This window comes from Catenulispora pinistramenti, from assembly GCF_018274385.1.
GTDB classification, from domain to species: Bacteria; Actinomycetota; Actinomycetes; order Streptomycetales; family Catenulisporaceae; genus Catenulispora; species Catenulispora pinistramenti.
This window is the reverse complement of the sequence record NZ_JAAFYZ010000023.1, coordinates 1-57,530: the sequence shown is the minus strand read 5'-3', so window position 1 is coordinate 57,530 and position 57,530 is coordinate 1. Positions and strand designations below refer to the sequence as shown.

The window sequence follows — 57,530 nt, the reverse complement described above, 5'->3', positions numbered from 1 at the left end:
GGCGGCCGCGCGCGACTGCTCGGCGCGCGACCACCGGGCCGAGCGATCCCGGCCGGCCGGCGGCTCGCCGATGCGCGGGTGGGCGTCGGCGGCCCGCCGGACCTCGGACCAGTCCAGCCTCGCCAGCGCGGCCCCGGCCGTGCGCAGGAGCCCGGCAGTGTCCTGATAGGGACGCCCGGCCGAGACCGCCGCCGACCACTCCGGACTGGCACAGCAGTGCTCGAGCTCGGCGCGCGCCAGCGGATCGGTCAGGGTGTTGAACCAGGCCAACGCCCTCACCTGGACCACCCCGGTTCGCGGGCCCGCCGGCACAGCTCCAGCGCGGCGCGCAGCAGCACGTCGGCGCCGGTGACCAGCTGCTCGGGATCCGTGTCCTCCTCAGGGGCGTGGCTGATGCCGGCACGGCTGGGCACGAAGACCATGCCGATCGGCGCGATCTCGGCCACCACCTGGGCGTCGTGCCCGGCCCCGCTGGGCAGGTCCATGGTCGCCAGCCCCAGCTCCCGCGCGGCGTCCCGGACGACCTGGCGCAGCACGTCGGTGGTGGGCACCGGCTCGACGCGCCCGGTGGTCCGCACCCGCACCCGCACCCGGTACCGGCCGCCGATCTCGTCGGCGACCCGCGCCAGCGCGGCCTGGGCCGCGGTCAGCCGGTCCCCGGACAGGTCCCGGATCTCCCCGGCCAGCCGGACGTTGCCGGGGATGACGTTGATCTGGTCCGGGTGCGACTCCACCTGGCCGACGGTGGCCACGGCGCACTCGCCGCTGCGGGCCAGATCCTCGACGGCCAGCACCGCGTGCGAGGCCGCGACGAGCGCGTCGGCCCGGTCGTCCATCGGCGTGGTGCCGGCGTGGCTGGACCGGCCCTGGATCCGCAGGTCGAAGGTGACCCGGCCGGTGATCGTGGTGACCACGCCGACCGGGATCCCAGCGCGTTCCAGATAAGGGCCCTGCTCTATGTGTGCTTCGAGGTAGGCGCCGATAGACCCGCGCGCCCAGGCCGCGTCCCGGATCCGGGACAGGTCGCCACCGGCCCGGGCCAGGACCGGCCGCAGGTTCGTGCCGTCGCGGCTGCTGTAGCGCAGGCTCGGATCCAAGGTGCCGGCCACGCCCCGCGATCCGAAGAACGGATACGGGAACAGCCCGGCCTCCTCGTTCGTGAAGGCGATCGCGACCGGCTCCAGGCCCAGCGGTTCGTCCCGTTCGGCCAGGACCGTCAGCACCTCCAGCGCGGCCAGGACGCCGTAGGCGCCGTCCAGCCGGCCGCCCTTGACGACGGTGTCCATGTGCGAGCCCATCAGCAGCGCGGGCATGCCGGGCTCGGCGTCCCGGCGGCGGATCACCACGTTGCCGGCCTCGTCGACGCGCGCCCGCAGGTCGGCCCGCCGCGCGCGCTCCATGAGGTAGGCGCGCGCCCGGTCTTCCTCGGGCGTGAACGCGAGCCGGGTGATGCCTCCGGTCGGCAGCGCGCCGATCTCGGCGAGTTCGGCGATGCCGAGCAGCAGCCGGGCTCCGTCGACGTGCGGCTCCTGGTCCAGTCCGCCTGGAGGCGCCGCGATGGGGACCGGGGCGGTCACCGGTGGGACGGTCATGGCCGCGCACCCGGGACCGCGGGGACGGGGGACCGTGTCCCCGCCCGGATCAGGCTGCGCGCGCCGATCAGGTCCAGCGCCTCGGCCGGGTCGCGCGACACCTCGAATCCGCGGTCCGCGGCGGCGTCGACGAAACCGCGCCGGCGCAGCGTGCGGTCGGTGGCCGTGAACGACTCCCAGAAGTCGTCGGCGTCCAGCAGTACCAACGGCTTGGGGCAGGCGTCGAGGTACTTCAGGGAGACGATCTCCATGACCTCGTCCAGGGTCCCGTAACCGCCGGGCAGGGCGAGGAAGGCGTCGGAGCGGTCGACCATGATCTGCTTGCGCTCGAACATGGTCTCGGTCACGACCGCCTCGTAGGGCGGCGCGGACAGCCCGCGCTCGCGCTCGTAGAGGAACCTGGGCACCACGCCGGTGATCTCGGCCCCGGCGTCGAAGGCCGCCCAGGCCAGCTCCCCCATCAGGCCGGAGCCGCCGGCCCCGTAGACCAGCCGGTGCCCGCGCGCGCCGAGCAGGCGCCCGGTCTCACGGGCCAGATCCAGCGCCTCGCGGCTGCCGGAGCGGGCCCCGCAGAACACGCACACGTTCAGGGGCCGCGCGGCTCCGGGTGCGGACCCGGCATTCGCGTCCAGGTGGAGGGTTTTGATGGTTTCCACAGCTGAGGACTTCCTTTCCGGCTCCGGGGCCCGCCGGTACGTTGTCGGCAGGAGCGGCCCCGTGCTCGCTTGAGCGGGATTAGCAAAGGGACTCGGCGTCCGGCACCAGGTCCCGGACGATGTCGCCGACCACCGCGACGCGTTCCTCCTGCGGGAAGGAATGGCCGCCGGGGTAGGTGCGGAGGGTGAATCCGGCGCGCGTGTGCGCGGCCCAGGCGCCGGTCCCCTCCGGGGTGGTGAGCTCGTCCCGGTCCGCCTGCAGCGCCGTGATCGGGCAGCCGAGCGCGGGGCCCGGGCGGTGGTCGTAGCTCTCGACGATCTTCAGGTCGCCGCGAACCGCCGGTTCCATCAGAGCGATCAGCTGGGCGTGCTCCCGGGTCTCGGCCGGGACGCCGCAGCGGGAGATCAGCACGTCGAGGATCTCCTCGATGGGCCGGTCGCTCAGGCCCGGCTCCAGCTGCGACCAGAACCGCGGGGCGACCGCGCCGGAGACGTAGAGCCGGACCGGTGGCCGGCCGCGGGCGGACAGCTCCCGGGCGAGTTCGAAGGCGATGATCGCGCCCATGCTGTGCCCGAACAGCGCGAAGCGGTCCGGCGCGTGCTGCTCGAGGTGCGGCAGCACGGCCTCGACGACCGCGGGCACGGACTCCAGCGCGGGCTCGTCCAGCCGCGCCTCGCGGGCCGGCAGCCGCACCGGCACCACCGCCAGCCAGTCCGGCGCCAGGGTGCTCCAGGGCCGGAAGCCGCTGGCTCCGCCGCCGGACGGCGGCAGGCAGAACAGCGCGGTCTGCCCGGGGCCGGCCTGCTCGGTCAGCCAGCGGGTCAGCGGCGGCCGGACCTCGACGGAGCTTGGGACGTTCACGGTTCTCCTTTTCGGGTCGGGGCTGATCGGGCCGAGCGGATCAGGCGGATCGGGCGGGCCGGGCGGATCGGCCGGGCGGATCAGGCCAGGCGGATCAGGCCCCGTGCACCGCCGCCATCCGGCGGCGCAGGCTCAGTGGCCGCATGTCGACCCAGACCTGCTCGATCCGGTCCAGGCACACGTCCTTGGGACCGGCGGTGCCCTCGGCGGTCCAGCCGGCCGGCAGCTCACGGCCCGCGGGCCAGATCGAGTACTGCTCCTCGTGGTTCACGACCACCTGGTACTCGAGCTCGTTCTGCTCGTCGTGCTCCATCTGGGATGTCCCTTCCGTGGTCACGGATAGCGCCGGGCAACACCGTCGGAGCGCGAGCTATCGGAGCGCCTTCAGCACGCCATCGTTGGCCGGCCGATGGCCCGCCGATGCCGGACCGATACGCCGCGGCGCGACGGTTCCGGCGTGGCCTGTGACGCCCGACGTGCCGAGGCGCGGATCAGGCCAGGCGCGGTCCCCGAGACTCCACGAGGTATTCAGATGCATGACGAACCGCTCTACGCCCGGCCCGACATCCGGGTCGAGGGCCTGATCAACAGATTCTGCGCCTGGCTGCACGTGTTCGCGCCGGTGCCGGCGGCCATGAACCTGGCGAACCTGCACCTGCCGATGCTCGACTCGTTCGTCGAGCAGCCACAGGTGCACGCCGACGCGGTCGCCAACCCGCAGATGAAGGGCGGGTTCTTCATCAACGTCGACGTCGCGCGGCACGGGGAGATCCGCGAGCTGCGCGACCGGATCCGCAAGGAGAACGAGCTCGCCGAGCGGTTCGCCAAGGCCGTCGCCGACGCGGAGGACATGCTGCGGGCCCAGGCCACCGGTTACGACCTGAGCCCGCTGTACGCGCAGCTGCCCGATGAACTGCGCGGCACCGTCGAGCTCGTCTACGACACCGACAACCACGCCCAGCTGCGGTTCATGGAGGCGCTGCTCTACAAGTCGGACCTGTACCGGCCCGACCTTCAGGCGCTCGACCTGTCGCTGGACGACGGCACCGAGCCGCCGTTCGCGCTGGCCACGCCGCGCCTGCCGGAGCCCGGGCACCTCCAGGTGCCGACCCCCCTGCGGGAACGCGGCGTGGACACCCTGTTCGCGGCCCGGAACCGGCCCAAGCGGCTCAGCGAGATCGCGGACGCGCTCGGTGTCGAGGACGCCGCGGGCCTGCAGACTCTTCGCGGCCTGCTGAGCACGGAGCCGACCCTACGACCGGACCGCACCATCGACGGCGGTGGCCGGATCCGCTACTTCGGCCACGCCTGTGTGCTGCTGCAGAGCCCGACCGTCTCGGTCCTGACAGACCCCTTCATCAGCTCGCACACCGCCGCCGGCGACGGCCGGTTCACCTACGACGACCTGCCGGACCGGATCGACTACGTGGTCATCAGCCACGGGCACCAGGACCACGTCGTGCCCGAGACGCTGCTGCGCATCCGCGAGCGGGTCGGCACGGTCATCGTGCCGCGCAACGGCGGCGGCAACCGCGAGGACCCCTCGATCCGGCTGTTCCTGGAGCACCTCGGCTTCGACGTGCGGGAGGCCGACAGCTTCGACGAGGTGCCGTTCGACGGCGGCAGTATCGTCGCCACACCGTTCCTGGGCGAGCACTGCGACCTGGACATCCGGGCCAAGTCCACGTACGTGGTCCGCATCGCCGGCAAGAGCGTGTTCATCGGCGCCGACTCCTCGGGCCTGGACGCCCAGCTCTACGCCCGGATCCGGCGCGCGCTGGGGCCGGTGGACATCGGCTTCCTCGGCATGGAGTGCGACGGCGCGCCGCTGTCCTGGCTCTACAAGGCGCTGTTCACGCAGCCGGTCTCGCGCAAGATGAGCATCACGCGCAAGCTCTCGGGCTCCAACGCCGCGCAGGCCGTGGACATCGTCCGCGAGCTCGGCATCCAGCAGGCCTTCATCTACGCGATGGGGCAGGAGGAGTGGCTGCAGCACATCATGGCGACCAGCTACACGCCCGAGTCGTACCAGCTGCAGCAAGTCGCCGAGTTCCTGGCGGCGTGCGCCGAGCGCGGAGTGGAAGCCACCCACCTGCTGGTGCGGGGGGAGACACGCTGGTGAGCCTCCTGGAGACGCGGCTGCTGCTGGACACCGGGCCGACCGCGCAGGAGGTGCGCGAGATCCAGCGGCGATTCGCGGCGCTGGACCTGGCGGTCACCGCCGAAGGCCACTCCTACGGCGGGCCGCCGCCCACCTCGGCGTTCCTCATCGTGCTGAACGCGCCGGTGGCCCGGCTGCTGGACCACTTCGCGGCGGAGATCGCCGAGGGCCCGGACCGGCTGCGCGAGCTGGTCGACTTCCTGCGCTCGCTGCGCGCCGACCCGCGACGCTGGGGCCGGCCGCACGCCGTGACGATCGAGGACGCGGCGAACGGGATCACCGCGACGCTGGCGGCGGAGCTGCCGCGGGCTGCGTACGAAGGACTGCTGGCCGTCGACGTGTCGGCGGTGGGCCGTGGCTCCAGCCCGGTCGACCTGGCTTGGGATCCGCGGCTGGAGCGCTGGACCGCGACGCTGACCGAGGCACCGATGCCGGTGGCCCGGCGGCTGCCGACGCGCGCCGGGTCCGGAGCCGGCTCGGCCGAGCCTTCGGTCGTCGGGCTGGGCACCGCGGAGATCGCGGGGTTGTGGCGGGTCGTGCACGGCGTCGGTGACGGCGTCGGCGTCAGTGACGGCATCGGCGTCGGCGTCGGTGACTCGGCGGTGCGGTGGCAGCGTGCGTATGTGGTGCTGTACAGCTCGATGGGCTGGACGACGGCCTCGATCGCAGCGCGGACGATGCTGAGTCCGGAGCGGGTGCGTACGGTGATCCGGAACTTCAACCGCGATGGCTTCGCGGCGCTGGAGACCCTCTATGCCGGCGGCGACGCGCCGCTGCGGATGACAGAGGCGGAGCACCGCGATGCCGCGGCTGCGGTTCGGCGAGGCCCGCACTGCTTCGGGCTGACGGATCGGAGCGAGTGGGACGCCGAGTCCCTGGCGCAGGTCCTCGTCGGCCAGGGCATCGTCGAGGACGTCGATGCGCGCTGGCTCGAAGAGCTCACGGGTATCGGCTCTGGGCTCGATCGAGAGGGTACTTGGGAGGGTGCTTCGGTGGGAGGTACTGCCACTACCCGGAAGAGCACGACCTCCCGCCCGCGCACGAATACGGGTTCCATGGCAGCGACACAGCAAGGCAGAGCACCTTCGCATCGGCGTGCTCATCCTCACTGAAGGGAATGCGCCATGGAATACCAGCGTCTCGGCACGTCAGGACTGAAGGTCAGCCGGATCACACTCGGCTGCATGAGCTTCGGCGACCCCGCGCGCGGCAACAACCAGTGGACGCTCGACGACGAGCAGGCCGAGCCCGTCTTCCGGGAGGCCGTCGAGCTCGGGATCACGTTCTGGGACACCGCCAACGCCTACGGCCGGGGGGCCTCGGAGGAGACCGTGGGCCGGGCCATCCGCGAGTACACACGGCGCGAGGACATCGTGCTGGCGACCAAGGTGTTCTTCCAGATGGGCGACGGCCCCGGCGGCGCCGGGCTCTCCCGCCGGGCGATCATGGAGCAGGTCGACGCGTCCCTGACCCGCCTCGGCACGGACTACATCGACTTGTACCAGATCCACCGCTTCGACCCGGCGACCCCCGTCGAGGAGACGATGGAGGCGCTGCACGACGTGGTCAAGGCGGGCAAGGCCCGCTACATCGGCGCGTCGAGCATGTGGGCGTGGCAGTTCTCCAAGATGCAGTACACCGCGCGGCTGCACGGCTGGACGCAGTTCACCTCGATGCAGAACCAGTACAGCCTGATGCAGCGCGAGGAGGAGCGGGAGATGTTCGGCCTGCTCGCCGACCAGGGCGTCGGCTCCATCCCGTGGAGCCCCCTGGCCAAGGGGCGCCTGGCCAGGCCGTGGGGCGAGCAGACCGCCCGCAGCGGGACCGACGCCGTCGCCCGCCAGCTGATGCCGCACGACGACAAGCCGATCGCCGACGCGGTACAGGCGATCGCCGCCGAGCGCGGCGTCCCGATGGCGCAGATCGCCCTCGCCTGGGTACTGCGCAACCCGGTGGTCAGCGCGCCGATCGTCGGACCCACCAGGACCGGGCACCTCGCCGACGCGGCCGCCGCGCTCAGCCTCCGGCTCACCGACGAGGAGGCGCAGCAGCTCGAGGCGCCCTACACACCGCGCATGCCCAGCGGCATCCAGATCCCCGTGGCCGGCCCCGGGGCTGTCCCGCGCTGAGCCCCGGTCCGCCTCTCGCCCCGGCGGCGGTATGGCCAGCGCGCCCAGCGCATGATCATCACAGCTCCCTCCGGGGAGAGTGGCCGTATCCGATCTCACAGAGTGACGTTCGCCTGCCGCCTGGCGAATGAGCTGGTAGCTTCCGCGACATGGTGGACGACAGAGACAACACGGCTCTGCCGACGCTCGTGAACGACGCCGAAAGCGGCATCCTGCTGTTCGGCATCACTCCGCCGCGTCTGAGCACCGCTCCCGAGCGGGTCCGGGAGATCACCGCGGCCACGTTGGCGCGGTTGGACTTCCTCGACGTGGATGGTCTGGCGCTCTACGACATCGACGACGAGAGCGACCGCAATCCCGCGGAGCGGCCGTTTCCGTACCTGCCGACCATGGACCCCGCCGTCTACCACGCGGAATACCTCGGCGAGTGGAACCGCCCCGCGGTCATCTACCGGTGCGTCGGCAAGTACCCCCAGGCGGAGCTGCGGACTTGGCTGCAGACGGCCGACACGGACCGCGTGCTCGGCGTCTTCGTCGGTGCGGCCTCGAAGGACAAGGCGGTTCGGACCCGCCTGCCCGAGGCACAGGCCCTGCGCCGCGACGTCCGCCCGGACCTGCTGCTCGGCGGCGTCGCCATCACCGAGCGGCCCGAGGAGCACCTGCGGTTGCTGGCCAAGCAGGAAGCGGGATGCACGTTCTTCATCTCGCAGGTCATCTACAACGCCGACGCGGTGAAGAGCATGGTCTCCGACTACTACTACGCCTGCCGCGACCGGCAGCTCGCCCCCAAGCCCGTCCTGTTCACGCTCTCGGTGTGCGGCTCGGTGAAGACGCTGACGTTCCTCAAATGGCTCGGAGTCGACGTGCCACGCTGGATCACGAACTCGCTGCTGCACGCCGAGGACACCCTGGCCGAGTCGTACGAGCACTGCTTGGCCAACGCCCGTGACCTGGTCGCCTTCTGCCGCAAGCTCGGCATGCCGTTCGGCTTCCTCGTGGAGAGCGTGTCGATCCGCCGAGTCGAGATCGAGGCCTCGGTCGCCCTCGCCGGCGAGGTGAGCGAACTGCTCGGGCGCGGCCGGTAGCACGAGGGGCGCGGCTATCGCGCGAGCCCGCCGAATCGGCCTTCCAGCGTGATCAGCAGGTGCGACAACAGCCGCGACAACTCGGCCCGTTCGTCGGGACCCAGGTCGGCCAGGATCGTGCGTTCGTACTCGATCTGGCGCGGCGTCACCTGTTCCACCAGTCCGCGGCCGGCCTCGGTGAGTGACAGCCGGGCGACGCGGCGGTCGTGGTCGTCCACAGTACGCGCGACCAGGCCGCGGGCCTCCAGGGCACGGATGCGCTTGGTGACGGCGGCGCCGGAGGCGAACGTCTCGCGGGCCAGGCGGCTGGGGGTGACGTCCGCGCCGACGCGGAGCAGGGCCGACAGGACGTCGTACTCGGGGCGGGTCAGGCCGGAGGTGGCGAGGGGTGCGTCGGCGGACAGGTGCAGGAGGTTCGCGCAGCGGTAGAGGCGGCCGACGATCTCCATGGGTTCCAGGTCGAGGCCCGGCAGGACCTCGGCCCACTGCCTGATGACGGAGGAGACGATGTCCTCGGGCATGGCGGGTCTCACTTTCCACGGATTATTTTACAGGTAAAACACTTGCTAAGCTTCTGGGGTGACCTCCTTGTACCCTAGCCACCGCCGCCCGCTGCCCGCGCTTCGCGACAGCCTGCACGTCCGCCGTGTCCACGGCAGCGCGACCGTCTTCACGGCGCTGCGCGCGGCGCTCGCCGTCGGCGCCCCCGCCGCGCTGGTTCTCGTACTGGGACGTCCCGACCTCGCCGCCTTCGCCATCTCCGGCGCACTGGCCATCCTGTACGCGCAACAGAAGCCGCGGCGCCTGCGGATGGGAACGACCGCGGGCGCCGCGATCGCGCTGCAGGCAGCCGGCGCAATGGCCCTGCTCGCCGCGTCGCTGCACACGCCGACCGCGGGACGCGTCCTGGCCGTGGGAGCCATCGCGCTGTCGGCGAAGCTGGCATGCGACGTGCTCGGGGCCACGCCGCCGGGCGGCATCATCATCACGTTCAGCTCCGCGGCCCTCGCCTTCACCCCGCAACAGCTGCACGAGATACCCGGGCACGTAGCTGTCGGGGTGCTCGGCGGGCTGTGGGCAGTCGCGCTGTCGTTCTTCGGGCCTGCCGTACCCGGGCCCGCTGCCGCACTTGAAGCCCGCGCAGCCCGTGGAGCCGGCACAGTCCGTGGAGCCGGCACGGCGCAGACGCCCGCCCCGGGACGAACGGCCAGCCCGGCTCGCCGTCCACACGTCCGGCCACACCTCCCCGGCGCGCTCCGCGTCGGCGTCGGTGCGACGCTGGCAGGCCTGGTGTGCCTGACCCTCGGCGTGGACCGGCCGTACTGGGCGATGATCGCCGCCGCCGCCGTGCTGCAGGGACCCACCGTCGGCATGGTGTATCAACGATCGATCCAGCGGTGCATGGGCACGGTGGCCGGCGTCGCACTCACCGCGGTCTTCGTCGTGGCCGGCGGCGGCCACCTGTGGCCGCTCGCGATCGGGATGCCGGTGCTGATGTTCGCCGCCGAATGCCTGATCGCCCGCAACTACGCCCTCGCCGTGACGTTCGTGACGCCGCTGGCCCTGTCGATGAGCGAGTTCATGCACTGGACCTCGGCCCGCCCCATGGTGACCAGCCGCCTCATCGACACGGTCGCGGGCAGCGTGATCGGCCTGGCCGCCGCCATGATCATCACCAACCGCCGAGTCGTCGACGGCGTCGAGGCCGCACTGGAGCGGGTCGACCACGCCCACACCGTCCTGGACCGCGCTCCGGCCGAAGCCGAAACCGAAACCCCGAACCCCGCGCTCCACACCGCACGAGCCGCCCTCACCGCCGAACTCGCCGCGCTGCGCACCGCCTACGACACCGCCCGCAGCGAGTGGTACCTGAAATCCCTTCCCCACGAGGCCGTCCAAGCCGCCGAGCACACCGGACGCCAACTACTCGGCCGGCAAGCCTGAATCCAGGCCGGATAGGACCTCGCCGATGGCAACCCCGACTCGGGGTCAGGGTCCCTCCCGCTATCCCCGTGCCGCCAGCCACAGTCCGACCGCCAGCGCGGCCGCCGAGACGATCCCTGCCGCGAGCACTCCCGATTCGCCGAACAGGGTGCAGGCCAGCACCGCCGCCGAGCAGACCGGCAGCACCCATTGCGACGCCCCGTGCTTGGTATGCCGGATGTGGATGAACCACACGGTGAAGAAGTAGATCGCCGCCGGGACGGTGACGCACGCGGTGGCCGCCGCCGCGGAGATGTGCGCCTGCCCGACTGCGTGCTCGACGGCTACTTCGAGTCCGCCGCCGATCGCCGCCGCCGAGCCGAAGACGGCGTAGTGGCCGTAACCCCACAGGAACGCCTGCCGGTTGGAGCGCAGGTGGTTGTGGACCGAGCGCGCGAAGTAGACCCACCAGGCGGTGAAACACAGCAGGATCCCGCCGACCGCGATCGGGATCAGGGTGCTCATGGCGTCGTGCTCGTCGGAGGCGGACTGGAAGGCGACGGTGGCGGCGGCGACCGACTCGCCGAGGACGATGAGGGTGAACAGTCCGTAGCGTTCGGCGATGTGGTGCGGGTGCCAGGGGCTGCTCGCACCGCGTTCGGCGAAGGCGGGGACGGAGAGCTCGGCGACGACGCCGAGCGGCATCACGTAGGCGTGTGAGGAGTCCGGCAGCAGGAGCATCAGGACCCAGCCGACCTGGATCGCGGCGATGCCCCCGGCGTAGCGGAGCGCCATGGTACGCAGCGGGCCGGTACAGCCGTGCGCCGCACGCAGCCACTGGGTGACCATCGCCAGGCGCATGACGACATAGCCCAGGATCGGCATACCGAGGTCGTGGTTGTCGAACAGCCGCGGGATGCCGGCCGCGAAAATGAGGACGCCGGCGATCTGGACAAGCGTGGTGACCCGGTAGAGGACGTCGTCGGTGTCGAAGGCAGAGGCGAACCAGGTGAAGTTCATCCAGGCCCACCAGATGGCGAAGAACGCCATCAGGTAGCCGAAGACGGCCTTCTTCACCTCGCCGTGGCCGAGCGCCGCCGCCAGCTGCGCCGAGGCCTGGGACACGGCGACGACGAAGCACAGGTCGAAGAACAGTTCCAGCGAGGTGGCCGCGCGATGCTGCTCGTCACGGTCGCGAGGGGTCATCCTGCGCAGGAGTGATTCAGGAGCTGAAGGCGGAGCGGCAGGAGTGCCCGTGGCCATCGTCCGGTCCTCCTGGTCTCGCGCGCGGGCATGGTCCAAGTCCCACCTTGCGGGGCGAATCGGCAGGCTGCGAGTCGGTGAATCCGAACGGGGCGGGTCAGATGGTCCCGCCGCATGTCGCCCTGCGAGACCTACCCCCTCCCCCACTGCATCTCTAGTTCATGGCAGCCATAGCTCCGACCCGCACGTCCCGCGTCCCACATCCCGGAGCCATGACGATGATCTGGAGGAAACGCTTGTGCTGGCCCGCACCCGCCGTGTCTCAACCCTTTCGGCGGCCATCGCAATGGCCGTGGTCGCCGTGGACGGCGCCGCCACGGCCGCCGCATCACCGCTCGCCCCGAGAGCCGCCGCGTCTGCGGCCCGGCCGCTCGCCGCCGCCGCGCCGCAAATCAGCACCCTGCCGAACGGTGACCGGGTGCTCATCACCGGCTCCGGCCAGGTCTCAAGCGTCGCGGTGATGGCCCCCGACGGCAGCAACGTCCCCGCCGTCCGCTACACCCCGAACGCGCAGCATTCCTACGTCATCCCCGAGTCCGTCCTGGCCGCGCCGGCCCAGTTCGCGGCATCGCAATACGAGATCCCGGCACTGAGTGCGCCAAGCAAGCCCGCGGTGATCCCGCACTTCCCCATGGGCATCGTGCAGATCAACGGCACAGGCATGGACGGCGACCCCGCCAACGGCTTCACCTTCCTCACCAACGTCGACGACTCCAGCCGGTGGAACAACCCAGTCCCGCTGACCAACGGCGTGGCACGGGTCGCGGTGCCGACCGGCCACTACTCGGCCACCACACTGTTCACCCAGACCGACCCGACGACGAACATCCCCACGCTGCGCCAGGTGGTCCAGCTCGACATCACCGTCGCCGGAACCGGCCTGACCACCGTGACCGCCGACGAGCGCGCCGCGACCTCCCAGGTGACGGCCACGACGCCGCGCCCGGCGGTGCACGACAGCGGAATACTGCTGGACAACCGCACCGACCTCGACGGGCAGACCAGCGTCCTGATATCCCCGGCGGACGGGCCCACCTACACCACCGCGACCGCGCCGGCGCAGACAGGCACCTTCACCTACCAAGTGCTGGGCTGGGGAGCCTCCAGCCCGGCCGGGACCGCGGACCCCTACCTCTACGACGTGATATTCCCGGCGTCCGACCACATAGCCGCGAATCAGAGCTACCAGATCGACGCCTCGAAACTCGCCACGATCCACAACGCGTTCGACAACGACCCCGGCTTCACATCCCACAAGGGCGCGTACGTGACCGGATCGGTTTTCCCAAAGGGCACAGGAGTCTCCCACATCTATCCCATCACGGTCCCGGGAACCCTGACGACCTACTACGGCCCGCCGGCCAGCGGCGCGGAGTACGCCCGTGACGTCATCCCCGACGCGCCGTCCGCCGGCATCGAACCGCCCATGATCGATCTGCAGACGTTCAACCCGGCCTACACCGGTCCGACCGAGTCCTGGCGGACCTGGGGCCACGGCCCCCTGACCCCGCAGGCCGGCCGCTACCAGGGTGACGCCCCGTGCCGTTCCTGCACCGACGGCAGCACCGTGGACCTGGGACTGGACATGCTTCAGGACGGCAACCCGGACACCGTCGGCGAGCCGATCGGCCCGGAGAACAGCCACTTCACCGTCTACCGCGACGGGGTCCAGATCTCCTCGCAGGACGGCTCCCCCTGGACCGAGATCACCGGCCAGTCCCAGCGACCCGGCACCTACCGCCTGGTGTACGACCAGGACCTCAGCCAGTTCCCACTCGCCCAGTCCACCGCGACGCACACCGACATCACCGTGCCCTACACCCCGACGCCGGACCCGGCGTGGACCTTCCCGGTCGACAACATCTGCTACGCCCGGGCCGACAGCACCACGCCGTGCTCGATCCTGCCGGTGCTCAACCTGAACTACCAGATGGCCACGGACGACTCCAACACCAGCCACGGCCCCGTGGCGGCGCTCCTGCTGACCGTCGGCCACCAGTCCTACGGCACGGCCGGCGCGAACGCCGCCGTGACCGGCGCCACGGTGTCCGTGTCCTACGACAAAGGCGAGACCTGGACCCCGGTTTCGGTGCTCCCGGCCGGCCCGAACCACTTCGCCGCGCTGTGGAAGAACGGCGCCAAGGGCAGCTCTGCCTGGCTGAAGGTGACCGCCACCGACGCGCTCGGCGGTTCCATCACGCAGACCGTCGCCAACGCCTACACCATCGGCTGAAGGGAATCAGAACGATGAGTCAATTCACGAATCGCAGGATATTGAGCACGCTCGCGGCCGGCATTCTGACCACCGGCGCGGTCGCGGTGGCGGTGACACCGGCCGATGCCACCACCGCCGTCGCCGGCGCGGCCACCGCCAACCCCGCGGCGGCTTCGAGCAACGTGAAAGACGTGTGCGGCGCACCGAAACCCGGCTTCGACCGCTGCTTCGCCCAGATCCGCACCGACGTCCACGAGCCCGCCCACATCAGCCGCGCGGCCGGCACCGCCGGCAGGCCCGCCACGGCAGCAACCGCTCCGGCCGGCTTCGGCCCGGCGGACCTGCACTCCGCCTACAACCTGCCGACCACCGGCGGGGCGAACCAGACCGTGGCGATCGTCGACGCCGGAGACGACCCGCAGGCCGAGGCGGACCTCACCGTCTACCGCTCCACCTACGGCCTGCCGGCCTGCACCACCGCCGACCGCTGCTTCACCAAGGTCAACGAGCGCGGCGCGGCCTCCCCGCTGCCGGCCGACCAGAACTGGGGCGTGGAGATCGCCCTGGACCTGGACATGGTCTCGGCAGCCTGCCCGCAGTGCAAGATCCTGCTGGTGGAGGCCGACCAGCCCAGCGCCGTCGACCTGGGCACCTCGGTGGACACCGCGGTCAAGCTCGGCGCCACCGAGGTCTCCAACAGCTACGGCGCCACCGAATCCAGCGACACGCCCGCCGACGCGGCCCACTACACGCACCCCGGCGTCGCGATCACCGCCTCCTCCGGCGACCGCGGCTACGGCATCCCCAATGAGCCGGCTGTGTTCTCCTCGGTCATCTCCGTCGGCGGCACCTCGCTGACCAGGTCCTCGAATGCCCGCGGCTGGTCCGAGACGGCGTGGAACGGCGCCGGCAGCGGCTGCTCGGCCTGGGTCGACAAACCCGCCTGGCAGACCGACCCCAACTGCCCCGGCCGCATGGTCGCCGACGTCTCCGCCGACGCCGACCCCGACACCGGCCCGGCGGTGTACCTCACCGACTACGGCGCGCCCGGCTGGATCATCGTCGGCGGCACCAGCGCCGCCTCACCGTTCATCGCCGGCATGATCGCCCTGGCCGGCAACCCCGCCAAGTTCCCGAACGCCTCGGCGCTCTACGCACCGTCCGCACACGCGGGCCTGAACGACATCGTCGGCGGCTCGAACGCGCCCAGCACGCTCTGCGGCGGCGACTACCAGTGCAACGCAGTGGTCGGATACGACGGACCGACTGGGATCGGGACGCCGAACGGATTGTCCACTTTCTAGTACCGCATCAGACAACCTCTGCCCGGTAGTTCGCGACGTGTCGGTCGCCGAATGGGATCGGTTCCCGGCTGGTGCTGCGGGCTTCTGGAACTGAGGGTGGCCGGGGTGGAGTTTGCAGGGGGGCTGGAGTTTGCGGGCCGGGTTGCGGTTTGGCTGTGGTTGTAAAGCTTTTTACGGCCTTCGGTCATAGTTGTGCCGGTTCGGGGTTCGGGGTGGTGGGTTTGTTTGTCGGCTGCCGGTTCCCGTGTTCACGACCCCGCCGCACCTCAGGCCTCTTCAACTCCGGCAAGTCAGAGCAAGGACAAAGGGCCAGATCAAGAACAAGATCAATAGCCACAAGCAAGATCAAGAGCCACAAGCAAGATCAAAGTCAAGGGCTGTGGTGAAGAGCCGGGCCTCCGGCGGGCCTCGGCAACCTCAGGGAAACTAGCGCGGTTCCCTCGGGTGCCTGGGTGAGTCTCAGCGGCGGCGGCCGGTGAGGTGGTGCGGTCCGTTCCCCTCGGTCGCGTCGTCAGCCCGGGGGGTACAGCACCGGTGTCCGGGGGTAAAGTCCGCGCGCGGCGGTTGGCCATTTGACCTGCGGTTTTGTTCAGCGCGAACTTGACCCCCGGCCACCGGCACTGTAGGCGAAGCCCTGCCGACGCGACCGAGGGGAACGAACCGAAAACCAGCCGGAGAAATGCAAAACGCAGGGAACGAGGACACCGGTTGGTTGATGCCGCTGCCGGTGAGGGCGTGGCGGCGGGCCGGTGGTCGGTTGGTCGGGAACATGTCCGGGTGCGGTAGGCGGCATGCATGGGTGGCCCGGTCTATCTGTCATCCGGCGGCAGCCGTCTTGGTGGTCAGGTATGTCTGTGATCCGGCGGTAGCCATCTCGGCGGCCGGGTATGTTTGTGATCCGGCGGCAGCCATCTCGGCGGCCAGGTCCGTCTGTCATCCGGCGGCAGCGATCTTGGCGGCCAGACGAGCCCGCGCCCGCACCTGCGGCCGCACCCGCCAGCACAGAATGAGCACCCTGCGACCGCCGCGCTGCCAGCACCCCGACCGGCGGCCGAATCCGCCGAGCCGCCGGTACCCAACCACCGGGCTTTGCCATTCTTCCGGCTGGTTTTCGGTTCGTTCCCCTCGGTCGCGTCGGCAGGGCTTCGCCTACAGTGCCGGTGGCCGGGGGTCAAGTTCGCGCTGAACAAAACCGCCGCCTACCTGCATGTCCGCCGCGCGCGGACTTTACCCCCGGACACCGGTGCTGTACCCCCCGGGCTGACGACGCGACCGAGGGGAACGGACCGCACCACCCCACAAACCGCAGCCGCTGAGACCGACCCGGCCACCCGAGGGAACCGCGCTAGTTTCCCTGAGGTTGCCGAGGCCCGCCGGAGGCCCGGCCCTTCACCACAGCCCTTGACCTTGCCCTTGATCTTCAGCTTTTGATCTTCAGCTCTTGATCTTGCCTGCGCTGTTGATCTTGCCTGCGTCCTTGCTCTGACTTGCCGGTGTTGAAGAGGCCTGAGGTGAGGCGGGGTCGTGAACGCGCGAACCGGCAGCCGACAAACACACCCACCACCCCGAACCCCGAACCGGCACAACTATGACCGAAGGCCGTAAAAATCGCCTTTCAACCCACACCCCAACCGCAACCCGGCCAGCAAACCGCAACCCCAAAGAAGATCCGAACCCGAACACCCCAAACCGGCCCTCTACCGCACCCCGCATCCCGCATCCCGCATCCCGCATCCCGCATCCCGCCAGCAATCTAGCGAAACCGCCACCCCGACGACCTCCGCCCAGGCCAAATCATCACCAGGGCAAACGTTGACTGATACGGCACCAGTCTGTCGGCCGGCAATGGGTGGTGTCGCAGGTGGTGGTCGGTGTCGACGACCGCCACCGGTACTACTCGGACAGGCCGGTTCGATAGGCGAGGATGACCAGCTGCACGCGGTCGCGCGCGTCGAGTTTCGTGAGCAGCCTGGCGATGTGGGTCTTCACCGTTCCGGTGCCGATGAAGAGGCGGTCGGCGATCTCGGCGTTGCTCAGCCCTTCGGCGACCAGCAACAGGACCTCGCGTTCGCGGCTGGTGACGCTGGTCGGCAGCTGTGGTGCGCGAGGCCGGCTCAGCTTGTCCGACGGCGCTTCCACGTATGCCGCGATGAGTCGTTTGGTGATGTGCGGGGCGAGTAGCGCCTCGCCGAGGGCGATGGTGCGGATCGCGGCGTGCAGGTCCAGTGGCCGCGTGTCCTTGAGGAGGAAGCCGCTGGCGCCGGCGCGCAGGGCGCCGAAGACGTATTCGTCGAGGTCGAACGTGGTGAGTATCAGGACGCGGGCGTGGCCGGCCGCGGTGATGCGGCTGGTGGCCTCGATGCCGTCCATCCTCGGCATCCGGATGTCCATCAGGACGACGTCGGGTCGGTGTTCGGCCGCGGCGGTGACTGCCTGTCGGCCGTCATCCACGTCGGCGACCACCTCCAGGTCCGCGGCGGCCTGCACGATGCCGGCCAGGCCGGCGCGGACCAGTTGCTGGTCGTCGGCCACCAGCACGCGGATCGTCATGGCGCCTCCCGCGCAGTCACGGGCAAGGTTGAGGTCTGCGACGGATCGACGGGCATGCGGGCCCGGACCCGGAATCCGCCAGCCGGGTGCGCCCCGGCCTGCACGCTGCCGCCGTAGAGGGCGACGCGCTCGCGCATGCCCGGCAGCCCCCGCCCTTGAGGTTCCGTGGCCGGGTCCGGACGGGCGCTCCCGTCGTCGGTGATGGTCAGGACCAGCTCGTCGGGATGGTAGTCCACGCAGATGCGTGCCGATGCCGCGGCGGCGTGCTTGACCACGTTGGTCAGCGCCTCCTGCACGATCCGGTAGGCAGCGGCCTCCAATCCTGCCGGAAGCGGCCGCGCCTGTCCGGTCACCGTCAGCTCGATCCGCAGGCCCGCACGGCCGGTCTGCTCGGCCAGCCGGGGCAGATCGGCCAGGCTCGGGGCCGGAGCCAGGCCGGCTTGCTCGGTGTCATCGCGCAGTACGCCCAGCATCCGGCGCAGTTCCTCCAACGTCTCGCGGCCGGTCGTCTCGATCACCTGCAGCGCCGCGCGCGCGTCGTCCGGGCGCGTGTCGATGACCAGCTGGCCGAACCCGGCCTGGACCGCGATCACGCTCATCGAGTGCGCGATGACGTCGTGCATCTCGCGGGCGATCCGCAGCCGTTCGGCCGCGGCTTGCCCGTCGGCGCGGTCGCGCTCCTGGCGAAGCAGCGTGTACAGGTAACGGCGGCGCTGGCCGATCGCGAACCCGACCGCCCAAGCCGCGGCGAACAACAGCGTGAACGGCGCCACGGCCCCGGCGTGCTCGAACCGCGGCAGCCCGGTGGACACCGCCACCGCCACGGCGACACCCAAGCCGACTCCGCCGGTGCGGGTCGGGCGCAGCGCGGCCAAGGCGAAAACCGCGAAGGCCAGCGGCAGCCCGCCCCAGAAGATCGCCTGCGGATGCCAGGGCGCGAAGGCGCACACGGCCAGCGACCCCGCGCCCAGAGCCTCCGGCCACCACCGCGGGATCGGCCACCTCGCCGATGTCGCATCGGAGTCCATGATCGCCCAGCCTAGGCGGCACCGGCCCGGCCCGCGTCGCCCCCAAGAGGTATGCCCCAGGGCAGACCGTGGACGGACAAGATCTGTCCGCGGGCCGACGATCTGCACCCGGGCGCCGCGCCATCGTGGGAACCGTGATCAGATGCGAACACCTCACCAAGCGCTTCGGCCGCACCACGGCCGTGGACGACCTGACCTTCGACGTGCATCCCGGGCGGGTGACCGGCTTCCTCGGCCCCAACGGCGCCGGCAAATCCACCACCATCCGGGCCGTCCTCGGCCTGGACACCCCGGACGCCGGCCGCGCCCTGGTCGGCGGCGTCGCCTACCGCGACCTCCAGCAGCCGCTGCGCCACATCGGCGCGCTGCTCGACGCCGGCGCCGTCCACCGCGGCCACACCGCCCGCGCGCACCTGAGCGCCCTGGCCGCCGCCGCCCACATCCGGCGCGACCGGATCGATCAGGTGCTGGCCCTGGTCGGCCTCACCGACGTCGCCACCCGCCGCACCGGCACCCTGTCCCTGGGCATGAAACAGCGTCTGGGCATCGCCACCGCGCTGCTCGGCGATCCGCCGCTGCTCATCCTCGACGAACCCGTCAACGGCCTGGACCCCGAGGGCATCCGCTGGATCCGGACCCTGATGCGGACGCTGGCCGCCGAGGGCCGCACCGTGCTGGTCTCCAGCCACCTGATGAGCGAGATGGCCCTGACCGCCGACCACCTGCTGGTCATCGGCCGCGGCCGGCTGCTGGCCGACGTGGCGATGGCCGACTTCGTCCCGCCCGGGACATCCCTGGAGGACGCCTACCTCGACCTCACCGCCACCGCCGTCGACTACCGCACGCAGCCGAGCCAAGGAACGAGACCCTGATGCCCACCGCCCTGTCCGGCGCCGTCGCCTCCGAGATCGTCAAACTCCGCTCCCTGCGCTCGACCTGGCTCACCGCCGCCTTCGCCATGGCCTTCGGCCTGGCCCTGAGCATCGCCGACGTCTCACACATCGCGAGCAGCTGGCCGCGCATGGCCGCCGCCGACCGGGCCCAGTTCGACCCGGTCGGCGACTCGCTGTCCGGGTTCTCCTTCGCGGTCCTGGCGTTCGGGGTCCTGGGCGTGTTGGCCGTCAGCAGCGAATACACCACCGGCCTGATCCGCTTCACCCTGCTGGCCACGCCGCGCCGCGGCGTCGCCTACACCGCCAAGACGCTCGTCGTCGGCTCCTTCGCGCTGCTGCTCGGCCAGCTCGCGGCGTTCGGCAGCTTCTTCATCGGACAGGCCTTCCTGGCCAAGCAGCATCTGCAGGTCAGCCTCACCGACCCGGGCGTATTCCGTGCCGTGTTCTGCGCCGGCCTGTATCTGTTCGCGGTGACCATGGTCGGCTACGGACTGGGAGCCGTCCTGCGCCACACCGCCGGCGCGATCGCCTCCCTGTTCGCCCTGGTCTACCTCGGCTACGGCGCCGCCAAAGCCGTCGAAGGCTGGTCCTACCTGCCCAGCAAACTCATGCTGAGCAACGCCGCCGACACCCTGGCCCAGATCCAGCCGCACCCACCCCGCCCCGAACGCGTCCCTTCACTGACCTTCGCCCTGCTCGACCTGGCCCTCTACCTCACACTCGCCGGCGTCCTGGGCGCATGGCGATTCACCCGCGACGCCTGAACCCCCGGAGACGAAGATGCCACTGCTCCTACCCCATGCGGCCCGACAGATCGCGGCCCTGGGCTGCGCGATGACGGCCCTGTCACCCCTCGCGCCGGCCACCACGGCGCACGCGGCAGTTCCCCCGCCCGCGGCTCAGGCACCGATCCGGCTCACCCTGCCGGCACCGACCGGCCCGCACCCGGTCGGCAAGACGGTCCTGCACCTGGTGGACCCGACCCGGCGCGAGCCGTGGGTGCCGACGCATCCGGTCCGGGAGCTGATGGTCAGCATCTGGTATCCGGCGACCCAGGACGCCGACAGGTTCCCGGCCGCCCCCTACATGCCCCCGGCCTCCGGCGCCGAGTTCCTGGCCGGCGACCTCGGCCTGGGACCGGGTCAGGCGGTGTTGCCGGCCGCCCACGCCCACACCGACGCTCCCGCCGACCGGCGCGGCGGTCGACACTCGGTGGTGATGTACCTGCCCGGCAAGAACGCCACCCGGGACAACACGACAGTGATCGACGAGGACCTGGCGAGCCACGGGTATGTGGTGGTCACCGTCGACTTCCCCTACGACGGCGACGAAGTGGAGTTCCCGGACGGCCACATCGTCAACGCCGTGCCGGACGCGGCGCGCGGCGACGGCCAGGCGATGCTCGCCGAGCGGGTCGCCGACACCCGCTTCGTCCTCGACCAACTCGCGGCGGCAAGCCACGGCGCGGACCCCGACGCCGAGCACCACCCGATGCCGGTCGGCCTGGCCCAGGCACTGGACCTGCAGCAGGTCGGGTTGTTCGGGCACTCCCTCGGCGGCGTCAACGTCGCCTCCAGCATGTACGCCGACCCTCGGTTCGCCGCCGGGATGGACATCGACGGCGGCGCCGCGGGCCCGGTGGTGCAGGACGGCCTGGACCGGCCGTTCCTGATCGTGGACGGGAACAAGTCCAGCCGGGCCACCCTGCCGGAGTACCAGAACTTCTGGACCCACCTGCGCGGCTGGCACCGCGACCTGGCCCTGACCGGCTCCGGCCACGCCTCCTTCACCGACCTGGAAGCCTTCTATCCCCAACTCGCCCCCCTGCTGTCCGTACCGCCCGCGACGCTGCTACCCGTCTTCGGCACCATCGCCCCGGACCGTGCCCTCGCCTGGCAGCAGACCTATCCGCGGGCGTTCTTCGATCAGGCGCTGCGGCACCGGCACCGGACGCTGCTCGAGCGACCCTCGCGACGGTTCCCCGAGGTCGTATTCATCCCCTGATAACACCGTCGGCGCCACACCGTCGGCGCGTCATCGCCGCAGTGCCCAGCATGCGGATGACATACGGCGCTTCGGACAGTGCCCGAATGTCCCGGACCGCCCGGGCCTTTCGGCCCTGACCGTCTTCGGTCCGGCGACCGAATCTGGAAGAAGCCTGATTCATCAATGGGAGAGGAACACGACCATGACCGGACCCGTGGTCGTCGGCGTCGACGACTTCGAGCACAGTGACCACCTGATCGCCACGGCCGTCCGGGAGGCGGAGCTGCGCGGCACCGCACTGTGGCTGGCCCACGCCTACCACGGGTACGCCCCGGTGACCCAGGGCTTCCCGCCGGGCTTCACACCCGAGCAACTCCTGCACGACGCGGCCGAGGAGCAGTTGACCGTGACCGCGGCGAAGGTCCAGGCAGAACACCCTGACCTGCACGTGGAAACCGCAGCCGTATCCGGCCCCGCGGCTCCGGCCCTGGCACAACTGGCGAACCTCGCTTCACTGTTGGTCGTCGGCGGCCGGGGACGGGGTGGCCTGAGCGGGCAGCTACTGGGATCGGTGTCACTGGGCACGGTCTCCCGAAGCCACTGTCCGGTGCTGGTAACACGCGGCTCCTGCGAGAAGACCACCCAGCGCGTCATGCTCGGCCTCGACGTCGGCCAGGACCCGCGTACAGGCCCGGAGGTTCTGGAGTTCGCGTTCAAGGAGACCGCCCGCCGCAACGCCCACCTCTACGCCTTCTACGTTTGGGAAGACCCTGCGGACCTGTACGCCTACGGCGCGAAGTTCTTCACGCGCGCCCAGCACGACGTAGCGCTTGAACGGGGACGGGAGAAGCTGGAAACGGCCCTGGCGCCGTGGAAGCAGATGTTCCCCAAGGTCCAGGTGACCCCTGATGTTCTGGCCGGTCTGCCGGCCAAGCTGCTGGTGGAAGCCACCGACCGGGCCGACCTGGTGGTCATCGGCGGCCGCGCGCACGAAGGCAAGGACGGAACGCGCATCGGCGCGATCGCCCACACAGTCCTGCACCACGCGGACTGCCCGGTCGCGATCGTTCCCGAGCACTGACCTCGGCGAGCGTCCCGTGTCGGCGGGAAGGCCGGCACGGTGGGACGACCGCACCGCAGAGCCCGAAGGCCCGACAGATCGGGACCTTCGGCCCGGCGACGGCAGGAGCACAGCCTCTGAAACAACGCGCACTCCGGCGCGACGGTGGAGGGACAAGGCTCCTTCGACAGAATGGCCCGGCCATGAGCGCCATCTCCGTCTACGACGACCAAGCCCCATACGCCTCGTCCGCCACGGAGCGCAGCCACGACGCCCACCGCGAGGTCCTGCTCGGCGTCCAGCGCGCCCTGGCCGCGAACTGGGTCGACGACCAGCCGCGGATCGCCGTGGTCGAGCGCGATGGCCTGGCGATCGTCTACGTGAGCACTGCCTGCGCCCTGGATCCGCAGGTCCGGCTCGACATCCGGGGTGCGGTCCGGGCCGCGCTCGCGCAGTACACATCCCTCGCGCCCCACACAAACGTGGTGTTCCTGCGGCGCAGGGCAGCCTGAATCCCTCGGCTCGCGCAAGAAGGGCCTTGCACCGCAGCGCTGAGGCGCGGCTTCACTGAGACACAGCGCCACTGAGGCGGCGAGCGCAGCCTGGTGCCTGACGCCCGCGCCGGGCCCAGCGTGCACCACGACGTCAGTCGTCCAGCGGAACCCGCCACGTCAACACAGTGCCGCCGCCCTCGGCAGGCCCGACCGTGAACTCCCCACCCAACGCGGCAGCCCGATCGGCGAGATTGCCCAGCCCGCTGCGGGGTCCGCCACCCTCCGGCATCCCCACCCCGTTGTCGGCGACCCGCAGCACCAGATATCCGTCAGCAGTCGCCACATCCACATCAGCCTTCGAGGCCTGCGCATGCCGCCCGACCTTGGACAACGCCTCACGTACCACCGCCAACGCATGCTCGGCCGCCTCATCCGACACCTCGAAGTCGATCGGCCCGGTGAAGCGAACCGGCGGGGTGAAGCCCAAGACCGTGGCAGAGTCCTGGCATACCGCAGTACCTGCGCCCGCAGGCCCGGCGTCTCCTCTGCTGTCGCGTGGTCGGACAGCGCGAAGATGGTCGAGCGGATCGCCTTGATGGTGTCGTCGAGCTCTGGCACGGTCTTGGTGACGCGGTCCCGCACCACCTGCTTGCTCGTCCATCCGTAGCTGCGGCAACAGACAGTTGCGGGGCTCGTCCGGCTCCCGATCGGCCATCCTCCGGGGTGCCTTTCTGCGACGGTGCGCAAGCCGATGGCCCGCACCCGCCTCTGCCATGCCCACCGTAGTCCGGCCGGAGCCGGCGAGACAGGGCGAGCTGAGCTGCGGGAAGTAGGGTCCAAAGGCTCTTCTGCCGAAGTCCCGGCCACGGGGACGATCGAGGCATGACCGTGGAACAGCGTGTGGAGCGCTTCACTGAGGCAGCGGCCCCGGTGCTGACCCTGCTGACCCCGACGGTGTCTGTTCCGCAAGATCGTGACGCAGGCCGCCTGCGCTGAGCCCGGTACGGACACACGGCATGAACACAGCAACGGCATGAACACAGAAGGAGTCATCATGAAGCGCAGCATCGTAGTCGGCTACGACCAGAGCCCGTCCGGCGACCGCGCCCTGGCCCAGGCCGGCCGGGAGGCCGCCTGGCGGGACGCGTCGGTCACCGTCGTGAACGCCTTCCACTGGATCGCCGTGGGCAGACCCGGAGCTTACGTCCCGATGGGCGTCGAGACATCCCTGAAGGACGCCGCCGACAGCATCGCCGCCACCGGCGTCGAGACACTGCGCCGGCACTATCCCGGCATGACCGTGGACTCCGCGGTCATCGCCGGGCCCACCGCCGACGCCATCGCCGAGGCAGCCCGGGAGGCCGACCTGCTGGTCCTCGGCAACCGCGGCCGCGGCGGCTTCACCGGACTGCTGCTCGGCTCGGTATCGATAAGGACACTGACACTGGCCTCGGGCCCGACCATGATCGTACGGGGCACTCCGCGCGAGCCCACCGACACAGTCGTCCTCGCGCTGGACGTCGAGGACCCCGGCGAGGAACTCATGGACTTCGCCTTCACCGAAGCCGCGCTACGCGGCGCACGACTGGAAGTCGTCAACGTCTGGGACCTGGACTGGACCGAGGCCGCCGGATCCGACGTCTTGGCCCGGGCCAAGGAACACGCCGTGGCCGACATCCGCTCCGCCCTGGAACGGCGATTGAACCCCTGGCACGCCAAGCATCCGGACGTCCACCTCGTCATCGAGGTCATGGACGGCATGCCGAGCGCGGTACTGACCGAACTGACCGCGAGCGCCGACCTGATCATCGCCGGCGCGCACCGCCGCGGCGACGGCCACCCCGGGATGCGCCCCGGACCGATCACCCACACCCTGCTACACCACGCGGACTGCCCGGTCACGGTCGTGCCGCGCGCGTGAGGCGAGTGCCTCGAAGCCAGAGCCGAAGGTCCCGCCCAGAACCGGGGCGTGGGTCCTGCCGAAGGGGGACATCGGGCCCTGATACTTCCGCCGTGATGCGACAAGACTGCCGTTCAGGGCACCGGAGCCCGGCCGACGAAGCTTCCAGGAGGCGGCAGCCATGACCATCCCCTCACTCGTCGCCCTCGTTCACCCGCCGGGCCACAAGCCGTGCCGGCAGCCTGCTCATGGAACGGAAGATGCTGCACGGGATCAAGGAGCGGGCCGAACGGCTCGTTTCCTGAGCACACCGTCGAGGAGACATCATGCGATCCGAAGGCACCACCACCGCGAAGACCGCGACGCGCATCCGCGGCGTCGAGATCCACCCGCTGCCGGCGGACCGCCGCCTGGCGATCGGCGCCGCACGGACCGGACACCGCCGAACACCCCTGCACTACCTGGTGACGGCTGACGTCACGACCGCGCGCAGGATCATGGCGATGTCGCCGGACACGTTCTCCCTCACCGCGTTCATCGCCGTATCCGTGGCGCGGGCCGCTGCCGAGCATCCCACCGTGCACGCCTATCGCGACTGGCGCGGACGCCTGGTCACCCACCACCACGTCGACGTCATGGTGCCGGTCCAGACGCAGACCGAGCCGGGTCACCGAATCGTGCCGCACGTCGTCACCGACGCCGACCTCGGCGACGTCGTCGAGGTCTCCACACAGCTGCTGTCCACGAACGACTCCCCCGCGTACGGCATCGAACGACTCTGCGACCGACTCCCCGGGCTCACCCGGGTGCCCGGGCTCCTGCGAGCGATGTACACGGTCCAGGACCGGTCCGTACGGCTCCGGCAACGGACCGGCACGGTCGCGGTCACCACCACGGGGATGCGAAACGTCGGCGAGACGTTCGGCATCGCCATGCCCGCCCTGATGCCGCTGCAGGTGACGGTCGGCAGCGTCTGTTCCGCCCCGCACCGGACAAGCAACATCATCGAACAGCACGAGATCCTCAACCTGACCCTCACCTTCGACCACTACGTCGTGGAGGAAACCGAGGCGGCCGCGTTCGCCACCCGGCTGTGCGACACGATCGAACACGCCGAGGCCCTCCAAGCGCACATCGCGAAGAAGAGACCATCACAGCCGCCGGTGCCCGCGCCGGCACCCGAGCCGGCACCTGAGCCGGAGACGACGTCACCAACTCCTCGCCCAGCGCGATGAACGTAGGGCCACAGCGACCCCAGGGTGGTGCCGTCGGTGACCGTCAGGGCCGGCGTCACCGAAGGCCACCGCATCTTCCCGACACCATCAAGTACCGTGGGTCTTCCACCCCGGTCCCGCCAAGTTCCGGGCCGGCTGGTTCGTCGAGTCCCTGGCCACCCAGACCCTGGTGATCTCGCCATCCGCACCCGTCGGATCCCGTGATGAGGGTCAGGCCACGTGCCACGGTCGGATCGCCACCGGTTCCTCGTACGGCGCCCGGATCGGCACCTCGGCCGGTCGCGAGGCGGGCCGCCCGGCGGCGTCGGCGAGGGACCGCCGGGCCCGGAACAGCAAGCTGCCGGTGAAGCCGAGGGCGGCACCGAGCAGGAGTTGCCGACACATCACTTTTCCGATCCTCCGTACTGTCGCGTTCCGCATCGCCTTGCCCACCTCTCTATTCGAGCTCTGTGATGCCGCTCGTCCACCGGCACCCGGTGATCGAGGACTGCGGGATCGGCACGTCCGCGTCGGTCAGGGCCTTGGCCACGGGGTCGACGACGACCCGGGTCAGCCGGCCCACCACGATGCCGTCGGCCGAATGGACTTCGGCGCCGATGAGGAAGGGCGTATCCGTCGTCATACCTTCGACCATCGCCTCGGACCGGCGGCCCGGGCCAGAGGAGTTCGGCCCATTCGGGCCTTGATACGACGGCATCAGAACACGACGAGGCCCTCGACAGTCGGGCCGGCCGGGAACGCACCGTCCCCGAGATCCAGCAAGCCGGGCCGGGACCTCGAAGGTCCCGGCCCGGCGGTGGAGGGGTCTTGCCCGGTGGGGCGGGTCTTAGACCAGCGAGCGGTGGTTCCGGACGATGGGCAGCTTCGCCCACGCGGCGCCCAGGCCCAGCCGGCTGCCGGTGCCGAAGACGGCGACGGCGGCCAGGGCGAGGGCTTCCAGCACGTGGTCATCGACCAGCGGGTTGGCCGACGAGGTCGCGGCACCGGTGGCGGTGTGCTGGGCCGGCGGGTAGACCGCGAGCCACATCATCGCCACCAGGACCACGCCGCAGACCGCCGCGATCCGCAGTCCGACACCCGCAATCAGGGCACTGCCGATACCCAGCAGAGCGAGCATGAACGCCCAGTCCACGAAGCCGTTGCCGGCCATGGAATGAAACGCGGACTGGAACGGGCCGACAGCCACATGACCCAGGAAGCCCTTGGTCGGAGAACCCCCGTGGATCCAGGCGCTCTTGGAGGCGGTGGAGTAGTGCAGCCCGAAGGTCTTGTCCAGGAACGCCCACAAGAACACGAACCCGGTACCGATCCGCAGCGCCGCGATCGAAACCTCCCGGGCATCGACCGCGGAAGTCGCGTCCTCGGCCGCGACCGAAGTGCGTGCCGCACGCGGTGAGAAATGGAACCGGTCGCTCAGGTGAGCCCCGCCGTGCTGTGTAGTCATGATCAGTTCCAATCGCCGAGAATAAGATGTTCGTTTGCTGCGTCACTACGAAGTCTGGCCAGCAAACAGAACACCGCCCGGTGCCAAAGGTCCCGACTATCAGGGCCGATAGTCACCTCGCGACGGGCACGGCGGCTACGGCCGATACGGCGGATGCGGCGCGCACAGCGATCGCGTTCCGGCGGCGCGCTGCGGCGGCTACGTGCGGCGGCTACGTGCGGCGGCTACGTGCGGCAGACGATCAGAGCCGCGATGTCACGAAGCGCCGACCACTTCGCCGACCGGCGGCGAGGCCTGGTCGAACGCGAGGTTCCGGACTCTTTGGACCGACCGGTCGAGATTGTCGATCGCCGCGCGGAGCAGGTCCGCGGTCTGCCGGTCCGAGGTCAGCGAGACCGCGCCGTGAATCGTGAGGCTCGCGCTGAAAAGCAGGTCGACAAGCTTATTGTCGCTATCGCTCAGCGGGGGGCGTGCGGTGCTGACCATTTCCTTGCTCCCTGAGTCGGGACGCGTGTCGACGGCGAGTAGTCAGTCACCGGGGTCCGAGGAGGCAGCGCCGCTCCTAGAGATTTTACGCCCCGAATCATCCAATTCATAGGAATCATTCCCGCTATGTCGAGTTTCCATCTCCGCAGGTCACCCGGCAGAAGACGCGCACAGAACGGATCCCGCCGGCGGAGGACGCGGTGATCTGCTGGTCCTGGGCAATCGCGGCCGCGGCGAGCCCGCGGCCGTCACCGATCGCCAGAAGGGGCTGGAGACCGTTCTGGAGCCACGGGCACCGCGCAGGTCTGTGCCCGGGCCGAATGCCGCCGGCCCGGGCGCGGACCGGGTTCGCGTCGCGACCGCTAGAGCTCGAAGAGCCACTCGGGTACGAAGCCGAGCAGCTTCTCTGCGGCCGTGGTGCGGATCGCCGCCTGGCGCCCGCTGATCGCCGCACGGAGCTCGACGCCGGGGTGGAAGCGGGCGATGAGGTCCGAGGTCGGTTGCTGGGAGAGGGTGTCCGGTGCGCACAGATGGACGGCGTGTGCGCCGGGGCCAGGGACTGCGAGGGCCAGGAGCGCGGCGCGCGCCGCGTCGCGGACGTCGAGATAGGTCCAGAGCTCGGCGGCGCCGGCTGCCGGGTTCTGCCTGAGCTGCCGGGCTCGGGCGGTGAGGCGCTCCTGGTCCCCGACGAACGGGTAGCGCAGACAGACGACGCTCATCTCGTGGCGGCGCGCCGCCATCTGCGCGATGAGTTCGTCAGCCTGCTTCGAAAGCCCGTATGGGTCGCTGACTTGCGAGGGCATCGCCTCGTCCACGGGGAGGTACGGCGGGTGTGCGTCGGTGACCGACCAGGGCAGGCCGGTGACGCCGTAGGAGCTGGCGAGGCAGGCGTGGTGGATGCCCGCGTGGCCGGCCTCCTCCAGGACGGTGAGGGTGGCCATCGTGTTCGTGCCGAAGACCTCCTGCGGTGTGTTGTGCTCCGGGGTGGGGATGGCCGCCAGGTGGATGACCGCGTCGACGCCGTGCAGGGCTTTGCGGACGGTCGCCGGGTCGGCCGCGTCGCCGACCACGACGTGCCGGGCCGTGAGGTCGCCCGGGTCCGCCAGGACCAGTGCGGTGGCTGCGACCCCGTGGTCGTCGAGGTGGGCCAGGACGGCGCGGCCGATCCGTCCTGCCGCGCCGGTGACGAGTACGTGTTCTGTCATGGCCTGTTCCTGTGCTCCGCGGGTGTCAGTAGACGCGAACCGCGACCACGTGGGCCGACGGCGCGCCGTTGGTGGACTCCACGACGATCCGGACCGCCGAGGTCGTGCGGCCCGGTGCCTGGAGGACATGGACGTTGCGGCGGCGCCGGTTCGCGGTGACCCGGGCGACGCTCTCCCACTCCCCCGCCGGCGTCCTGAGCTCCACCCGGTAGTCGCGGACCAGTGTCGGCATCACCGGCTCCGGGGTGCGGTGATGGTGCAGGTTGATGAGGTCCTCGTCCACGTCGTCGTCCAGGACGACCTCGATCCGCGCCACCGGGACCGGCTCGGGCCAAGCCACCTGCAGCCACTGCGGGTGCAGCCGCTGCGAGCAGTCCGGCTCGCCGACCCACATGTGCGGGCCGCCGAACGGCCGTGCGTATCCGTCCACTGACTTCGCCGGAGCGAAGGCCGCGGTGCTTCCCGCATCGAAGGAGAAGACCCGGTGGCGCAGGTCCGTGTCCGTCCATTCCCGGAGCAGCTGCGGTGCCTCGTCCTTCGGCCGCAACGGGATACGGCTCAGGCAGAGCACGCCGGGAACGCCCTGTTCCGCGACGCGCAACGAGACGTCCGGATTGGCTTTCACCACGAGGAAGGCGTTGCGGGGCGAGGTCGGCGACCAGCTCAGACCGGTCTTCACCCACTGCTCCGCCCCGGCCGGAACGGCCAGTCGCACCGTGTCGAGGAGTTTGCGGGGCACATAGTTCTGCCCGAGCTCGGGATCGTGGAGTTCGACGATCAACTCAGTATCCTGCGTCGCATCGACCAGGAGCGAGAGCTCATCGAGCGCCGGATCGACCGGCAGCACGATCCCGGCGTCGGCGGCCAGCGGCCAGGACGCGGTCGGCGCCGGGGAGCCGGGTGTGCCGGACGCCAGCCGGGTCAGCGTCGAGGACGCCGTCACCGTGCCGCGCGCCGCATGGTCGTCCGGATCTTCGAGAGCGATCCCGACCACCGAGGCGTCTTCTCGCAGCAGCGTCCGTTGCAGCGCCGCCACGTCCAGGCCGCTCGGCGAAACGCTCCCGGCCGCGCACAGCGCCGCAGCCGTCCCCGCCGCCTGGCCCAGCGTCGCGCAGGTCGCCATCACCCGCGTGGAGCCGAACGCCACGTGGCTCGCCGAGATGTCCCGTCCGGCGAACAGCAGGTTGCTGACATTCGCCGAGTACAGCGACCGGTACGGGATGTGGTAGACGCCGTCGGCGAAGCGCTGCTTGGCGCCGTCCTCCGCGGCGTACATGCCCCGCGCCGGATGCAGGTCGATCGACCAGCCGCCGAACGCGACGCGGTCGTCGAACTCCGTCTGCCCGAGGATGTCCCCCTGCGTCAGGACGTGGTCGCCGAGGAAGCGCCGGTACTCGCGCTTGCCGGGGATCGAGCCGACCCACTCCAGGGTCATCGTCTCGGCGTCGAACTTCCCGGAGTTCTTGATGTGGTCCCAGATCCCGTAGACCACCGACCAGAGCTCGTCCCGGATCTCCTCGTTGTCGTGGACGGTGTCCAGCTCGCCGCCGAACTCGATCCACCAGTAGGCGCAGCCGTTGTCGCCGGCCTTGATGATGCGGCGCTCGGGGATCGAGGTCTTGCTGATGTCCTTGGCGAACGAAGGCGGCACGTACGCGACCGGATGCCCGGCGTCCTTGGTGTAGAACAGCAGCGTCGAGCCGAGGGTGACGTCGTCGGCGACCTCCGGGGCCCAGTCCTCGCCGTATTCGGCGCGCGCCTCCCGGCCGATCCGGTGCTTCGCCCCGGCGAGGAAGCCGACGAGCCCGTCGCCGGTGCAGTCCAGGAAGACGTCGCTCTCGAAGCGGATCAGCCGCTCCGAGCCCATCGTCCAGCCGGTCAGTGCACTGATGCGACGCTCCGGTCCGTCACCGGAAGCCCCGCAAGCCCCGGCCTCGACCTCCCGCGCATCAGTGTTCAGATACAAGCTGATGCCCGGCTCGGCGCGCACCAGATCCAGCAGCAGCGCGTCCCAGATGTAGGGGTTCCCGTCGATGTTCCGGTACTGGTTCTCGACGAACAGCTCCCCCATGATCCCGCCTTCGCGGGCGAAGTGGTTCTTGCCGTGCCCGGTGGCCCCGACCACCCACACCCGCACCTCGCTGCTGGAGTTGCCGCCGAGCACCGGGCGGTTGGTGACCAGGGCGACGGACGCGCCCAGCCGGGCCGCGGCGATCGCCGCGCAGGTCCCGGCCAGGCCGCCGCCGACGACGGTGATGTCGTGCCGTACGTTCTCGCTGCGCATGGTTCCCAGGCGTCCTAACTCGTCTTCCAGTCGGCGTTCTCGGCCAGTCCCCAGACGATCCGGGGTGCGCCGTCCAAGGTCAGGGTGACGGCGAAGTCCGAGGCTTGGAGCGTGCTCTGCCGCCCGACGCAGTCGGTGACGGTCACGGTGCCGCTCGCGGTCCCGGTATGCGCGCTGACCTGGGTCTTGGTCGGCCAGACGTCGGTCCAGGGCTCGGGGGTGGCATAGCCGGTCCCGGTGCCGTGGTCCGCGTTCAGCACGTAGCCGTCGTGCCGGGACCACAGGATCGACACCGGGCCGTTCGGCGTCGTGAACACCAGACCCTTGATCAGCGGGTCGGAGAAGGTCAGCCAGCGCAGGAAGGTCGCCTGGTCCAGCGCTCGGGCGACGGTCGCGTACGCCAGCATCGACGGTTTCGGGCTGGTGTCCCGCATCATCATGCCGGAGTGGTACTCGACGTCCGTCGGGTCGGCTTCCTGCGGGTGGTGGATCGTCGAGTCGTGGAGTTGGTACCACTGCACCAGCTCGACCCCCTGGACCTTGGCCAGCGCGAGACTCAGGACGATGTTCTCGGCGGCGGTCCGGTAGGTGTCGCTCCACCACACGTTCGGGCGGGTCGGCGCGTAGGCCTCCGTCAGCCAGAGCGCCTTGCCGCCGCCGTAGGTGTCGACGGTCTGGCGGGCCTTGGTCACCGCGCCGTAGAAGTTCCAGTAGGTGCCGGTGCCGCCCTGCGTCCAGGTCGAGGGGTCCGGCGCGTAGTCGGCGGTGAAGTTGCCGCGTCCGGGGTGGATGGCGAAGGCGTCGATCAGCGGCCAGCCGCCTGCGGCGTAGAAGTTCGCGGTCCAGTTGTAGTCCATGCCGCCCAGACCGCAGTTGGAGACCTTCACCGCCGATCCGGCGGCCGTGAGCCGGTCGTGGATCGGCTGGAGGCCGTCGCGGACGTACACGTCCGCGCCCTGGCCCGACATCCAGGGCTGATTCAGTTCGTTGCCGACCTCGAAGTGCTTGGCGCCGGAGCTGGTACAGGTCGCGACCGAGGCGTCGGCCCAGGCCGAGATCTGCGCGGCGGTCCCGTTCAACGGGATGGCACCGAGTTCGACGTTGTGCAGGATCCCGTTGGCGTCCAGCGTCGCGGTGTCGATGCCGGGCGCGCCGCTGTAGGCGTTCCGGATCCACTTGATGCCCATGGTCTTCAGCAGCCCGAGGACAGCGGCCTGATTCGGCTTGAGCAGCCACGGATAGTTCGCCAGGCCGAACATCGACGTCGATCCGCCCTGGTAGGCGAAGTCGGGCAGCACGGCGAGGTTCGTGCGGGCGAAGGCGGAGGCCGATCCGGCGACGGCCTGCACCTCGGTGAAGACGATGCCCTGCGCCGGGCCGGTGACCGGGAAGGAGCCGTTCCAGACCGCGCCGGCCGCGACGGTCGCGCTCACGGTGCCGCCGGCGATCTGCTGCCCGGCGAAGTCCTTGGCCCACCAGGTGACGGTCACCGGCTGGGACGCCGCGCCCCCGTTGGCGACCTGGGCGTTGAGCGTCATCGCCGCGCCCGGGGTGTTCCAGAGGTTGAACGGCTGGTCGGTCCAGGCGTCCACGCCGAGGCCGGCACCGGTGGCGATCGCCCCCGCCGAGCGCGGCCGGGTTCCGCCCAGGACCAGGGTCGCCGAGGTGGCCGCCGAATCAGAGCCCGTGGACGTGCCCGGCGCGTGCATCCAGGTCGCGTTCGTGTAGGCCGGGGTGGTCGCGGCGAGATAGAAGAACCCTTGCATGTCGGCCCACGTCTCGACGTAGGTCGCGCCGGCGTTGGTCTCGTACGGGACGCCGCCGCCGGTGTCGCGGTTCCACACGGTCACCGGCTCGTAGGTCTCGGCGGCGGTGGCAGCCGAGACGGTGCGCCCGACCATGAACCCCGTGGGTGTCAGGGTGCTGGATCCGGCCACCGTCCAGGACAGCTCGGCCTGGTTCGGCTTCGCCGCGAAGACGCCGGTCACCGTGACGCCCGGCGCTCCACTGCTCAGGACGTAGGCCATCTGGATCGCCGAACTCCCGTCGGCCAGGGTGGTCAGGGTCGGCGTGCCGCCGTAGGTGCGTTGCTGACCGAGCACCGAGTCCTTGAGCATGAAGTACGGGACCAGGACCCGGTCGACCCCGGCTCCGTCCTGGATCAGCAGGCTGCCGTCGGTCTGCCCGACGAGCGTGACGCCCGCCGCCGAGACCGTGACCGATCCGGCGGCGTGGGCGGTCTGGGCGAGCGTCGGGGTCAGCAGCGCCGTCCCGGTGGCCACGGCGGTTCCCTGGACGAATCTGCGGCGCGAAAGTGACATCGTGGTGCCTTTCTCTTTCGATGGCGATACGAGGGACGAGCGTTCTGCGCTGTCTGGACGGTCTGGACGGTCTGGACGGTCTGGCCGACCGTCGACGGGCCGGCCGGTCAGCCCTTGACGCCGGTGAACCCGAGTCCGGCGACGATCTGCCGCTGGAACACGGCGAAGACGACGATCGGGGGCGCGGCGGCCATGACCATGGCCGCGATGAGCTGGTCCTGCGGCGCCTGCCCGGACAGCTGGGACAGCGCCACCGAGATCGGCTGCTTGTTCGGATCGGTGAGCGCCACCAGCGGCCAGACGAACTCCTTCCAGCTGTGCGTCACCGCCAGCAGGCTGATGACCGCCAGGACCGGACGGCTCATCGGCAGCACGATCTTGGTCAGCAGGTGCCGGGTCGAGCAGCCGTCGACGTGGGCGGCGTCGAACAGCTCCCGGGGCAGGGAGTCGAAGAACTGCTTGGCCAGCAGCACGGTGAACGCGCTCGCGCCGGCCGGCAGCCACAGCGCCCAGTAGGTGTCGGCCAGGTCCACGTGGATGATCGGGACGTCGATGATCGTCAGGAACAGGCTGACCAGGTTCACGGTGTAGGGGACGAACATCGTCGCCAGGATCATCGCGTAGACGACCTTGCCGAACCTGGGCCGCAGCACCGACAACGCGAAGCCGGCGGTCACCGAGACGAACAGCTGCACGGCCCAGGAACCGCTCACCACGATCAGGGTATTGAGCAGGTAGTGCCCGATGCCGAGCTCGTGGAACGCGGTGGAGAAGTTGGCGAACCGGGCCTGGCCCGGCCACACCGCCAGCGGGTGCGCGACGGTCTGCGCCGGCGGCGAGACCGCGCCCTTGACCATCCAGTACAGCGGGCCGATCCCGGCCGCCAGCAACAGGATCAGGGTGGCGGCCTGGATCGAGCGGGTGGCGGCCCGGGCCGCCGGGCCCTGGCGCCCGGAGGCGATGAACGTGGTCGGGAAAGCGCTGGGGGTGCTCATGTGCGGCTCCAACTCCGGGTGGCCCGCAGGTACACCGCGGACAACACGGCCAGGGTCAGCACCATCAGCGTGGTCAGCGCCGCGGCCTGGCCGTACTCGCCGTTCTGGAAGGCATAGCGGAAGATCAGAAGCAGGACGGTCATGGTCGCGTTCTGCGGTCCGCCGCCGGTGAACAGGTAGGGCTCGGTGAAGACCTGGATCGTGCTGATCAGCTGGACCAGCAGCAGCAGTCCGATCACCGGCCGCAGTTGCGGCAGCATCACGTGCCAGATCCGCCGCCAGACCCCGGAGCCGTCCATCTCGGCGGCCTCGTACAGCTCCCCGGGTATGCCCGCCATCGCCGCCAGGTAGATCAGGACGGCACCGCCCATCCCGGCCCAGGTGGCCTCCAGGACCAGCGAGGCCAGCGCGGTGTGCGGGGAGTCCAGCCACGGGTACGGCCCGAGCCCGACCTCGCCCAGCAGGCTGTTGAAGAGCCCTGAGCCCGGATCGTAGAACCACTTCCACAGCAGGATCGCCACCGTCGGCGGGATGACCACCGGCAGGTAGACCAGGAAGCGGTACAGGCCCGCGCCGCGCCGGACCGTGGACATGACCGAGGCCAGGATCAGCGGTGCGGGAAAGCCGATCGCCAGAGCCAGTCCGACGTAGATCGCGGTGTTCTTCACCGCGGTGGCCGCCAGCGGGTCGTCCAGCACCGCGCGGAAGTTGTCGAACCCGACCCACTGCGCCGGGTCCACGAGGTTGGTGCGCTGGAAGGCCAGGGCGAAGCCGCGCACGATCGGCCACCAGGCGAACAGGCCGAAGATCACCAGCGCCGGCAACAGGAACAGCCAGCCGGCGATCTGGCGCCGGGTCTCCAGGCCGCGCCGCCGTGCGACGAGCCCGGCGAGGGGACGGCGCCGCGAGGCGGTGGGCGGCCGGTTCTGGGTGAGCAGACTCATCGCAGGCTACTTCTGGTCCGCGGACAGGGTCGCGTCGACGGACTTGTGCGCGGCGGCCAGCAGGCTGTCCACGTCGGCGCCCTTGTCGGTGAGCACCGCCTGCATCACGGTGTCCAGGACCGCGTAGACCTTCTGCGCCTCGAACTCGGGCTCGGGACGGAGCTTGAGCGCCGCCAGATTGCTGGTGTAGGGCGTGAAGTGGGACAGGTCGACGTTGACGTACGGCTTGATGGCGTCGGCGATCTGGGCTTGCCGGGCGGCGTCGAAGACCGGCAGCGTCGGCACGCCGACCGCGGCCTTGGGATCGGCGGCGAGCGTCTTGGCCTGCTCGGCAGCCGCCGTCGTGTCGTAGGCGGGCAGGGCGTAGGCGAAGATCAGCCACTTCGCGGCGGCCTCGGCGTGCTTGGCGTCGACCGACTTGGGCACCATGTAGACGTCCGAGCCGGTGAGCGTCGCCCCGCCGCCGGCCTGCGGCATCGCGGCCGCGCCGAACGAGGCGGTGTCGGTCATGCCGTAGGTCATCTTGGCCAGCCGGTAGGTGCCCGGAGAGCCCAGGAACATGCCGATCTGGCCGGCGGCGAACGCCTTGACCACGTCGGTCTGGTTGTTCAGCTGGGAGGCGCCCATGGAGTTGTCGCTCCAGCGCATGGACTTCAGCAGGTTCAGCGCGTCCTTCGTGGGCGCGTCATCGAAGGCTGAGACGTATTTGCCACCGGTCTTCTTCTCGATGTCGCCGCCGAAGGCGTAGGTCAGCATCGTGAGCTGCCAGCCGCCCTGGTTGTCCTTGGACTCGGCGACGAACCCGGCCTTGCCGGTCTTCTCGGCGATCGCCGCGGCGTCGGTGCGGACCTCGTCCCACGTCGTCGGCGGCTTGTCCGGGTCCAGTCCGGCAGCGGTGAACAGCGCGCGGTTGTACATCAGGCCCTGGGCGTAAGGGTTCTGCGGGACACCGTAGACCTGGCCGCCGGCGTCGCTGAGCGGAGCCAGAACCTGCGGGTTGAACTCCTTGTAGTGGTCCCAGGCCTGGAGTTGGCCGGTGATCGAGCGCACCTGGCCCTGGGCGATCAGCCGCTGCGGCTCGGTGAGCGGCACCTTGATGACGTCCTCGACGGTGTGCGCGGCGAGTTTGGCCGAGAAGGTCATCGGGTCGTAGACGTTCGTCGACCCCTGGACCTTGATGCCGGGGTTCGCCTTCTCGAAGTCGGCGACCATCTGCTGGAACTGCGCGGTGCCGGCCCGGTCGGTGGCCGGCGGCATGCCCTGGACGTGCAGGGTGATGGAGCCGGACCCGGATCCCGATCCGGACTTGGACGATGAGGAACAGCCGGCGGCGGTGAGCGCCGTCGCGACGCATCCCGCTATAAGTACGAACCGTGATATACGGACCATTTTGGCTTCCTGAAGGGATCGTTGAAGTGAGGGCTCTGTTCTCGGTGTTCTTCTTGCTGTGTTCGACGGTGGAGCCGCGGGCGGCTAGCGGTTCGGCGCGGGCCCGGTCGAGGCCCGCGGCACCAGCCGGGACCCGACCTCGACGACGCGCGCCGGGACGTCGTCGTCCCGGCCGGTGATCGCCTCGGTCAGCAGCTCGACGGAACGGACGGCGAGCTCGTCCGGCGAGATCCGGATCGTGGTCAGGCTCGGCGTGGAGACCGAGGCCAGCAGGGTGTCGTCGATGCCGATGACGCTGACGTCGCCGGGCACCGAGGCGCCGAGGTTGGCGAGTTGGTGCAGGACGCCGAGCGCCACCAGGTCGTTGTGCGCCAGGACCGCGGTCGCGTTGTGCGCCAGGATGAGCGGCGCGGCGTGCACGCCGGTCTCGAACCGCGGCTCGTAGGGACCGATCTCGGTCAGCGCGAGGCCGGCGGCCTCGAAGGAGTCGTGGATCGACTTGCCGCGGGCCAGTTCCGGCCGGGAGGCGTTGATGAAGACGCACTTGCGGTGGCCGTAGGCGCGCAGGTGTTCGGCGGCCTGGCTGATCCCGGCGGCCAGGGAGATCCGCACCTCCGAGACCTCGGGAACGTCCCGGTTGACCACGACGATCGGGATCCGGCCGGCGAGTTCGCGCAGCCGGGTCTCGCTGAGCGTGGAGGCCCACAGCACCAGGCCGTCCACCCGCTTGGACACCGACGCGATCGTCTCGATCTCGTCGGCCTCCTGCTCGTCGCAGTCGGCCATCAGCACCGTGTAGCCCAGCCGCCGGGCCCGGGCCTGCATCGCCTTGATGATCGGCGGGAAGAACGGGTTGGCGATGTCCGGGATGATCAGGCCCAGCGTGCCGGTGCCGCCGCCGCGCAGGCTGCGCGCCGCGGGGTTGGCCGCGTAGCCCAGGGCCGTGGCGGCCTCCAGCACCCGCTTGAGGGTCAGCGGCTTCACCTGGTCCGGTGCGGTGAAAGCCCGCGACACCGTCGAGACCGAGACCCCGGCGGCCTCGGCCACCTCGCGGATCGTCACCGTCATCGCCGCTCCTGCTCACTGGTCGGGGTCGTCGTCCTCCGGCGACCGGTGCGAGGATCTTCGCGAACGTTCCCGGGATATGTCAATGGGGTTGCGGCCACGAAAACTCTGAGGTCGGCGAGTCTTGCGCCGCCGGACGGTGAACGCCCATGATGCAGATCTGCAAGATTTTGAAAGTTCCTGGGAACGTTTTCATAGCCTGATCGAGACGGTTCCCGGCGCTCACCCTGGGGGCACCATGAAGATCACCGGCATCGAGGTCCTGACCCTGCCGGACCACGGCGACTCGATGATGCTGGCCGTCGTCGACACCGACGAGGGCCTGTACGGCATCGGGGAGGTGGGGGTCCGCACCCGCCAGCGCGCCGTCGCCGGCGGCCTGGACCACCTGGCGGGCCTGCTCGTCGGCGAGGACCCGACCCGCATCGAGCACCTGTGGCAGACGATGTTCCGCCGCGGCTTCTACCCGGCCGACCGGATCCTGGCCTCGGCGATCGCCGCCGTCGACGTCGCGCTGTGGGACATCCGCGGCAAGTCGCTGGGCGTCCCGGTCTACGAGCTCTTCGGCGGCCCGGTCCGGGACCACATCCCGGCCTACGTACACGTCGGCGACATCTACCACGACCGCCCGGCGTTCCTGGACCGCTGCCGGGACCTGGTGGCGCAGGGCTGGGGCCACCTGCGGTTCTCCGCACCGCACGACGAGGACGACGTCCTGGACCAGCGGCGCTGCCTGCGGGCGTCGGTGGACCTCTTCCACGCGGTGCGCGAGGCGGTGGGCGAGGAGATCGAGCTCATCCTCGACGTCCACACCCGCCTGGACCCGCCGGAGGCGGTGACGCTGTGCCGCGAGATCGAGACGGCCCGGCCGTTCTTCGTCGAGGACCCGATCCGCTGTGAGAACCCTGACGCGTACCGCATGCTCCGGGCCCGCACCGGCGTCCCCCTGGCAGCCGGCGAGCAGTTCGCCTCCAAGTGGGAGTTCGCCCGCCTGCTGGACCACGACCTGGTGGACTACGCGCGGGTGGACGTCGGCATCGCCGCCGGACTCACCGAGGCCCGCAAGATAGCGGCGATGGCCGAGGCCCGCTACATCCGCCTGGCCACCCACAACCCTCTCGGCCCGGTCACCGCGGCGTCCTCGATGCACCTCAACGCCGCGACCCCCAACGCCGCGATCCAGGAACACCAGGTGGATCCGCAGCCTCTGGCCGACGCGCTGTTCACCCTCCGGCCGCGGATCACCCCGGGGCGGGTCGAGCTGAGCGGCGCCCCGGGCCTGGGCATCGACATCGACCGGGTCGAGGCCCGCAAGTACCAGGCGACGGCGGCCGAGCGCCCGCAGCTCCGGACCCGGGACGGGGCTTTCACGAACTGGTAGCGGCCGGTCGCCGGCAGGGCGGCGGCCCGACGGCCGTTGCCCTGCCGGCCCGAACCGTCAACATACGAACCGGCGCCTGCCGGTTCACCGGAAGAATTCAGCGCGAGCCGCGAGCAGCTTCTCCTGTTCCCCGGCGGCCTGGGGGTAGTCGTCGTGGTGGCCGGCCGCCAGGACGTGCAGCTGCTTCGGCCCGGCCAGGCCGTTGTGGACGCTGAACTGGCCGGGCGGCGGAACGGACGGATCGAACAGCGCCGCGGCGACCTGGACGGGGATGCGCAGGTGCCGAGCCGCGGTGGCGGCGTCGAAGTAGGCCAGGACCTCCAGCACGTCGGGCTGGACCAGGTAGCGGTCGCGGACCGCCGCGCCGCTGCCGAGGCAGGGCAAGGTCACGCGCAACGGGTGGTTGCCGAAGCTCGGGACGGTGAGGTGCGCGCTGTGAAAGCGGGCGTCCCACGGCAGTGCCAGGGCACCGATCCCGCCGCCGAAACTCCCACCGACGTAGTCGAGCCGCTGGGCCGCTTCGGGCACCGCCTCGATCAGCGCGCTCGCCGCGCACCACACGTCGGCGGCACAACCGGCGTGGATATAGGTGTCGCGGGACTCGATGCCGTGCAGGACGTGCTCGGCGGCCACCGACGAGACGCCGGGCATCAGGCTGCTCACACCGAGCCCCCGCGCGACGGGGAAGATCGCCGCCGCGCGGGGAGCGGGCAGGACCAGATCGGGGGCGTCGCGTCCGCCGTACCCGTGCCCGATCACGAAACCCCGATCGACCTTCCCATCCGAGGGCAGGGCCAGCCAGCCGCCGAGCCGCACCCCGCCCAGGGAGCCGAAGGTGAGGGTGTACAGATCGAGTCCGTCGCCGGTCTGCCGAACCAGCGGTCCGACCTGCGGCCGGACCGGCACCGCCGACGCCCGGTCGAACAGGGCCGCCCAGAACTCGGCGAAGTCGGCAGGCGGATTCGACGGCGGTCCGACCTGAAGCAGTGCGTCCAGATCGAACCCGTAGGCCGGGTCGAACGGGTAGGGATGCGGCTGGTCCGCGAGAACGATCACGGAGCAACCTTGGCACAGGGGCGCTCCGCGAGCAGTGGCGGGACGGTCGCGCTACTGCTTTGCGGCGTGCCACAGCTGGTTCAGCTGGTTTTCGCCGCACGCGTACAGGCCGACCTGTGTTCCGTCGGCCTGGCCGTTCTCCTGCACGTCCAGACACTGGCCGTTTTCGATGTTCTGGAACGCGATGTACAGCACGTCGTTCGAGGGAACGCTGACGAACTGCTCCGCCTGGCTCCCATTGCACAGCTGTACTGACGCGTCTCCGAAGGACTGGCCCGGAACGGTGTCGCCCCAGACGCAGTAAATCAATCCGTCCGCGGCCCTCAGCGTCTGGATCTCGACCTGATGCGGGTTCTCCACCGAGTCTCCGACGATGCGGAAGTGCTGGTTGGTGCCGTTGTGGTTGTGGTAGATGATCAGGTTGGCGCCGTTGTGGACACTACCGCTGACGTCCAGGTCCTTGCCGCTGCTCTTACTGATGATGGTGTAGATCGGCGAGTTCCCGCTCGGACGGGCCGTCGAGGCCGTGGCCGTCGCGGTGAACCCGGCGAAGGCACACGCCGCGGCGGCGGCCGTGACCAGTGCCAGCCTGCGCCGCCGTCCCATCCGATTCCCGGAACGGATCAATGGATTGTGACGATCACCGGCACGTGAAAAGCGCATTCGATCTCTTCTCCTTCGCCCGCGCTGCTCCCGGACAGTCCGGAGACGTGCATCTTCTGAAGAAGCAACACCGGACGGCGTCGGGGGACGGTGAATGAGAGCCCAGGGTCCGGGGGCCCAGTGGCGTAGTAGATCGCCGCGCTTGCGGGAACGATGCGACGTCCTGGCCATTGTCGAGGGGTTGATAACGACCCGCCCGATATCAGCACTCTGCTCCTATTGCGCAGCAGCGTCAACCTACTCCCACGGCTGCCGGCTGGTGCCGATCGGCCGGGCACGCTGTCGCCTCTTCGCCCAGCGCCTTCTCGTCGGCGCGGGTTCAGCTCCACAGCACTTCCCGGGGCACACCGCCGGCCTTCTCGCAGGGGTGATCAATCGCCTCGCGATACCGCGCCCCGTTCGCGACGCTGTGGTCCGGCGGCTCAGGTCGGGGGAGCCAGGCCGGCGATGACCGATTCCGAGAGGCTCTCGGCGCGGCCGGTCGTGATCGTCACGGGGAAGAGCAGCGCGCCCACATACAGCTGTGGGCCGTCCTGCGTGAAACCGGTCCCTTGCCAGGCGCACAGAGTGCGCCCTTGGGCGACGTTCTGGCCGCAGCCGATGAAGAGTTGGAGCCGGCGGCCGTTGGCGCCGATCGTCGGCGGGGTGAACAGGTTCGTCGCTTGGAAGTCGGTCAATATGGTCCCGACGAAATTGACTCCCGCCATGGATGCCTTGGGTGTGGCGACGGCGACGGCGAAGTCGGGGGCGGAACTGCCGGTCTTTGTGTATGACGCCTGGTCAAAGGCATCCAGCTCGGCTTGGAAGCCGCCGAGTATGGTGCTGGTCAGTATCCGGGAGTCAGGTGTGGCAGCCGGCCCCGCGCGATAGTCGGTGGTCGAAGCCGGATTGTCGATGTCGACGACGAACAGGGGATCGGCGAGGCACTGTACGTCGTGTCCCGTGGAACGGGGAAGGTTCTTCGCGGCGGCATGGATTTTGTGGGCATCCTGCTCGCAGGCCAAGAACTGGGTGACCGCCCGGGCATCGACGGAGGGCGCCGCGCTGTCCGGAGTTATCCAGCCGGGCTGCGATTGGATGCCGGGAGGCGCGGAGGTGGCCTGGCTGGACGTCGGGTTCACGGTGTGTGCCGTCGAGCTCTTGCAACCCGCGAGAACGATGCAGGTCGCGGCGCATGACACGGCCGCGGCTGCTCGGGCCCGCCGGCGCCGGCCCGCCTGAGCTCGCGTCATGTCTGTTTTCGTTTCCCGTCGTCGGCGGCCTCTGGCGCCGGCGGACACGTCAGACCGCTTCTCGGTTGAAGTCCTCGAACCACGGCATCGCGGTACTGACGGTCTTGAGCTGCACACCCATGTTCTCGGCCTGGCGCAGTGCGCGGCGGGCTCGAAGAAGCCAGTCGCTCCCCGTGTGGTTGAGGTCCTCCAGCGCCGGCGCGGGCGGCCAGCCACGCGGCGGGTCCCCGCCCTGCGCGAACGCGGCGAACAGCTTCGCGCAGACGGCCTCGAACTGCCGCTTGACCTGTGGGATTCCCTGTTCGTCAATGCCGCACAAGACCGTGTTCGCAACCGCTTCAACGGCGAGATAGGACTCGCGGGTGTACATGTTGGGGAAGTTGTTCAGCTCCTTCAAGGCGCGTTCTTGCTGGGTGTTGTAATCCAGCATGGCGACGAGCCCTGCGATGATGGCCTGTGCCGCCTGCTCGTGTCGTCCGGCGACGGACAGAGCGTGAGCGAACTGGCACATAGCCAGCGCCTGGAGTTCCCGGTCGCGTTCTTCCTCGGCGAGCCGTCCGACTTCTCGGATGTCGGAGAGCACGGTGTCCATGTCGATGACGGTGCCCGCCAGTGTCATCGCGACGCGGTCGTGGATCGCCCACGCCTTTGCCCAGGCGTCGTCGACGTGCCATTCGTAGGCGCCCCGGTACAGCCGCTCGGCGTGCGGGAAGGCGGCGACGTCCCCGGACTTCCGGATGGTCTCGGCCTCCAGATGCATGGCCATGGCGTAGCAGATGCTTTCGTCGGTCGCTGTCTGCGGTGGTCTGGCGCCATGGGTGAGCGGGATCCCCTTGCGGATCACGGAGATGGCGTCACGCGCGGCTTCCCAGTCCGGGCGCGGCTCGTGGGAGTCGGGATCGGCTCCTCGCCCGAACGCGGCGTGGAAGGTCTTGACGTGGGTCAGCCACGCTTGTTCTTCGGGGATGCCGGCCGCCCAGGCCTCCCACTCCGCCATGAGGTCGCGGCAGAAGTGGTGCGAAGCCATGATCTCGAACCAGAAGAACCCTTCGAGGTACCAGCGGATCAGCCTGTTGCGTACGGCACGCCGGAATCCGCTGTCCTCGAATGCCGCGGTGTGACGGGAGTGGTGAATCCATTCCCGCAGGTCGGCCAGCCACTCGTCGCTCTCGAAGCGCGTCCAGTACAGCTGGTATCCGGCATCGACGGTGTCCTCCTGGTCGCCGCCGGTGTCTTCGGGGTCCTCGGCATCAGCGTACGAAAGGTCGATCAGCTTCCAATAGTGGCCGGCAGCCAGTTCGTGGACATGCTGGCCGGCCTCCCGCTGCTTCGCCATCTCCTCGGCGGCGACGGCGGCGACCCGGTCCAGGAGTCGGAAGCCGGGGGTTCCGGGTTGCGGTACCGCGTCCTCGTCCACCAAGTGGGTTCGGCGCAGTTGGTCATTGACCATCCGCACACTCACCCCGGTTGGCAGGACCTCGGAGAGTACCGCCTCGACCGCGGCGTTGTTCAGTCTTCGCAGCAGTGCCAGGCGTTGGACCACCCATTGCAGATAGCCGGATTCGCCGGTGAAGACGAAGCGGCTGAGGAAGTCCCAGATGCCTTTGCTGGACCCCCCGCTATTGAGGGCCCGACGCAGGTCTTCCTCGGTCAGGGCCTCGTTCAGCGCCACCTGCGAGACCAGGATGTGAATGAGCCAGGGCTCGTTGTGCGCCGCTTCGCGGATCACTGACACGACCTCGCCCCTGGAGGAGGCCGACGGCAGCAGGTCGCGGATGTCCTGGTCTTGGAACGGCCGCATGACCTCGCGGCGGATCCCGGGGGCCGTGGCCGGAGGCGACGGCTGGACCAGCATGCGGACGACGGTCCGGGGCCGCGTCAGCTCCGTGTAGCGGCGAAGCCACTCCTGGCCGGCCTGGCTGCCGGCGAACCACTCCGCGTGGTCGATGAGGGCGACCATCCGGCCGCCGTGCAGCTTGGTGCCGTTAGCCGCGATCTCCGCCAGTTCCTCAGACAGATCCCGGTCCGCCGTGTGCTCCCGCAGCGCGATGTTCGCCGATTCCTTCAGGGTCACCGAGGAGCGGTTTCCCACGTTCACGGCGATGTTCACCGGGGATGAATGCGAGGATTCGTACCGGACCTGCCGGGTCAGGTCCAGCAGTGCGTCATCGATCGACCGCCGGGCCTCGTCCCGGAGCTGCACGGCGATACTGGCGACCACCGACTCCAGGATCTTGTTCGCCGGCATCCTCCCGGTCAGATCCGCCTCGATCTTGACCAGCGTGGAGTCGGTGCGCGACCGCAGCTGGGCGTCCAGCGTGCGGTACAGGTAGTCACGGTCGCCGCTGTCGATCGCGACGATCTCCAGATCGCCCTGCGCTTCCACGAGCCGGGCGATGGCTGCCGCGCGGGCGGTCAACGGCGGTGCCACCGCCGGCGTCTGCGGAGCCTGCTGTGGCGACCGCTCCGGCGTTCGCCGGAGCCGAAAACGCAGCCTCAAGAAGTCTCCCCCTTCGGTAACCGTCCTGGGGGCGGCTGCTCGTCGCTCTCGGCGGGATCGTTTCCTGAGCCGGTCAGAGTCACCTTGTTCCGCTTGCCGACGCTGATCCGGCCTTTCCCGCGGTTGAGGCTGTTCTCCGCGGAGAAGGTGTTGCGATTGCCGATGTCCAAGGTCAGGCCGTCGTACTGGGTCCTGGGCGGCGCAGCCGCTTGTGCCGCACCGGCGTCGTCATCAGCTCCTGGTGTCCTGCCTGTGCCGCCTATGCCGTCTGTGCCACCTGTCCCGCGAGCCGCGAGTAGCCCGGACAGATAGACGAGCAGCAGCGCGGCCAGCACCGTGGCCGCCACCACCCGGTCGGCTCCGTCCGTCACCAGTACGCCCGCGCCTCCCACGATCAGCAACCCGAACGCCAGCGAGAAGGCCAACACCGGGTGGTCCCGCAGCGGCTCGAACGCCTTGCCCACCGTCTGCCACAACGAGCCGGCGCCGCCCCGGGCACCATTCGGCCCATCCGCCATTTCTCCCCCTGCCATCACAGACCATTGAATCACTTCGGATTCCGTTGTGGGACTATCCGAAAGACCTGGAAATCCCGCAGCACTCGCAGGATGAACTGGACAGATGATCGCTATGGATTTCGTTGAGCTGATCGCGGCGAGCCAACAGCTGACTATGGCATATGAGAACATATTGGTACCGTCCTTCCCCGCGGACGAGTTGTGTTCCATCGACGACATCGCCGCGCTGGCATCTTCCGGTCAGCACCTTGTCTGGGCCGCCGTGGAGCCTGACGACACCGTGGCCGCCATCGCGGTGGGCGAGTGGAATCCCGCTCCTCGCATCGTGCTGTTGTCCTACATCGCGGCCCGGCCGGGGATGCGAGGCGGCGGTGTCGGCGGACCGCTGTTAGACCGCGCTCTGGCGTGTTGGCGGGACACTTTCGATCCCTGCGCAGTCCTGGCCGAGGTCGAAGATCCACGCCATTTCACCGCGAGTGAGGACCACGGCGATCCCGCCGCACGCCTGCGCTTCTACACGCGCCGTAGCGCCCGCGCCCTGAACATCCCCTATTTCCAAGCCGCACTGGGACCGGGTAAGCAGCGGGTACGGAATCTGCTCCTCATGGTCCTCCACGCCGGCCCCTCGTTCGCCGGGCGCGGTACTGACACACTGCGCGGTGACTTCCTTCGTCAGTACATAGAGCTGTACCAAGAAGCCTGCGAAGGAGCCATCGGCACGGACCCGGAAGCGCTCGCGCTGTTCGCGGCGGTCGACCGCGCGGGCGGCGTTCCCTATCTGGACTCCTCGGCCCTCGCGCCCAGGTCTTGATGGCGTCAAGTGGAACGGCCGCTCCACAACCTGGGATATCGGAACCGGCCCGCCGCGGCGCATTCTTCCCGGCTCAACGAGATCTCATCAGACCCCGGCCTGATCGATACGCCAAAAGCACACGCAGCGTGAAGTCACCTCAACATCATGTCAGCCCGGGCGACACCACGGCCGTAGACTCGGCGGCGCTCGATCGATCACATATAAGGCTGATGACGATTGAGGGCATCCCGCATGCTGTGTGGCAAGTTTTTGTCATGTCCTCACCATCGAACCGGCCGCCCGCCACAGGAGCTGGAGCACGTGAGCGAGTCCAAGATCCGGATACTCGGTCCCGTACGGGCCGAACAGAATGGTGAGTCGCTGCGCCTCGGACCCCCGCAACAACAAGCCGTTCTCGTCATGCTCCTGCTCGCCCACGGCGGCCAGGTCTCCGTCGACTCCATGATTGACGGCTTGTGGGGTGAATCACCGCCGAAGTCGGCCGTGGGAATTATTCGAAAGTACATCTCCGGACTGCGAAAGCCGGTCGGAGCCGGGGAAGCCGGTCGGGGTTTCGCGATCGTTTTCGCCGGCAACGGTTACGTGCTCTCCGGCTCCGCGTCCGACTCCGGCGAAGGCTCCAGCCTCGACGTCGATCTCGATATCGATCTCGACCTGGACCGGTTCGAGAGCGACATCCACCAGGCGGTGGCGCTCCTGGCCGAGGAGCCCGCACGGGCGCGGGCCTTGTGCCGCAAGGCCCTGCTGCTCTGGCGCGGACCGCCGTTGGCCGGTATCACGGGTCCCTTCGCCGAGGGCGTACGCGCCCGGACCACGGAGCTCTACATCGAGGCGACGCAGACCGCGCTCACGGCCCAGGTGAACATGGATGACCAAACCGCGTGCGCGATCGCTCGTATCAGAAGACTGATCGAAGAATACCCACTCCGCGAGAGCTTGTACGAACTGCTGATGCTGGCACTGCACAAAGCCGGCCGGCCCGGAGATGCCCTCGACGCCTACACCCGCGCGCGGCGGACACTGCGCGACGAACTCGGGATCGGGCCCGGGCCCGGACTGCGTGCCATGCAGCGCCGGATCCTCGTCCGGGACGTGAGCCCCGTGGCGAACCCGGGGGCGAACCCCGCGGCAAGCCCGGTGGCGAACCTGGCGACGAGCGCCGCGCCGATCCCCGCGCAGCGGAAGCCCACGCAGTCACCGGCACAAGCGGGAAGACCGGACCCAGGGCAGCGCCGACCTCTCACATCAGCACTCGTAGTCGGTCCCCTGCCCGCGAGCCCGACGGACTTCACCGGCCGGGCAGATCTGCTCGCGGCCATCCGCCGAGAGCTCTGCGAGCCGGATGGGCCCCGCGTCGTCGCCCTGCGCGGTGGGCCGGGCATCGGTAAGACCTCCCTCGCTCTGCGTGCCGCCCATCTCCTGGCCCCCGCGTTCCCCGACGGCCAGATCTACGTGAAGCTGACCGAGCCCGACGGCGGCCCGATGTCCGGAGCGGCGGTCCTCACCGCGCTCCTGCGCGCCACCGGGTTACCCGTCGGCGAAGTTCCGCCCAATCCCGTGGTCCGGGCGTGGGCCTTGCGGGGACTGCTCGCGACCCACCGCGTGCTCGTCATCCTCGACGACGTCGACTCGGTCCGGCAGATCCAGGACGCGCTGGCCGCCCCGCCGGGATCGGCCTTCCTCGTCACCGGCCGCGATACCCTGCCCGACCTGGGCGGTGCGGTCCACCACGAGGTGCCCCGGCTCAACGCCGGCGAGGCGTTCGCCCTCCTGGAAGCGCTCATCGGTACGGCCCGGGTCCGCGAAGAACCGGACGCGGCCAGGGCCCTGGCCTCCCGCTGCGCGGGGCACCCGCCCGCCATCCGTGAGCTCGCCACCGGCCTTGCTTCCCGCCCCGGGCAACGGCTCGGATCCGCGCTGAAACACCTCAGCGCCGAGCCCGAGTTCGTCGCCGTACCCGAGCGCGTCGCCGTACCCGGCTCGGCGAACTCGGCGCCCTGGCGGACGTCGGGTTCGCCGTTGAGCCGGCCCACGCCCATACCCACGCCAGCTCAGCCCTCCCCCAGGTAGGCCTCGCGCACCCGTTCGTCCGCGAGCAGTTCGGCGCCCGTGCCCTCCACCACGATCCTGCCGGTCTCCAGGACGTACGCGTAGTCGGCCAGCGCCAGAGCCGCCTGGGCGTTCTGTTCCACCAGAAGGATCGTGGTCCCCGCGTCCTTGAGCTCGGCGACCGTCCGCAGGATCTGCTGCATCATGATCGGCGAGAGCCCCATGGACGGCTCGTCCAGCATCAGCAGCCTGGGCCGGCACATCAGGGCCCTGGCTATGGCCAGCATCTGCTGTTCACCGCCGGAGAGCAGGCCGGCCATCTGGTCGTGCCGCTCGCCGAGGATCGGAAAGCGTTCGTAGGCCTGTCGCAGGTCCGGGCCCAAGTCCTCGTTGCCCCGGATGAACGCGCCGAGCCGCAGGTTCTCCTCGATGGTCATGCGCGGGAAGATCCGCCGGGCCTCGGGACAGTGCGCGAGGCCCGCTCTGACGATGTGGTGCGCGGGGACGCGTTCCAAGGACTGGCCGGCGAAGCGGATCGTCCCGGCGGTGGGGCGCAACAGTCCGGACAGCGTACGCAGCGTCGTCGTCTTGCCCGCGCCGTTGGCGCCGAGCAGAGCCACCGTCTGGCCGGGCAGGACCCGCATCGAGATGCCCTTCACCGCCTCGACCCGTCCGTAGGCGACGTGCAGCGCCTCGACGCTCAGCAGCGCGGTCACCGGGCATCACTCGCTTCCTGCTCCGCCGTCCCGGGAGCCGTCCCGAGATAGGTGGCGATGACTCGTTCGTCGGCCCGGACCTCGTCAGGCCGTCCTTCGGTCAGCTTCCTGCCGCGCGCCAGCACGACCAGCCGGTCGCAGAGGTTGAAGATGAACCGCATGTCGTGCTCGATGACGACGACCGACAGGCCGCGCTGCCGGATCTTGAAGATGGTCTCGCGCAGCGCCAGGGTCTCGCGCGGGTTCATACCGGCCGCGGGCTCGTCGAGCAGCAGCAGACCCGGATCGCTGGCGAGCGCCCGCGCGATCTCCAGCTTGCGCTGGTCGCCGTAGGGCAGGCTGCGCGCGATGGCCGAGGCGTGCCGGTCCAGGTCCAGGAACGACAGCAGCTCGCGGGCGGTCTGGCGGGCCTCGCGCTCGGCGGCCCGGTACCGGGGTCCGCGGCCGATCGCCGAGAGCAGACCTTCCCTGGTCCGGCAGTGCCGACCGACCATGACATTCTCCAGCGCGGTCATGTTCGGGAACAGCCTGATGTTCTGGAACGTGCGGGAGATGCCGGCCTCGGCCACGCGATAGGGCTTCGGCGCGAGCCGCTGCCCGCGGAAGGTGATCGAACCGGCGGTCGGCGGGTACAGGCCGGTCAGACAGTTGAAGAAGGTTGTCTTCCCGGCCCCGTTCGGACCGATCAGGCCGACGATCTCACCGCCGGCGACGTCCAGGTCCACGCCGTCGACGGCGGTCAGCCCGCCGAAGCGCATGGTCACGCCCCGGGCCTGCAGGATCGGCTCGGAGCCCGGTGCCGTCCCGGACGCGGGCGGGTTCGCTGGCTGGATACTCATGCTCGGGCCCCGGCTTCCAACTCGTCCAACCCGTCCGACCCGTCCGCCCCGTCCAACCCGTCCGCGACCAGTTCCTCGTACGCTTCCTCGGCGGCCGTCTCCCGCTCGTGGAACTCCAGACGCCGCCGCTTGTCGGGAACCAGCCCCTCCGGCCGCAACCGCATCATCACGATCAGCGCGATCCCGAACAGCAGCAGCTGCTTGTTGTGGAAGAACTGGAGCTTGTCGGGGATCAGGAACAGCAGGGACGCGCCGAGCAGCGGCCCGCTGATGGTGCCCATGCCGCCCAGGACGACCGCCGCCAGCAGGAAGGCGGAGTTGGGCGGGGCCGAGGAGCTGAAGGTGTACTGGTCCGGGGTCACGGTCGAGGTCAGGTGGCCCTGGATGGTGCCGGCCAGCCCGGCCAGGCCCGCGCCGAGTCCGAAGGCGAGCAGCTTGAACCGGTAGCCGTGCACGCCCATCGCCTCCGCGGCGGTCTCGTCCTCCCGGATCGCAGCCCAGGCGCGGCCGATCCGGGAGTCGTCGACCCGCGCGAAGATGAAGATCACCACGGCGATGACCAGGACCAGCAGCAGGTAGTAGTTGCCGAACCGGCCGAGCGTGTGGCCCAGGACGGTGTGCGGCCGGCCGAAGTCGTAGCCGAACAGCCGCAGGTCCGGGATCCCGTACTCGCCCTCGGCGCCGTTCGTCACCTGCGGACCGGACTGCCCGTCGAGGTTGTTCATGGTGATGCGGAAGATCTCGCCGAAGCCGAGCGTGACGATGGCCAGGTAGTCCCCGCGCAGCCGCAGCGTCGGGGCGCCGATAAGGAGTCCGGCCAGGACCGACACCGCGACCCCGATCAGCGCCTGGGCCCAGAACGGCAGCACCACGTGGGCGTACCGGGAGGCCGCGGTGCCCGAGACGAGGGCGGCCGTGTAGGCGCCGACGCCGAGGAAGGCCACGTATCCCAGGTCCAGCAGTCCGGCCAGGCCCACCACGATGTTCAAGCCGAGGGCGACCGTGGCGAAGATCAGGATGTTGTCGGCCACGCTGGTGTAGGCGTCGCTGGACTGCAGGAACACGAACGACACCGCCGCGGCGAGCACCGCGCAGCCGGTGGCGGTCCGGTTGGCCGCGGTCAGGGCCGAGAAGCGGTCGAACAGACCGGAGGCGGCCAGGCCCCGGCCGGCGAAGCCGGCGCCGAGACAGAACCCGATGAACTCCTCGGAGAACCCGGTGGTGACCCCGAAGTCCGCGACCAGCAGTCCCAGCATGACCACGACGAACACCACGACGACCTGGGCCCAGCGCGGCGTCGGCCGGGCCGGGGCGGGCTCGTGGTCGTCGTCGGGCAGCAACCACGCGCCCAGAACAGCGAGCAACGCCGAGGCCCCGGCGATCCACGTCCCCGCGACGTAGTTCGCCACTCCCCCGAGCTCCCACGCGATGGCGATTACGACGTACCCGGTCGAAGCCGCGTTGGCCAGCGCCAGGCCCCGCAGCAGCCGGGCACTGCCGCGCGGCGCCATCCAGCGCGTGCCGGGCAGTCCGCCCGGGACCAGGGCCGGTGCGAGCGCCAGCAGTGTCAGTATGCTGAGAAACAGGGTGATGAGCTGGTTGCCGCCCGGATATCCGGTCACGGTCAGGTCGCCGGGAAAGGCCGTGGTCCAGGTCCACGCCAGGAAGGTGGAGCCCAGCGCGGCGGCCGAGCCCAGCGCGATCAGGCACTTGCCCACCAGCGGATGAGCGCCCTGTCCGAGGCGGCGGCGCGTGGCGCGGCTCAGGCTGGTGAGGCCGGTCGCGCCGGTCTGGCCGGTCGACAAGGAAGAGGAAGTGGTCATCGCCGCCTCACGCCCGATCCGCGACGCGTTCGCCGAGCAGCCCCTGCGGTCTGAGCAGCAGCACCAGGATCAGTAGGACGAAGGCCCAGACGTCGGCCCAGGCCTGGCCGTACTGCGCGGTGTCCCGGAAGTGCGCCAGGATGCCGCTGGACAGTTCCTCGGCCAGCCCGAGGACGATCCCGCCGAGCATCGCGCCGCGGACGTTGCCGATCCCGCCGAGCACCGCGGCGGTGAACGCCTTGAGCCCGGCGACGAAGCCCATGTCGAAGGAGATCTGGCCGTACCGCAGGCCCTGGGTGAGGGCGGCGACCGCGGCCAGCGCGGCCCCGACCGCGAAGGCGACGACGATCATCCGGTCGGGGTCGATGCCCATGAGCCGGGCGGTGTCCGGGTCCTGCGCGGTGGCCTGCATGGCCCGGCCGGACCTGGTGCGGGCGACGAACCAGGCCAGAGCGGCCATGCACACCGCCGCCGCGATCACCGTGAACAGATCGGCGCGCTGCACGAGCACTCCGCCGAGGTTGAACGCCTTGCCGCCGAAGGACGGGAAGGCGACGGGAGCCTTCGCGTTCCCGCCCCCGGGCAGCCGGTACCACAGCGAGACGACCTGTTGCAGCGCCAGCGACAGGCCGATGGCGGTGATCAGCGGGGCGAGCCGGGGAGCGGCGCGCAGGGGCCGGTACGCGAGGCGTTCGGCGCCCACCGCGGCGGCCACGGCGACCACGACGCCGCCCAGGAGCATCAGCGGCAGGGCGGCGAGCAGCGGCAGATGGGCCACGCCCGGGATCCAGGCGTACACCGTCAGCGCGCCGAACCCGCCGAGCATGAAGATCTCGCCGTGGGCGAAATTGATCAACTGGATGGTGCCGTAGACCATGGTGTAGCCGACGGCGATCAGGCCGTACATCGCACCGAGCACCAGGCCGTTCTCCACCAGCTGAAGCAGTACTGTGACAGACACGCGGGGCTATCCTTGCTTCCTTGCTTCCTGATATGCGGATGGTGAGACGCTGGGCGCGGCGGAGCGGGATCTCGCCCGGCTCGCCGCGCCCGACAGCGGTCTCAGCCGGCGAAGGCACCCGAGTAGACGCCCTGGTCCCAGGCACCGTTCTCGATCTTGTACATGGTGATCACCTTGGACCCGATGTCCCCGTACTGGTCGAAGGCGACCGGGCCGGTGGCGCCGTCGAAGGACACCGCCTGCTCGGCCTTCTCCACCTGCGAGCGGAAGGCGTCGCCGGCCGGCACCTTGCCGCCGTCCTGCGCCAGCGCCGCCTTGACCGACAAGATGATCGACTCGGCCGCGTCGTAGGAGGTGCCGCCGTAGATCGCGTACGGGGCCGGGAAGTGCGCGGCCTGGTACTGCGCGATGAAGTCCTTGGCCGACGGCAGCGCGGCCAGCGGCGCCCCGGGCACCGTCGCGAAGTCGCCGTTCGAGGCCGGGCCCGCGGTCTTGATGTAGGTCGGGTCCTCGTTGCCGTCGCCGCCCATCTCCGGGATGTTCAGCCCGGCGGCCTTGAGCTCCTTGGACAGCGGCGCCCCGGCCGGGTACTCGCCGCCGTAGTAGACCAGCTTCGCCCCGGAGCTCTTGATCGCGCTGATCACCGAGCTGTAGTCGGTGGTGTTGGCCGTCGCGGTCTGCGCCAGGGCGATCTGGCCGCCGAGCTTCTTGAACTCGGCGCTGAAGGTCTCGACCAGCCCGACACCGTAGGTCTGGCCGTCGTCCACGGTGGCGACGGTGTGGATGCCCAGGGTCTTGAAGACGTAGTCCGCGGCGAACGGGCCCTGGACCGCGTCGGTGGTGATGTCCCGGAAGAAGGAGGGGTAGGCCCGGGTCTTCGCCGTCTTCCAGTTCGGGCCCTGCGTCAGCGACGGGTTGGTGCTGGCCGAGGAGACGTCGACCAGGTTGGCCTGGTTGAACACCGACTGCATGGACTGGGCCACCGCCGAGTTGAGCGGCCCGACCACCCCGGCCACCGCCGGATCGGCCACGTAGGCCGCCGCGTTCTGCTCGCCGATGCTGGCCGAGGCCTGGTCGTCCTTCGCCACCAGCTGGAAGGTGACCCCCGGGACCGCCTGCTGCTTGTTCGCCAGATCAACGGCCAGCTGGGCCGAGTACTGCATGCCCAGGCCCAGCGCCTGCAAGCCCCCGGTCAGCGGCGCGTCCAGGCCGATTTTGACGACCGTGGCGCCACCGCCGGAGCCCGAGGCCTGGTGACCGGACTGGCTGCGACTACCGCAGGCGGTGGCGAGCCCGCAGACTCCGGCCACCGCGCCGAGCACCGCCAGGGAACGTTGAAACACTGAACTGCTCCTTCAAGCAAGGAAATGGTGAGGGAATGGCCGGCGGGCGCGAAGACTCTGCCAGCGCACCTCGCCACGGCACCGGAGAGCAGTTGTCGACAGCCCCGTCCGAAACCGACCGGCCGCTTTGCACCCGCGGGGATAGACGGGATTCGAGCTTGATCCGGACAGTAGCCGGGCTCGATTTACGGTCGATTTACGCGCTGGGCGACGGATCAGGGTTCGACTGGCCGGCCAGCTCCACCCTGGCGGCTCCGACCGCGAGTGCGGGTCCGGCCACGAGTTGAGCGCTAACTATCCGGACAGGTTATGTCCGGTATTCGAGATAGCGTCGCCATCATGACAACGAACACCGTCCAGCTGGCCTCCGTCCGCGTGATCACCGACGACCTACCGCGACTCGTCCGCTTCTATGAGGTCCTCACCGGCGCCACCCCGCAGTACCTGACTGAGGACTTCGTCGAGCTGGTGACACCGTCCGCGACATTCGCGCTCAGCACGCCGGAGCGGGTCGCCTTCATCACGGACAACCCACCGCGAGCGGCGGCCAACCGCACCGCCATCGTCGAGTTCGTCGTGGAGGACGTCGAATCCCTGCTCGCCCTCATGAAGACCGAACTCGGCGATGCCCTCGACATCGTGCAGGCGCCGACGATGATGCCCTGGGGGAACATGTCTGTTCTGATCCGCGACCCCGAAGGGTCACTCATCAACCTCTACACGCCGGTCACGCCGCAGGCGCTGCAACTGCAGCAGAACCGGACACCCAAGATGCCACCGCCCACCAACAAGGCGGACTGACCACAGACGCAGGTCGAGCACCGGTACGACGCGACCTGACGGACCTTGAACGAGGAGTCCCGGCGTGAACGGGAACCGCTGAAGGCGCCTGCCTCGCGATCGGGCGCTCCTCGTGCCGCCGGAGTCTGCGCGAGCGTCACGCGGTCCTAGCTTGAGTCGCCGCTGGGATCGACGATCGCCGCGGCGATCAGCTTCTGTCCCAGCGCGGCGACGACCCCGTGCAGAGCTTTCGGCTGCTCAATGACGAACGGTCGATCCAGAGCGGCCAATCTTCCCGCGACCCATTCCAAACGTTCGGCACGTACGAAGATTCTCAGCCAGTGACCATCTCCGGCGACGCCGGCTACCGGTTCGACCGACGCCAGCGTCTCCGGGAACAACGCTCGCACATGCATCGCGTCAGCGTCGACGAGCACTGACACCTCATGTCGCCCGGGACCCGCCGCGAGCGGGCCCACAACCCGCTGCACCGGGTTCAGGTCATCCGGCACCTCGAACGTTCCCTCCAACAGGCGCAGGCCGACGATGCGGTCCAGGCGGAACGTCCGCTCCGCCTGGCGCCCGACGTCGTGGCCGGTGAGGTAGAGCAGCCCGTGCATGGCGACGATGCCGTGCGGATGAACGGTGCGTAACCGTGCACGTCCGTGCCGCGGCATGTAGTCGAAGGCAATCGGACGCCGGTCCCCCGCCGCCCGCGCCAGTCCAAGAAGCACTCTCGCGCTTGCCTGCTCGCCACCCCCGGTGCGCTCTGCCTCGCCGATCCGACCGCCGGTGAAATTCACGGTTTCGACCACTGCGTCAATCTGTCGTGCCAGGGCCGGGGGCAGTACCCGGCGCACCTTCGAGGTGGCGGCCTCCACGTCACCGATCGAGGCCGGACCAGACCCCGACCGGCCCGTCTGCAGAAGCCCCCAGACGACCGCCAGTGCTTCCTCGTCGGTGAGCATCAACGGAGGCATCCGGTAGTGGCGCGCCAGTCGGTAACCGCCGTAACGGCCACGCACGGAATCCACCGGAATGCCGAGGGCACGCAGGTGCTCCACGTAGCGGCGCACCGTGCGTCCATCCACGTTCAGCCGCTCGGCCAGCTCAGCAGAGGTACGAGTGCCACCGGACTGCAATAACTCGAGCAACGTCAATACCCGAGCTGTCGGCCGTGCCACGTCACCCCACACCATGATCGGGCTGACGTAATCCGGCAGGGTGCCGCCCGATACCGCCACACGATCCCCTCAAGCGCCAAACGATGATCGTTCCACGGGCGGCCCGCCCGCACACCAGGACCGGGCAACACCGGCTCGATCCACAACTCATCAGAGAGCACCTCAGCACGCACCATTTGCTCATCCTCGGCCCGAGAGGTCAAACAATTAAGAGACCCGCCCTAGAACGCTAATGAAGATCTTGTGATGGGGGGCCGTCCTCGTGTGGGGCGGCTCCCTCGATCATGTGGTGGTGCTCAGTGCCCAGGTGCCGCTGGTGTGGTGGAGGCCGAGGTTGACCAGTCGGCGTAGGTTGAGGGCGGTGGCGCGGTGGTGCAGCCAGGTGTTGTTGGCGATGATGCCTCGGTAGGGGACGCGGCGGTTGCCGGCGGCGACGAGCCAGGCGATGGCGCGTTCCACCGGTGGGCGCCAGCGGCGGTATTCGGCCTGCCAGGCCGGGTCGGTCCTGGCCTGGTCGCGGGCTGCTTTGAGCACGTCCCAGTCGGGGTGGACGCTGAACACGCGGCCGGTCTTGGACTTCGTGCACCGCGCTCGCAGCGGACAATCCCGACACAGGGCCTTGAACTGTGCTTGGCGTTGGCCGTTGCGTTGTGGCTTGCCCAGGGCCTTGACGTGCCCGGCCGGGCAGGTGACGGTGCCCGCCGTGGTGTCGACGGTGAAGTCGTCGGCGGTGAGGCCGCCGGGGACGGCCTGTTGCAGCGGCGGCGGCTTGAGCACCGGGGTGTGGCCGTCGGCTTCCAGCATCCGGCGCAGCCGTCCGGTGCCGTAGGCGGTGTCGCCGAGCACGGTCAGCCCGGGGTCTTCGTCGGCCAGCAGGTGCTCGGCGACGGCGGCCTCATGATTGTCTGGGCCGAACCCGGCGGCGAGTTCGACCGCGGTGAACAGCCCGACCTCCGGCTCGAACGCGACGTGTGCCCGGAAACCCTCCTGGTGCCGGCTGCGGTTCTTGTGAATGTGTCGGGCGGCCGGGTCGACGGTGGAAACCGTCCGGTCCGGCACCGTGCGTTGCGCAATGCGCCACCGCCCGTCCCGGCCGTCCGAGCCCTCGGCCGGCTCGACGTCCTGCCCGGCCACCAGCGCCAGCAGCCCGACCGCGTCGGCGGCTCTCGGGCCCAACTCGGCCTCGGGTAGATGGCCCAGCA

The 57,530-nt window shown here is 69.9% G+C and carries 51 protein-coding genes (1 of these 51 running past the window's edge); 18 read left to right on the top strand and 33 right to left on the bottom strand.

Going from position 1 to position 57,530, the window contains the following annotated elements:
- From KGQ19_RS09785 to KGQ19_RS09765, 5 genes are all read right to left on the bottom strand, one after another.
- Positions 1-279, bottom strand: the 5' portion of a protein-coding gene (locus KGQ19_RS09785) for a 2-oxo-4-hydroxy-4-carboxy-5-ureidoimidazoline decarboxylase (RefSeq protein WP_212008762.1). The gene continues 225 nt to the left of window position 1, outside the view; the window shows 279 of its 504 coding nt (coding positions 1-279); the start codon lies at positions 277-279; the stop codon falls past the left edge of the window.
- On the bottom strand, positions 276-1,592 hold the full coding sequence (locus tag KGQ19_RS09780) for a Zn-dependent hydrolase (RefSeq protein ID WP_212008761.1): 1,317 nt from the start codon (positions 1,590-1,592) through the stop codon (positions 276-278). The genes KGQ19_RS09785 and KGQ19_RS09780 overlap by 4 nt, the downstream gene beginning before the upstream one ends.
- Complete coding sequence (locus KGQ19_RS09775; RefSeq protein WP_212008760.1) at positions 1,589-2,248, bottom strand: LOG family protein; 660 nt, start codon at positions 2,246-2,248, stop codon at positions 1,589-1,591. Before KGQ19_RS09775 ends, KGQ19_RS09780 begins: the two co-directional genes overlap by 4 nt.
- A 79-nt stretch (positions 2,249-2,327) precedes the next feature.
- Positions 2,328-3,110, bottom strand: coding sequence for a thioesterase II family protein (locus tag KGQ19_RS09770; protein WP_212008759.1), 783 nt, complete (start codon positions 3,108-3,110; stop codon positions 2,328-2,330).
- 94 nt (positions 3,111-3,204) lie between these two features.
- On the bottom strand, positions 3,205-3,423 hold the full coding sequence (locus KGQ19_RS09765; protein WP_212008758.1) for an MbtH family protein: 219 nt from the start codon (positions 3,421-3,423) through the stop codon (positions 3,205-3,207).
- 219 nt (positions 3,424-3,642) lie between these two features.
- On the opposite strand from KGQ19_RS09765, the gene KGQ19_RS09760 reads away from it, so the two are divergent.
- From KGQ19_RS09760 to KGQ19_RS09745, 4 genes are all read left to right on the top strand, one after another.
- Complete coding sequence (locus KGQ19_RS09760) at positions 3,643-5,232, top strand: MBL fold metallo-hydrolase (protein WP_212008757.1); 1,590 nt, start codon at positions 3,643-3,645, stop codon at positions 5,230-5,232.
- Positions 5,229-6,383 carry a helix-turn-helix domain-containing protein gene (locus tag KGQ19_RS09755; protein WP_212008756.1) on the top strand — a complete coding sequence of 385 codons (1,155 nt, stop codon included), beginning with the start codon at positions 5,229-5,231 and terminating at the stop codon, positions 6,381-6,383. Before KGQ19_RS09760 ends, KGQ19_RS09755 begins: the two co-directional genes overlap by 4 nt.
- A 12-nt stretch (positions 6,384-6,395) precedes the next feature.
- Positions 6,396-7,400 carry an aldo/keto reductase gene (locus tag KGQ19_RS09750; RefSeq protein WP_212008755.1) on the top strand — a complete coding sequence of 335 codons (1,005 nt, stop codon included), beginning with the start codon at positions 6,396-6,398 and terminating at the stop codon, positions 7,398-7,400.
- A 149-nt stretch (positions 7,401-7,549) separates the two neighbouring features.
- Positions 7,550-8,485 (top strand): methylenetetrahydrofolate reductase, encoded by a 936-nt coding sequence (locus tag KGQ19_RS09745; protein WP_212008754.1) that lies wholly within the window; start codon positions 7,550-7,552, stop codon positions 8,483-8,485.
- A gap of 14 nt (positions 8,486-8,499) precedes the next feature.
- Here the strand turns inward: KGQ19_RS09745 and KGQ19_RS09740 are convergent, their stop codons facing one another.
- On the bottom strand, positions 8,500-9,006 hold the full coding sequence (locus KGQ19_RS09740; protein ID WP_212008753.1) for a MarR family winged helix-turn-helix transcriptional regulator: 507 nt from the start codon (positions 9,004-9,006) through the stop codon (positions 8,500-8,502).
- Between the two features lie 58 nt (positions 9,007-9,064).
- On the opposite strand from KGQ19_RS09740, the gene KGQ19_RS09735 reads away from it, so the two are divergent.
- Entirely contained in the window at positions 9,065-10,429 is a 1,365-nt protein-coding gene (locus tag KGQ19_RS09735; RefSeq protein ID WP_212008752.1) for an FUSC family protein, read from the top strand.
- A 60-nt stretch (positions 10,430-10,489) separates the two neighbouring features.
- Here the strand turns inward: KGQ19_RS09735 and KGQ19_RS09730 are convergent, their stop codons facing one another.
- Positions 10,490-11,614, bottom strand: coding sequence for a low temperature requirement protein A (locus KGQ19_RS09730; RefSeq protein ID WP_212008751.1), 1,125 nt, complete (start codon positions 11,612-11,614; stop codon positions 10,490-10,492).
- Positions 11,615-11,909: 295 nt separating this feature from the next.
- Here KGQ19_RS09730 and KGQ19_RS09725 point away from each other — a divergent pair, with 295 nt between their 5' ends.
- Together KGQ19_RS09725 and KGQ19_RS09720 are read left to right on the top strand one after the other, a co-directional pair.
- Entirely contained in the window at positions 11,910-13,904 is a 1,995-nt protein-coding gene (locus KGQ19_RS09725; RefSeq protein WP_212008750.1) for a hypothetical protein, read from the top strand.
- 14 nt (positions 13,905-13,918) lie between these two features.
- Positions 13,919-15,190, top strand: coding sequence for a S53 family peptidase (locus KGQ19_RS09720; protein WP_212008749.1), 1,272 nt, complete (start codon positions 13,919-13,921; stop codon positions 15,188-15,190).
- A 1,893-nt stretch (positions 15,191-17,083) separates the two neighbouring features.
- Here the strand turns inward: KGQ19_RS09720 and KGQ19_RS09715 are convergent.
- Entirely contained in the window at positions 17,084-17,740 is a 657-nt protein-coding gene (locus KGQ19_RS09715; RefSeq protein ID WP_212008748.1) for a response regulator, read from the bottom strand.
- Positions 17,737-18,768: a sensor histidine kinase gene (locus KGQ19_RS09710; protein ID WP_212008747.1), complete on the bottom strand. Its 1,032-nt coding sequence runs from the start codon at positions 18,766-18,768 to the stop codon at positions 17,737-17,739. The genes KGQ19_RS09715 and KGQ19_RS09710 overlap by 4 nt, the downstream gene beginning before the upstream one ends.
- Before the next feature lie 134 nt (positions 18,769-18,902).
- Here KGQ19_RS09710 and KGQ19_RS09705 point away from each other — a divergent pair, with 134 nt between their 5' ends.
- The 5 genes from KGQ19_RS09705 (at position 18,903) to KGQ19_RS09685 (ending at position 23,219) form a co-directional block, all read left to right on the top strand.
- Positions 18,903-19,640 carry an ABC transporter ATP-binding protein gene (locus KGQ19_RS09705; RefSeq protein ID WP_212008746.1) on the top strand — a complete coding sequence of 246 codons (738 nt, stop codon included), beginning with the start codon at positions 18,903-18,905 and terminating at the stop codon, positions 19,638-19,640.
- Positions 19,640-20,425, top strand: a complete 786-nt coding sequence (locus KGQ19_RS09700) for a hypothetical protein (protein ID WP_212008745.1) — start codon at positions 19,640-19,642, stop codon at positions 20,423-20,425. The genes KGQ19_RS09705 and KGQ19_RS09700 overlap by 1 nt, the downstream gene beginning before the upstream one ends.
- Before the next feature lie 16 nt (positions 20,426-20,441).
- Positions 20,442-21,665 (top strand): alpha/beta hydrolase family protein, encoded by a 1,224-nt coding sequence (locus KGQ19_RS09695; protein ID WP_212008744.1) that lies wholly within the window; start codon positions 20,442-20,444, stop codon positions 21,663-21,665.
- Between the two features lie 184 nt (positions 21,666-21,849).
- Positions 21,850-22,728 (top strand): universal stress protein, encoded by an 879-nt coding sequence (locus KGQ19_RS09690; protein WP_212008743.1) that lies wholly within the window; start codon positions 21,850-21,852, stop codon positions 22,726-22,728.
- Positions 22,729-22,910: 182 nt separating this feature from the next.
- A complete protein-coding gene (locus KGQ19_RS09685) occupies positions 22,911-23,219 on the top strand; it encodes a hypothetical protein (protein ID WP_212008742.1) in 309 nt (102 codons plus the stop codon).
- A gap of 133 nt (positions 23,220-23,352) precedes the next feature.
- Here KGQ19_RS09685 and KGQ19_RS09680 read toward each other — a convergent pair whose 3' ends face one another.
- A complete protein-coding gene (locus KGQ19_RS09680) occupies positions 23,353-23,688 on the bottom strand; it encodes a sensor histidine kinase (RefSeq protein ID WP_212008741.1) in 336 nt (111 codons plus the stop codon).
- 567 nt (positions 23,689-24,255) lie between these two features.
- On the opposite strand from KGQ19_RS09680, the gene KGQ19_RS09675 reads away from it, so the two are divergent.
- Together KGQ19_RS09675 and KGQ19_RS09670 are read left to right on the top strand one after the other, a co-directional pair.
- The gene (locus KGQ19_RS09675; RefSeq protein WP_212008740.1) at positions 24,256-25,122 is read left to right on the top strand and encodes a universal stress protein; all 867 of its coding nucleotides are present in this window, start codon (positions 24,256-24,258) and stop codon (positions 25,120-25,122) included.
- A gap of 305 nt (positions 25,123-25,427) precedes the next feature.
- The gene (locus tag KGQ19_RS09670; protein ID WP_212008739.1) at positions 25,428-26,336 is read left to right on the top strand and encodes a 2-oxo acid dehydrogenase subunit E2; all 909 of its coding nucleotides are present in this window, start codon (positions 25,428-25,430) and stop codon (positions 26,334-26,336) included.
- Between the two features lie 210 nt (positions 26,337-26,546).
- Here the strand turns inward: KGQ19_RS09670 and KGQ19_RS09665 are convergent, their stop codons facing one another.
- From KGQ19_RS09665 to KGQ19_RS09615, 11 genes are all read right to left on the bottom strand, one after another.
- Positions 26,547-26,720, bottom strand: a complete 174-nt coding sequence (locus KGQ19_RS09665) for a hypothetical protein (protein WP_212008738.1) — start codon at positions 26,718-26,720, stop codon at positions 26,547-26,549.
- 52 nt (positions 26,721-26,772) lie between these two features.
- Entirely contained in the window at positions 26,773-26,958 is a 186-nt protein-coding gene (locus KGQ19_RS09660) for a hypothetical protein (RefSeq protein WP_212008737.1), read from the bottom strand.
- A 204-nt stretch (positions 26,959-27,162) separates the two neighbouring features.
- Positions 27,163-27,780, bottom strand: coding sequence for a DoxX family membrane protein (locus KGQ19_RS09655; RefSeq protein ID WP_212008736.1), 618 nt, complete (start codon positions 27,778-27,780; stop codon positions 27,163-27,165).
- A 255-nt stretch (positions 27,781-28,035) separates the two neighbouring features.
- Positions 28,036-28,266, bottom strand: a complete 231-nt coding sequence (locus KGQ19_RS09650) for a hypothetical protein (RefSeq protein ID WP_212008735.1) — start codon at positions 28,264-28,266, stop codon at positions 28,036-28,038.
- Positions 28,267-28,628: 362 nt separating this feature from the next.
- A complete protein-coding gene (locus KGQ19_RS09645; protein WP_212008734.1) occupies positions 28,629-29,471 on the bottom strand; it encodes an NAD-dependent epimerase/dehydratase family protein in 843 nt (280 codons plus the stop codon).
- Between the two features lie 25 nt (positions 29,472-29,496).
- On the bottom strand, positions 29,497-31,755 hold the full coding sequence (locus KGQ19_RS09640; protein ID WP_212008733.1) for an FAD-dependent oxidoreductase: 2,259 nt from the start codon (positions 31,753-31,755) through the stop codon (positions 29,497-29,499).
- Between the two features lie 14 nt (positions 31,756-31,769).
- The gene (locus tag KGQ19_RS09635; protein ID WP_212008732.1) at positions 31,770-34,037 is read right to left on the bottom strand and encodes a hypothetical protein; all 2,268 of its coding nucleotides are present in this window, start codon (positions 34,035-34,037) and stop codon (positions 31,770-31,772) included.
- 146 nt (positions 34,038-34,183) lie between these two features.
- Positions 34,184-35,071 (bottom strand): carbohydrate ABC transporter permease, encoded by an 888-nt coding sequence (locus KGQ19_RS09630; RefSeq protein ID WP_212008731.1) that lies wholly within the window; start codon positions 35,069-35,071, stop codon positions 34,184-34,186.
- Complete coding sequence (locus KGQ19_RS09625; RefSeq protein ID WP_212008730.1) at positions 35,068-36,015, bottom strand: carbohydrate ABC transporter permease; 948 nt, start codon at positions 36,013-36,015, stop codon at positions 35,068-35,070. Before KGQ19_RS09625 ends, KGQ19_RS09630 begins: the two co-directional genes overlap by 4 nt.
- Before the next feature lie 6 nt (positions 36,016-36,021).
- Complete coding sequence (locus KGQ19_RS09620) at positions 36,022-37,404, bottom strand: ABC transporter substrate-binding protein (protein ID WP_212008729.1); 1,383 nt, start codon at positions 37,402-37,404, stop codon at positions 36,022-36,024.
- Between the two features lie 84 nt (positions 37,405-37,488).
- Positions 37,489-38,472 (bottom strand): LacI family DNA-binding transcriptional regulator, encoded by a 984-nt coding sequence (locus tag KGQ19_RS09615; protein ID WP_212008728.1) that lies wholly within the window; start codon positions 38,470-38,472, stop codon positions 37,489-37,491.
- A gap of 235 nt (positions 38,473-38,707) precedes the next feature.
- Between KGQ19_RS09615 and KGQ19_RS09610 the strand changes: the two genes are divergently transcribed.
- A complete protein-coding gene (locus KGQ19_RS09610; RefSeq protein ID WP_212008727.1) occupies positions 38,708-39,850 on the top strand; it encodes a mandelate racemase/muconate lactonizing enzyme family protein in 1,143 nt (380 codons plus the stop codon).
- Between the two features lie 84 nt (positions 39,851-39,934).
- Here KGQ19_RS09610 and KGQ19_RS09605 read toward each other — a convergent pair whose 3' ends face one another.
- From KGQ19_RS09605 to KGQ19_RS09585, 5 genes are all read right to left on the bottom strand, one after another.
- Entirely contained in the window at positions 39,935-40,906 is a 972-nt protein-coding gene (locus KGQ19_RS09605) for an acetylxylan esterase (RefSeq protein WP_307856379.1), read from the bottom strand.
- Positions 40,907-40,957: 51 nt separating this feature from the next.
- On the bottom strand, positions 40,958-41,512 hold the full coding sequence (locus KGQ19_RS09600; RefSeq protein ID WP_212008726.1) for an RICIN domain-containing protein: 555 nt from the start codon (positions 41,510-41,512) through the stop codon (positions 40,958-40,960).
- A gap of 479 nt (positions 41,513-41,991) precedes the next feature.
- Positions 41,992-42,690, bottom strand: a complete 699-nt coding sequence (locus KGQ19_RS09595; RefSeq protein WP_212008725.1) for a hypothetical protein — start codon at positions 42,688-42,690, stop codon at positions 41,992-41,994.
- A gap of 160 nt (positions 42,691-42,850) precedes the next feature.
- Complete coding sequence (locus tag KGQ19_RS09590) at positions 42,851-45,232, bottom strand: Ntn hydrolase family protein (protein WP_212008724.1); 2,382 nt, start codon at positions 45,230-45,232, stop codon at positions 42,851-42,853.
- 65 nt (positions 45,233-45,297) lie between these two features.
- The gene (locus KGQ19_RS09585; protein ID WP_212008723.1) at positions 45,298-45,819 is read right to left on the bottom strand and encodes a hypothetical protein; all 522 of its coding nucleotides are present in this window, start codon (positions 45,817-45,819) and stop codon (positions 45,298-45,300) included.
- 112 nt (positions 45,820-45,931) lie between these two features.
- Here KGQ19_RS09585 and KGQ19_RS09580 point away from each other — a divergent pair, with 112 nt between their 5' ends.
- Together KGQ19_RS09580 and KGQ19_RS09575 are read left to right on the top strand one after the other, a co-directional pair.
- Positions 45,932-46,630 (top strand): hypothetical protein, encoded by a 699-nt coding sequence (locus tag KGQ19_RS09580; protein ID WP_212008722.1) that lies wholly within the window; start codon positions 45,932-45,934, stop codon positions 46,628-46,630.
- A 303-nt stretch (positions 46,631-46,933) separates the two neighbouring features.
- Positions 46,934-48,703: an AfsR/SARP family transcriptional regulator gene (locus KGQ19_RS09575; RefSeq protein ID WP_212008721.1), complete on the top strand. Its 1,770-nt coding sequence runs from the start codon at positions 46,934-46,936 to the stop codon at positions 48,701-48,703.
- Here the strand turns inward: KGQ19_RS09575 and KGQ19_RS09570 are convergent.
- The 5 genes from KGQ19_RS09570 to KGQ19_RS09550 form a co-directional block, all read right to left on the bottom strand.
- Positions 48,685-49,398 (bottom strand): ABC transporter ATP-binding protein, encoded by a 714-nt coding sequence (locus tag KGQ19_RS09570; RefSeq protein WP_212008720.1) that lies wholly within the window; start codon positions 49,396-49,398, stop codon positions 48,685-48,687. The genes KGQ19_RS09575 and KGQ19_RS09570 overlap by 19 nt on opposite strands.
- Positions 49,395-50,237: an ABC transporter ATP-binding protein gene (locus tag KGQ19_RS09565; RefSeq protein ID WP_212008778.1), complete on the bottom strand. Its 843-nt coding sequence runs from the start codon at positions 50,235-50,237 to the stop codon at positions 49,395-49,397. The genes KGQ19_RS09570 and KGQ19_RS09565 overlap by 4 nt, the downstream gene beginning before the upstream one ends.
- Positions 50,234-52,060, bottom strand: coding sequence for a branched-chain amino acid ABC transporter permease (locus KGQ19_RS09560; protein ID WP_212008719.1), 1,827 nt, complete (start codon positions 52,058-52,060; stop codon positions 50,234-50,236). Before KGQ19_RS09560 ends, KGQ19_RS09565 begins: the two co-directional genes overlap by 4 nt.
- A gap of 7 nt (positions 52,061-52,067) precedes the next feature.
- A complete protein-coding gene (locus KGQ19_RS09555) occupies positions 52,068-53,021 on the bottom strand; it encodes a branched-chain amino acid ABC transporter permease (protein ID WP_212008718.1) in 954 nt (317 codons plus the stop codon).
- A 101-nt stretch (positions 53,022-53,122) separates the two neighbouring features.
- Positions 53,123-54,364, bottom strand: coding sequence for a branched-chain amino acid ABC transporter substrate-binding protein (locus KGQ19_RS09550; RefSeq protein ID WP_212008717.1), 1,242 nt, complete (start codon positions 54,362-54,364; stop codon positions 53,123-53,125).
- Between the two features lie 339 nt (positions 54,365-54,703).
- On the opposite strand from KGQ19_RS09550, the gene KGQ19_RS09545 reads away from it, so the two are divergent.
- Positions 54,704-55,165, top strand: a complete 462-nt coding sequence (locus KGQ19_RS09545) for a VOC family protein (protein WP_212008716.1) — start codon at positions 54,704-54,706, stop codon at positions 55,163-55,165.
- A gap of 146 nt (positions 55,166-55,311) precedes the next feature.
- Here KGQ19_RS09545 and KGQ19_RS09540 read toward each other — a convergent pair whose 3' ends face one another.
- Positions 55,312-56,388 carry a helix-turn-helix transcriptional regulator gene (locus tag KGQ19_RS09540; protein WP_307856378.1) on the bottom strand — a complete coding sequence of 359 codons (1,077 nt, stop codon included), beginning with the start codon at positions 56,386-56,388 and terminating at the stop codon, positions 55,312-55,314.
- Between the two features lie 222 nt (positions 56,389-56,610).
- Positions 56,611-57,530: transposase (locus tag KGQ19_RS09535; protein ID WP_212008715.1), on the bottom strand; the 920-nt coding region annotated here is incomplete at its 5' end.

What these genes read in the sequence shown, in the direction of transcription:
- KGQ19_RS09780 (WP_212008761.1), bottom strand. Translation starts at nt 1,592, where the DNA reads ATGACCGTCCCACCGGTGACCGCCCCGGTCCCCATCGCGGCGCCTCCA.
- KGQ19_RS09765 (WP_212008758.1), bottom strand. Translation starts at nt 3,423, where the DNA reads ATGGAGCACGACGAGCAGAACGAGCTCGAGTACCAGGTGGTCGTGAAC.
- KGQ19_RS09760 (WP_212008757.1), top strand. Translation starts at nt 3,643, where the DNA reads ATGCATGACGAACCGCTCTACGCCCGGCCCGACATCCGGGTCGAGGGC.
- KGQ19_RS09750 (WP_212008755.1), top strand. Translation starts at nt 6,396, where the DNA reads ATGGAATACCAGCGTCTCGGCACGTCAGGACTGAAGGTCAGCCGGATC.
- KGQ19_RS09745 (WP_212008754.1), top strand. Translation starts at nt 7,550, where the DNA reads ATGGTGGACGACAGAGACAACACGGCTCTGCCGACGCTCGTGAACGAC.
- KGQ19_RS09740 (WP_212008753.1), bottom strand. Translation starts at nt 9,006, where the DNA reads ATGCCCGAGGACATCGTCTCCTCCGTCATCAGGCAGTGGGCCGAGGTC.
- KGQ19_RS09730 (WP_212008751.1), bottom strand. Translation starts at nt 11,614, where the DNA reads ATGACCCCTCGCGACCGTGACGAGCAGCATCGCGCGGCCACCTCGCTG.
- KGQ19_RS09720 (WP_212008749.1), top strand. Translation starts at nt 13,919, where the DNA reads ATGAGTCAATTCACGAATCGCAGGATATTGAGCACGCTCGCGGCCGGC.
- KGQ19_RS09715 (WP_212008748.1), bottom strand. Translation starts at nt 17,740, where the DNA reads ATGACGATCCGCGTGCTGGTGGCCGACGACCAGCAACTGGTCCGCGCC.
- KGQ19_RS09710 (WP_212008747.1), bottom strand. Translation starts at nt 18,768, where the DNA reads ATGGACTCCGATGCGACATCGGCGAGGTGGCCGATCCCGCGGTGGTGG.
- KGQ19_RS09700 (WP_212008745.1), top strand. Translation starts at nt 19,640, where the DNA reads ATGCCCACCGCCCTGTCCGGCGCCGTCGCCTCCGAGATCGTCAAACTC.
- KGQ19_RS09695 (WP_212008744.1), top strand. Translation starts at nt 20,442, where the DNA reads ATGCCACTGCTCCTACCCCATGCGGCCCGACAGATCGCGGCCCTGGGC.
- KGQ19_RS09690 (WP_212008743.1), top strand. Translation starts at nt 21,850, where the DNA reads ATGACCGGACCCGTGGTCGTCGGCGTCGACGACTTCGAGCACAGTGAC.
- KGQ19_RS09685 (WP_212008742.1), top strand. Translation starts at nt 22,911, where the DNA reads ATGAGCGCCATCTCCGTCTACGACGACCAAGCCCCATACGCCTCGTCC.
- KGQ19_RS09675 (WP_212008740.1), top strand. Translation starts at nt 24,256, where the DNA reads ATGAAGCGCAGCATCGTAGTCGGCTACGACCAGAGCCCGTCCGGCGAC.
- KGQ19_RS09670 (WP_212008739.1), top strand. Translation starts at nt 25,428, where the DNA reads ATGCGATCCGAAGGCACCACCACCGCGAAGACCGCGACGCGCATCCGC.
- KGQ19_RS09665 (WP_212008738.1), bottom strand. Translation starts at nt 26,720, where the DNA reads ATGTGTCGGCAACTCCTGCTCGGTGCCGCCCTCGGCTTCACCGGCAGC.
- KGQ19_RS09660 (WP_212008737.1), bottom strand. Translation starts at nt 26,958, where the DNA reads ATGACGACGGATACGCCCTTCCTCATCGGCGCCGAAGTCCATTCGGCC.
- KGQ19_RS09655 (WP_212008736.1), bottom strand. Translation starts at nt 27,780, where the DNA reads ATGACTACACAGCACGGCGGGGCTCACCTGAGCGACCGGTTCCATTTC.
- KGQ19_RS09650 (WP_212008735.1), bottom strand. Translation starts at nt 28,266, where the DNA reads ATGGTCAGCACCGCACGCCCCCCGCTGAGCGATAGCGACAATAAGCTT.
- KGQ19_RS09645 (WP_212008734.1), bottom strand. Translation starts at nt 29,471, where the DNA reads ATGACAGAACACGTACTCGTCACCGGCGCGGCAGGACGGATCGGCCGC.
- KGQ19_RS09640 (WP_212008733.1), bottom strand. Translation starts at nt 31,755, where the DNA reads ATGCGCAGCGAGAACGTACGGCACGACATCACCGTCGTCGGCGGCGGC.
- KGQ19_RS09630 (WP_212008731.1), bottom strand. Translation starts at nt 35,071, where the DNA reads ATGAGCACCCCCAGCGCTTTCCCGACCACGTTCATCGCCTCCGGGCGC.
- KGQ19_RS09625 (WP_212008730.1), bottom strand. Translation starts at nt 36,015, where the DNA reads ATGAGTCTGCTCACCCAGAACCGGCCGCCCACCGCCTCGCGGCGCCGT.
- KGQ19_RS09620 (WP_212008729.1), bottom strand. Translation starts at nt 37,404, where the DNA reads ATGGTCCGTATATCACGGTTCGTACTTATAGCGGGATGCGTCGCGACG.
- KGQ19_RS09615 (WP_212008728.1), bottom strand. Translation starts at nt 38,472, where the DNA reads ATGACGGTGACGATCCGCGAGGTGGCCGAGGCCGCCGGGGTCTCGGTC.
- KGQ19_RS09610 (WP_212008727.1), top strand. Translation starts at nt 38,708, where the DNA reads ATGAAGATCACCGGCATCGAGGTCCTGACCCTGCCGGACCACGGCGAC.
- KGQ19_RS09600 (WP_212008726.1), bottom strand. Translation starts at nt 41,512, where the DNA reads ATGGGACGGCGGCGCAGGCTGGCACTGGTCACGGCCGCCGCCGCGGCG.
- KGQ19_RS09585 (WP_212008723.1), bottom strand. Translation starts at nt 45,819, where the DNA reads ATGGCGGATGGGCCGAATGGTGCCCGGGGCGGCGCCGGCTCGTTGTGG.
- KGQ19_RS09580 (WP_212008722.1), top strand. Translation starts at nt 45,932, where the DNA reads ATGGATTTCGTTGAGCTGATCGCGGCGAGCCAACAGCTGACTATGGCA.
- KGQ19_RS09565 (WP_212008778.1), bottom strand. Translation starts at nt 50,237, where the DNA reads ATGAGTATCCAGCCAGCGAACCCGCCCGCGTCCGGGACGGCACCGGGC.
- KGQ19_RS09560 (WP_212008719.1), bottom strand. Translation starts at nt 52,060, where the DNA reads ATGACCACTTCCTCTTCCTTGTCGACCGGCCAGACCGGCGCGACCGGC.
- KGQ19_RS09545 (WP_212008716.1), top strand. Translation starts at nt 54,704, where the DNA reads ATGACAACGAACACCGTCCAGCTGGCCTCCGTCCGCGTGATCACCGAC.